At 64.5% G+C, this 57,453-nt stretch carries 48 protein-coding genes (2 of these 48 running past the window's edge); 21 read left to right on the top strand and 27 right to left on the bottom strand.

Annotated elements, in window-relative coordinates:
• Both nosZ and KI609_RS17535 read right to left on the bottom strand, forming a co-directional pair.
• On the bottom strand, nt 1–1,379 hold the 5' portion of the coding sequence (gene nosZ, locus KI609_RS17540; protein ID WP_226444839.1) for a TAT-dependent nitrous-oxide reductase. It extends 556 nt beyond the left edge of the window; the window shows 1,379 of its 1,935 coding nt (coding positions 1–1,379); it begins with the start codon at nt 1,377–1,379; the stop codon falls past the left edge of the window.
• Between the two features lie 25 nt (nt 1,380–1,404).
• A complete protein-coding gene (locus tag KI609_RS17535; RefSeq protein WP_226444838.1) occupies nt 1,405–1,761 on the bottom strand; it encodes a DUF2946 family protein in 357 nt (118 codons plus the stop codon).
• A 255-nt stretch (nt 1,762–2,016) separates the two neighbouring features.
• On the opposite strand from KI609_RS17535, the gene KI609_RS17530 reads away from it, so the two are divergent.
• Entirely contained in the window at nt 2,017–2,421 is a 405-nt protein-coding gene (locus KI609_RS17530; protein WP_226444837.1) for a c-type cytochrome, read from the top strand.
• An 11-nt stretch (nt 2,422–2,432) separates the two neighbouring features.
• Nucleotides 2,433–3,479, top strand: a complete 1,047-nt coding sequence (locus KI609_RS17525) for an FAD:protein FMN transferase (protein WP_226444836.1) — start codon at nt 2,433–2,435, stop codon at nt 3,477–3,479.
• A gap of 9 nt (nt 3,480–3,488) precedes the next feature.
• Here the strand turns inward: KI609_RS17525 and KI609_RS17520 are convergent, their stop codons facing one another.
• Nucleotides 3,489–4,331, bottom strand: a complete 843-nt coding sequence (locus KI609_RS17520; protein ID WP_226444835.1) for a symmetrical bis(5'-nucleosyl)-tetraphosphatase — start codon at nt 4,329–4,331, stop codon at nt 3,489–3,491.
• A gap of 389 nt (nt 4,332–4,720) precedes the next feature.
• On the opposite strand from KI609_RS17520, the gene KI609_RS17515 reads away from it, so the two are divergent.
• From KI609_RS17515 to KI609_RS17495, 5 genes are all read left to right on the top strand, one after another.
• Nucleotides 4,721–5,023: an H-NS histone family protein gene (locus KI609_RS17515; RefSeq protein ID WP_226444834.1), complete on the top strand. Its 303-nt coding sequence runs from the start codon at nt 4,721–4,723 to the stop codon at nt 5,021–5,023.
• A gap of 827 nt (nt 5,024–5,850) precedes the next feature.
• On the top strand, nt 5,851–8,802 hold the full coding sequence (locus KI609_RS17510) for an aconitate hydratase (protein ID WP_226444833.1): 2,952 nt from the start codon (nt 5,851–5,853) through the stop codon (nt 8,800–8,802).
• 166 nt (nt 8,803–8,968) lie between these two features.
• Entirely contained in the window at nt 8,969–12,292 is a 3,324-nt protein-coding gene (locus KI609_RS17505; protein ID WP_226444832.1) for an EAL domain-containing protein, read from the top strand.
• A complete protein-coding gene (locus KI609_RS17500; RefSeq protein ID WP_226444831.1) occupies nt 12,289–14,802 on the top strand; it encodes a putative bifunctional diguanylate cyclase/phosphodiesterase in 2,514 nt (837 codons plus the stop codon). Before KI609_RS17505 ends, KI609_RS17500 begins: the two co-directional genes overlap by 4 nt.
• A 125-nt stretch (nt 14,803–14,927) precedes the next feature.
• A complete protein-coding gene (locus KI609_RS17495; protein ID WP_226450516.1) occupies nt 14,928–16,151 on the top strand; it encodes an FAD-dependent monooxygenase in 1,224 nt (407 codons plus the stop codon).
• Between the two features lie 142 nt (nt 16,152–16,293).
• On the opposite strand, the gene KI609_RS17490 is transcribed toward KI609_RS17495, so the two are convergent.
• Entirely contained in the window at nt 16,294–17,487 is a 1,194-nt protein-coding gene (locus KI609_RS17490; protein WP_226450514.1) for an MFS transporter, read from the bottom strand.
• Nucleotides 17,488–18,193: 706 nt separating this feature from the next.
• On the opposite strand from KI609_RS17490, the gene KI609_RS17485 reads away from it, so the two are divergent.
• Complete coding sequence (locus KI609_RS17485) at nt 18,194–19,192, top strand: DNAJC11 domain-containing protein (protein WP_226444830.1); 999 nt, start codon at nt 18,194–18,196, stop codon at nt 19,190–19,192.
• Between the two features lie 222 nt (nt 19,193–19,414).
• Here the strand turns inward: KI609_RS17485 and kynA are convergent, their stop codons facing one another.
• From kynA to KI609_RS17465, 4 genes are all read right to left on the bottom strand, one after another.
• A complete protein-coding gene (gene kynA / locus KI609_RS17480; RefSeq protein WP_226444829.1) occupies nt 19,415–20,308 on the bottom strand; it encodes a tryptophan 2,3-dioxygenase in 894 nt (297 codons plus the stop codon).
• An 18-nt stretch (nt 20,309–20,326) separates the two neighbouring features.
• Nucleotides 20,327–21,637: a kynureninase gene (kynU, locus tag KI609_RS17475; protein ID WP_226444828.1), complete on the bottom strand. Its 1,311-nt coding sequence runs from the start codon at nt 21,635–21,637 to the stop codon at nt 20,327–20,329.
• Between the two features lie 205 nt (nt 21,638–21,842).
• Nucleotides 21,843–22,496 carry an arylformamidase gene (gene kynB, locus KI609_RS17470; protein WP_226444827.1) on the bottom strand — a complete coding sequence of 218 codons (654 nt, stop codon included), beginning with the start codon at nt 22,494–22,496 and terminating at the stop codon, nt 21,843–21,845.
• A 123-nt stretch (nt 22,497–22,619) separates the two neighbouring features.
• Nucleotides 22,620–22,952 (bottom strand): YkgJ family cysteine cluster protein, encoded by a 333-nt coding sequence (locus tag KI609_RS17465; protein WP_226444826.1) that lies wholly within the window; start codon nt 22,950–22,952, stop codon nt 22,620–22,622.
• A gap of 370 nt (nt 22,953–23,322) precedes the next feature.
• Here KI609_RS17465 and KI609_RS17460 point away from each other — a divergent pair, with 370 nt between their 5' ends.
• Genes KI609_RS17460 through KI609_RS17450 form a run of 3 tightly spaced genes read left to right on the top strand, consistent with a single transcriptional unit; the run spans nt 23,323 to nt 25,852 of the window.
• The gene (locus KI609_RS17460) at nt 23,323–23,658 is read left to right on the top strand and encodes a FeoA family protein (RefSeq protein WP_319003113.1); all 336 of its coding nucleotides are present in this window, start codon (nt 23,323–23,325) and stop codon (nt 23,656–23,658) included.
• Complete coding sequence (feoB, locus tag KI609_RS17455; RefSeq protein ID WP_226444825.1) at nt 23,655–25,586, top strand: ferrous iron transporter B; 1,932 nt, start codon at nt 23,655–23,657, stop codon at nt 25,584–25,586. The genes KI609_RS17460 and feoB overlap by 4 nt, the downstream gene beginning before the upstream one ends.
• The gene (locus KI609_RS17450) at nt 25,583–25,852 is read left to right on the top strand and encodes a hypothetical protein (protein WP_226444824.1); all 270 of its coding nucleotides are present in this window, start codon (nt 25,583–25,585) and stop codon (nt 25,850–25,852) included. The genes feoB and KI609_RS17450 overlap by 4 nt, the downstream gene beginning before the upstream one ends.
• Before the next feature lie 107 nt (nt 25,853–25,959).
• Here KI609_RS17450 and argF read toward each other — a convergent pair whose 3' ends face one another.
• Both argF and KI609_RS17440 read right to left on the bottom strand, forming a co-directional pair.
• The gene (gene argF, locus KI609_RS17445) at nt 25,960–26,880 is read right to left on the bottom strand and encodes an ornithine carbamoyltransferase (RefSeq protein WP_226444823.1); all 921 of its coding nucleotides are present in this window, start codon (nt 26,878–26,880) and stop codon (nt 25,960–25,962) included.
• A 26-nt stretch (nt 26,881–26,906) separates the two neighbouring features.
• A complete protein-coding gene (locus KI609_RS17440; RefSeq protein ID WP_226444822.1) occupies nt 26,907–28,103 on the bottom strand; it encodes an aspartate aminotransferase family protein in 1,197 nt (398 codons plus the stop codon).
• 263 nt (nt 28,104–28,366) lie between these two features.
• On the opposite strand from KI609_RS17440, the gene KI609_RS17435 reads away from it, so the two are divergent.
• Complete coding sequence (locus KI609_RS17435; RefSeq protein ID WP_226444821.1) at nt 28,367–28,693, top strand: DUF3579 domain-containing protein; 327 nt, start codon at nt 28,367–28,369, stop codon at nt 28,691–28,693.
• Between the two features lie 170 nt (nt 28,694–28,863).
• On the opposite strand, the gene rpsT is transcribed toward KI609_RS17435, so the two are convergent.
• Nucleotides 28,864–29,163, bottom strand: coding sequence for a 30S ribosomal protein S20 (gene rpsT / locus KI609_RS17430; RefSeq protein WP_218293677.1), 300 nt, complete (start codon nt 29,161–29,163; stop codon nt 28,864–28,866).
• Nucleotides 29,164–29,408: 245 nt separating this feature from the next.
• Between rpsT and murJ the strand changes: the two genes are divergently transcribed.
• On the top strand, nt 29,409–30,977 hold the full coding sequence (gene murJ / locus KI609_RS17425; protein ID WP_226444820.1) for a murein biosynthesis integral membrane protein MurJ: 1,569 nt from the start codon (nt 29,409–29,411) through the stop codon (nt 30,975–30,977).
• Between the two features lie 171 nt (nt 30,978–31,148).
• A complete protein-coding gene (locus tag KI609_RS17420; RefSeq protein WP_226444819.1) occupies nt 31,149–32,000 on the top strand; it encodes a SirB1 family protein in 852 nt (283 codons plus the stop codon).
• 121 nt (nt 32,001–32,121) lie between these two features.
• Here KI609_RS17420 and KI609_RS17415 read toward each other — a convergent pair whose 3' ends face one another.
• Together KI609_RS17415 and KI609_RS17410 are read right to left on the bottom strand one after the other, a co-directional pair.
• Nucleotides 32,122–32,994: a plasmid replication/partition related protein gene (locus KI609_RS17415; protein WP_226444818.1), complete on the bottom strand. Its 873-nt coding sequence runs from the start codon at nt 32,992–32,994 to the stop codon at nt 32,122–32,124.
• Between the two features lie 119 nt (nt 32,995–33,113).
• A complete protein-coding gene (locus tag KI609_RS17410; protein WP_226444817.1) occupies nt 33,114–34,226 on the bottom strand; it encodes a transporter in 1,113 nt (370 codons plus the stop codon).
• A 92-nt stretch (nt 34,227–34,318) separates the two neighbouring features.
• Here KI609_RS17410 and ppk2 point away from each other — a divergent pair, with 92 nt between their 5' ends.
• Nucleotides 34,319–35,233 carry a polyphosphate kinase 2 gene (gene ppk2, locus KI609_RS17405; RefSeq protein ID WP_226444816.1) on the top strand — a complete coding sequence of 305 codons (915 nt, stop codon included), beginning with the start codon at nt 34,319–34,321 and terminating at the stop codon, nt 35,231–35,233.
• Nucleotides 35,234–35,449: 216 nt separating this feature from the next.
• On the opposite strand, the gene KI609_RS17400 is transcribed toward ppk2, so the two are convergent.
• The 3 genes from KI609_RS17400 to KI609_RS17390 all read right to left on the bottom strand — a co-directional run bounded on the left by KI609_RS17400 (nt 35,450) and on the right by KI609_RS17390 (nt 37,743).
• Nucleotides 35,450–36,442, bottom strand: coding sequence for a GlxA family transcriptional regulator (locus tag KI609_RS17400; protein WP_226444815.1), 993 nt, complete (start codon nt 36,440–36,442; stop codon nt 35,450–35,452).
• A gap of 108 nt (nt 36,443–36,550) precedes the next feature.
• Nucleotides 36,551–37,186 carry a DJ-1/PfpI family protein gene (locus tag KI609_RS17395; protein ID WP_226444814.1) on the bottom strand — a complete coding sequence of 212 codons (636 nt, stop codon included), beginning with the start codon at nt 37,184–37,186 and terminating at the stop codon, nt 36,551–36,553.
• Nucleotides 37,183–37,743, bottom strand: a complete 561-nt coding sequence (locus KI609_RS17390; RefSeq protein ID WP_226444813.1) for a cysteine hydrolase family protein — start codon at nt 37,741–37,743, stop codon at nt 37,183–37,185. The genes KI609_RS17395 and KI609_RS17390 overlap by 4 nt, the downstream gene beginning before the upstream one ends.
• Nucleotides 37,744–38,049: 306 nt before the next feature.
• On the opposite strand from KI609_RS17390, the gene KI609_RS17385 reads away from it, so the two are divergent.
• Nucleotides 38,050–39,168, top strand: coding sequence for an alpha/beta hydrolase family esterase (locus KI609_RS17385; RefSeq protein WP_226444812.1), 1,119 nt, complete (start codon nt 38,050–38,052; stop codon nt 39,166–39,168).
• A 172-nt stretch (nt 39,169–39,340) separates the two neighbouring features.
• Here the strand turns inward: KI609_RS17385 and KI609_RS17380 are convergent, their stop codons facing one another.
• The 4 genes from KI609_RS17380 to KI609_RS17365 form a co-directional block, all read right to left on the bottom strand.
• Complete coding sequence (locus KI609_RS17380; RefSeq protein ID WP_226444811.1) at nt 39,341–40,933, bottom strand: methyl-accepting chemotaxis protein; 1,593 nt, start codon at nt 40,931–40,933, stop codon at nt 39,341–39,343.
• Between the two features lie 274 nt (nt 40,934–41,207).
• The gene (locus KI609_RS17375; RefSeq protein ID WP_226444810.1) at nt 41,208–42,305 is read right to left on the bottom strand and encodes an AI-2E family transporter; all 1,098 of its coding nucleotides are present in this window, start codon (nt 42,303–42,305) and stop codon (nt 41,208–41,210) included.
• Nucleotides 42,306–42,365: 60 nt separating this feature from the next.
• Nucleotides 42,366–43,415 (bottom strand): phosphoribosylformylglycinamidine cyclo-ligase, encoded by a 1,050-nt coding sequence (gene purM, locus KI609_RS17370; protein WP_226444809.1) that lies wholly within the window; start codon nt 43,413–43,415, stop codon nt 42,366–42,368.
• A gap of 77 nt (nt 43,416–43,492) precedes the next feature.
• Nucleotides 43,493–44,710: an MFS transporter gene (locus KI609_RS17365; protein ID WP_226444808.1), complete on the bottom strand. Its 1,218-nt coding sequence runs from the start codon at nt 44,708–44,710 to the stop codon at nt 43,493–43,495.
• Between the two features lie 278 nt (nt 44,711–44,988).
• Here KI609_RS17365 and hda point away from each other — a divergent pair, with 278 nt between their 5' ends.
• The 4 genes from hda (at nt 44,989) to folK (ending at nt 48,738) form a co-directional block, all read left to right on the top strand.
• A complete protein-coding gene (gene hda / locus KI609_RS17360) occupies nt 44,989–45,687 on the top strand; it encodes a DnaA regulatory inactivator Hda (protein WP_226444807.1) in 699 nt (232 codons plus the stop codon).
• A gap of 122 nt (nt 45,688–45,809) precedes the next feature.
• Nucleotides 45,810–46,514 carry an HAD family hydrolase gene (locus KI609_RS17355; RefSeq protein ID WP_226444806.1) on the top strand — a complete coding sequence of 235 codons (705 nt, stop codon included), beginning with the start codon at nt 45,810–45,812 and terminating at the stop codon, nt 46,512–46,514.
• Nucleotides 46,515–46,552: 38 nt separating this feature from the next.
• Nucleotides 46,553–48,193, top strand: coding sequence for a polynucleotide adenylyltransferase PcnB (gene pcnB / locus KI609_RS17350; RefSeq protein ID WP_226444805.1), 1,641 nt, complete (start codon nt 46,553–46,555; stop codon nt 48,191–48,193).
• Nucleotides 48,194–48,198: 5 nt separating this feature from the next.
• On the top strand, nt 48,199–48,738 hold the full coding sequence (folK, locus tag KI609_RS17345) for a 2-amino-4-hydroxy-6-hydroxymethyldihydropteridine diphosphokinase (protein ID WP_413463337.1): 540 nt from the start codon (nt 48,199–48,201) through the stop codon (nt 48,736–48,738).
• A 197-nt stretch (nt 48,739–48,935) separates the two neighbouring features.
• Here folK and KI609_RS17340 read toward each other — a convergent pair whose 3' ends face one another.
• The 4 genes from KI609_RS17340 to KI609_RS17325 are packed head-to-tail and all read right to left on the bottom strand — an operon-like array spanning nt 48,936 to nt 53,932.
• A complete protein-coding gene (locus KI609_RS17340) occupies nt 48,936–49,925 on the bottom strand; it encodes a Bug family tripartite tricarboxylate transporter substrate binding protein (RefSeq protein ID WP_226444804.1) in 990 nt (329 codons plus the stop codon).
• A 45-nt stretch (nt 49,926–49,970) separates the two neighbouring features.
• Entirely contained in the window at nt 49,971–50,639 is a 669-nt protein-coding gene (locus KI609_RS17335) for a response regulator transcription factor (protein WP_226444803.1), read from the bottom strand.
• Nucleotides 50,636–52,831 carry a sensor histidine kinase gene (locus tag KI609_RS17330; RefSeq protein ID WP_226444802.1) on the bottom strand — a complete coding sequence of 732 codons (2,196 nt, stop codon included), beginning with the start codon at nt 52,829–52,831 and terminating at the stop codon, nt 50,636–50,638. The genes KI609_RS17335 and KI609_RS17330 overlap by 4 nt, the downstream gene beginning before the upstream one ends.
• Nucleotides 52,832–52,867: 36 nt before the next feature.
• Nucleotides 52,868–53,932, bottom strand: a complete 1,065-nt coding sequence (locus KI609_RS17325) for a CDP-6-deoxy-delta-3,4-glucoseen reductase (RefSeq protein WP_226444801.1) — start codon at nt 53,930–53,932, stop codon at nt 52,868–52,870.
• A 48-nt stretch (nt 53,933–53,980) separates the two neighbouring features.
• Between KI609_RS17325 and KI609_RS17320 the strand changes: the two genes are divergently transcribed.
• The gene (locus tag KI609_RS17320) at nt 53,981–54,925 is read left to right on the top strand and encodes an SDR family oxidoreductase (RefSeq protein WP_226444800.1); all 945 of its coding nucleotides are present in this window, start codon (nt 53,981–53,983) and stop codon (nt 54,923–54,925) included.
• 59 nt (nt 54,926–54,984) lie between these two features.
• Here the strand turns inward: KI609_RS17320 and KI609_RS17315 are convergent, their stop codons facing one another.
• The 3 genes from KI609_RS17315 to KI609_RS17305 form a co-directional block, all read right to left on the bottom strand.
• Complete coding sequence (locus KI609_RS17315) at nt 54,985–55,635, bottom strand: DUF4124 domain-containing protein (protein WP_226444799.1); 651 nt, start codon at nt 55,633–55,635, stop codon at nt 54,985–54,987.
• Between the two features lie 45 nt (nt 55,636–55,680).
• Complete coding sequence (locus tag KI609_RS17310) at nt 55,681–56,250, bottom strand: hypothetical protein (protein ID WP_226444798.1); 570 nt, start codon at nt 56,248–56,250, stop codon at nt 55,681–55,683.
• 370 nt (nt 56,251–56,620) lie between these two features.
• Nucleotides 56,621–57,453: the 3' portion of a chemotaxis protein gene (locus tag KI609_RS17305; protein WP_226444797.1), read on the bottom strand. The gene runs 130 nt beyond the window's last position; 833 of the gene's 963 nt are visible here — the last part of the coding sequence; the start codon falls outside the window, past its right edge; the stop codon is at nt 56,621–56,623.

The following is a 57,453-nucleotide window of genomic DNA, read 5'->3' as shown; positions in this document are numbered from 1 at the left end:
TCCTTGGTTTCACCCATCGAGGTGAAGCCATGGCCAGGCTGGTACTGCACATCGAGACGGTCCACGACAGGCTTGGCCGTCTTGTCGCCCTTGAAGGACTTGATGGCGGCTTCCACGTTCCACTTGACGATCTGGCTGTCAAGGAACAGCGTGGTGTAGGCGTTGCCACGGCCGTCAAAGCCGGTGTGCAGTGGGCCCAGGCCAATTTCGGGCTCGGCCACCACGGCTTCGCGCGCGTCCTTGAGTTCGCCGTCGAACCACTTGAGCACAAGCGCGTGTTCGATCAGCGTGGCGGTGGGCGAGAGCTTGCCCGAGCATGCGTAGTACTTGCCGTCGGGGCTGGCGTTCACGCCGTGTGGGTTCTTGGACACGGGCACATAGCACACCAGCGAAGTCTTGGGATCGGGGTTGCCAGCCTTGGTGCCATCGACCACCGGCACCTTGGAGCCGCCGTAGGTCTTGAACTTACCGACCTTGACGGCTTCTTCGATGCGCGCAATGTTGAAGAACAGGCAGGCATCGCGCTCGGCAGACATCATGTCCTCATAGTGCACGCCGTTCTCGGTGTTGTACTGGTTCGTGGCGGCGAGCTTGCCGTCATACGACGTGGCCACCAGATCGCAATTGCCGTCGATCAGCACTTGCCAGCGCACCTCCATGCTCTCTGCGTCGACGCAGGTAAAGACCGAGCGGTAGTCCGCCGTGGCATCCATGTTCTTGCCATTGTTGTCCAGCGGAATAGCGAATTCGGCGCCGCAGAACACACGTGTGGTGTGGTTGATGGCGGGGTCCACCGGGTCACGTTTGTCAGGGAAGGTGCCGTGGAAACCCTGCACCAGCGGGATTTCGGTGATCTTGTCGGTCTCCATCGTATCCATGCGGATGCGCGCCAGGCGGCCGTGGATCTTGTCGTTCACGAACATGTACTTGCCGTCGTACGTGCCGTCCTTGTACGAGGGGTGGATGTGGTGCGTGTCGCCCGTGTGGTACTTGAGGCTGCCATCGGGCTTGGTGCCCAGGATCTTTTTCGATTCGTTGGTGATGCCCCAGCCCACGAGGCAATCCATGTTGAAAACCGGAATGCGCTTGAACAAGCGGCCAGAAGGCAAGCCATAGATGCGGCATTCACCGGAGTGTCCGCCGGACGAGAACGAGTAGTAGTCGTCGAGTTGGCCTGGTGGCACTTCGTATTTGCTCGCTTCGGAGGCTGCATGAGCCACCGGTGTGGGAGCAGACGCTGCGGGCGCGGCGCCAGCAGCAGGTTTGTCGTTGCAGGCGGCGACCCCCACGGTCAGCCCAGCCAATGCCGCGGTGTTGATGAACCGGCGGCGCCCAAGGCCCACGGTTGCTTTGCTCAGATCTTCTTTTTGCTTGGTCATGGTGAAATTACCTCTTTAGGATGGCTCAGGAAAAACGGGGAGGTGCACGTGCCGGCGGGCGCAAGGCCCAACCGCCCAGTGCGGAAACTTGCTGGTAATAGCGGTGATGGAATGGTGGCAGCGGGGCTGCGGCGAGTGCCACTGAATAGGCATCGGGCGGGGCGTCGGCAGCCAGACACAAAGGGCAATGCATGCCTGCGGCGTCCGCTGCGACGATGCCGTCGGTCGTCTTGACCACCAGGCGAATGGCACCCGAGCCGGAGCAGACGATTTCCATGGCCTTGGGTTGCAGCAGCGGCGAGACCACCGCGGCGAACAGCGCCATGACAAACCACGCCAGCACCCACAGGCGAAGTGTTCGTGTGGCGATGGGTGTTTGCATGGCGGTGATAATAGATTCGCCTAACGTGAATCAATTTGATCTGGATCATGTTTTCGCGGCGCCTCCCCCTGTCCAGGAGAGCCGTCGCGCAATACAGTTACTTACCTGATTGGCGCGCGTTGATGCGCGGGTTGTCGTGCTAGGGCGGGCTCTCTGGCCGAACCCGGTTCACGGTTGTACGCATGAAGATGCAGTTACATACCGCTGATGCGCGAATCGACAGTTGTTTAACGGACTAAGAACAGGATATTTACGATGCAAAAGAAAACTGTGATGGTCGCTGCGGCGATCTTGGCTGCACTGCTGAGCGGTTGTGGAGACAAAAAATCGGAACCCACCGCCGCCGCGCCTGCTGCCGAGGCGCTAGCTGCTGCGCCCGTGGCTGCCGCAGCCCCTGCCGCCGAGAATGAACTGGGCAAGAGCGTTTTTAATAAAACCTGCGCCCTGTGCCACGCCGCTGGTGTGGGCGGCGCTCCCAAGCCCGGCGATAAGGCCGATTGGGGCCCCCGTATTGCCCAAGGCAAGGAGACGCTCTACAAACATGCGATGGAAGGCTTTACCGGCGCAAAAGGCATGATGCCGGCCCGTGGTGGCGCTCCTGCTCTGACCGACGACGAGATGAAGGCCGCCGTGGATTACATGGCTGACAAGTCGATCTAACCGGAGGCGTCATGCAGCAAGCCCTCTTTTCTCCTCGAAATCTGTCACGCCGACGCTTCGCCATGGCGCTGCCGTTGTTGGGTGGCGGTTTCTGGGCCGGGGGCGCACCGGCCCACCAAAGCTCGGCATCGTTGCGTGACTCCCGGCCCCTGATGGGGACGCAGGTCGACATGTCCGTGCAAGGCGCCGACGGTGTGTCGCTGCGCCACGGCATGGACCAGGCCTATCTGGAGATGCTGCGGCTGGAGTCGCTGATGAGCCGCTACCAGCCGGGCAGTGTGGTCAGCCGCATCAATGCGGCTGCCGGCATCGTGCCCGTGGTGGTTCCGGACGAGGTCATGGTGGTGCTGCAAAGTGCGCAGCGTGTCGCTCAGGCCACTCGCGGCGCGTTTGACGTGACCGTGGGGGCGTTTAAGTCGTGGAACTTCGGCGCTGGCGAGAAAACTGTGCCTGGCGCTACAGAGATCGCACGTCAGCTGCCCTTGGTAGATGCGCGGGGCTTGGTACTGGATACCCACGCGGGCACCGCGTTTCTTGCTCGCCAGGGAATGGCGCTGGATCTGGGGGGCATCGCCAAGCTCCCGATTCTGGAGGCGGGGATGCAGGTCTTGCGAGCCCATGGCATCCAAAACGCCATGATCAATGGCGGTGGCGATGTCTTGACGCAAGGGCTGTGGCAAGGCCGCGCCTGGCGCGTGGGGGTGCGCGATCCACGTTCGCCCCAGCAGCTGCTGGGGGTTGTGTCGCTGGCCGACGGTGGTGTGGTGGCTTCTTCGGGTGACTACGAGCGCTGCTTCTTCTACCAAGGCCAGCGGTTGCACCACGTGCTCAATCCACGCACCGGGCGGCCTACCTCGGGGGTGCATGGCGTGACTTTCGTGGCGCGGGACGTGGGCACTGTCAACGGACTGGGCTCAGCGCTGATGGTGCAAGGCATGCAGGCTGGCCGGTCTATGTCTGAGCGCATGGCGGGGCTGGCTGTTTTGATGGCTGGGCAGGACGGTAGTGTCTGGCAGTCGCCAGCGATGCTTGCCGTGTTGCAGCCGACTTCTGCCTGACCCTTGTCGTCAGCCGGGCGCTTGCGACTGTTCGCAGTGCACCTGCAGCAGTTCGCGGTCGGCGAGTGTGGCGCCGAAGCGCACCGCGCTCAGGCAACCGCCCCACACGCAACCGGTGTCGAGCCCCATCAGATCTGAGCGGTTGAGCAAGCCCAGTGTGGACCAGTGACCAAAGGCGATCAGCGACCCAGCCGTCTGCCTGCCCGGCACGTCGAACCAAGGCAGTAACCCGGCGGGGGCATCGTTGGCACTTTCGGCGCTTTCAAAATCCATGACACCTGCGGGCGTACAAAACCGCAGCCGTGTCAATGTGTTCACGATCACCCGCAGGCGTTCCACGCCTTGCAGGTCGTCACGCCAGTGGTCGGGCGTATTGCCATACATGGCGTGCATAAATTCGGGCAGATTGTTGCTGCGCAAAACGGTCTCGATCTCCCGGGCTCTGTCCAGCGTGTCTGCGATGGTCCAGCTGGGCAGCACGCCCGCGTGCACCATCAGCAAGTGCTCTCCTGCGTGCTCATGGATGCGAACCAGCGGCTGTTGGCGTACCCAATCGAGCATGGCTGTTCGGTCTGGCGCGTGGAGGATAGACCCGAGGGTGTCGCGGCGCGATGGTTTGCGAGCCCCGTGGGCGGTTGCCAGCAGGTGCAAATCATGATTGCCCAGCAGGCAGCGGATGGCGTCGCCATGCCCCATGCAGCGACGCAGAACGGCCGCAGATGCGGGGCCACGGTTGACCAGATCGCCCAACAAATACACGGTATCGCGGCTGGCTGAAAAACCGATCACGTCAAGCAGGCGCCCCAGCGCCGCGTCGCAGCCCTGAATGTCGCCAATACAGTAGATTGCCATGGTGTTTTTTGGAACGTGGGACCGATCGTGCAGAAACATCTGCACGATCCGTCACATTCGAAGGGAATGAAGGAGAGATTTTGTGGAGGGGGCCGGCTGGCCACCGTCGCATCATGCCCTTCTGAATTCTCGATGGAGGTGGGTTTGAAGCGAGGCTTGCTATTCAGGTTACTTGGTCTTGGCGCCAAAGGATTGTCAAAGTACTAGTCTTTTGATAGGGCCAGCACCAAGAAAAAAGATAGAGACAAACCATCGCATTCAAAAATCCGGCAATGGAGGGCGCTTGCAGCAGCCTTCGTTAATAAAAAATTTTACATGGACGTTCCCAACGGTTGATTATTTATATAATCAGTACCGTCCAAGCCGAACCACCCTTATTTTCCATACCCATGACCAGCTATAAAGAACTTTTGAAGCAGCGCGAAGCTCTTGAGCAACAAATCAGCGAAGCCCGGCACCGCGAGTTGTCAGACGCAGTGTCGCAGGTTCAAAAGCTGGTGGCCGAATATGGGTTGACCGCGCAAGACGTGTTCCCATCGGGCAAGGGTTCTGGTAAAGTCGGCCGCAGTTCTACGGCGGGTTCCAAGGTGGCCCCGAAGTACCGTGATCCTGCGACAGGCCAGACGTGGACGGGGCGAGGCAAAGCCCCCAAGTGGATTCAAAATGAAGACCGCACCAAGTTCGCTATTTGAGCGATTGAGGTTCACTCTCCATAAAAAAACCCGCTGATGCGGGTTTTTTTATGGGCGAAGTATGAAAGACTGGGGAATAACTATGCCCCAGTGGCTCGCCACAGTGGTATGGGGCTTAAGGCTGCAACGCAGCGAAAGGTGTTTTTACAGGATATGCATAGGAGGCTGTCATACGCCGCTTGCATTTGTGGCTTCACGCCACGCACCTCAAGGCCGCACAAGATACTCCTGTCTAGTCGCTTGCGGCAATTGGTATTTGCATAGCCCTTTCTTCCACGCTCTCCAAAAAGAACGTATTGGGGCCACGACAGACTCCGCAGTCCAAATCCTGAGCGTCGTATTCGACAACCGCGCGATATCGGCGCTGTCTGAATGTGTTGGCGCTGCAGGACACGTGGCAAAGAAACCGAGCCAGGTCCGTCGTTTCGCGCGGCTTTCTCTCAGAACCTGTTCAAGATCTTTTCAGGGTCGCACAAGTACCTTGCCGGGATGGGATGCTAGGCGCGGTGCGCAGTGGATAGCCCGGCTATCCACAAGCGCCGCAACGCCACAGACCGCCCGTCAAGGCACTTGCCCGAAGGGTTGGAGTGAAATCGGGCGATTGGACGCCCCGGCTGCTTGCATGGGCATGAGCCCATGCTGCGCATCCGAAGCATCCACTCATCCCGATTGCACTCCAATGCGATCTCCGAAAAGATTTTGAACAGGTTCTCAGGATGCCAGCGCCTTGGGGTTGGTCTTGGGCGAGCCCCCCATGTTCAACCCTAAATGGCGCCATTGTGTGGAGGTGCCAGAATAGAAGCTGTTGTGCTTCAAAGGAGTTCGCCATGGCCTCGTCGTCCAAGCCGGTAGTCTCATCGCCTGCCAAACCCATACGCCACGCGTTCGGTAATACGCTCAAAAAATTCAAGACGGCGTCTGGCAAGGAGGGGCGCTTCTATTCACTGCCCACGCTGGCCCGGCAGTTCCCGCAAATCAACCGACTGCCGGTGTCCATTCGCATCGTGCTCGAATCGGTGTTGCGCAACTGTGATGGCCACAAGGTCACTGCCGAGCATGTGCAGCAACTGGCGCACTGGGCACCGAATGCCGGACGCAAGGACGAGATCCCCTTTGTTGTCTCGCGTGTGGTGCTGCAGGATTTCACCGGGGTGCCGCTGCTGGCGGACCTGGCCGCCATGCGCAGTGTGGCCGCGCGCCTGGGCAAAAACCCTAAAAAGATCGAACCGCTGGTGCCGGTGGATCTGGTGGTCGATCACTCCATCATGGTGGACTACTACGGCAAGAAGAATTCGCTCGACCTGAACATGAAGCTTGAGTTCCAGCGTAACCGCGAACGCTATGAGTTCATGAAATGGGGGATGCAGGCGTTTGACACCTTTCGCGTGGTGCCGCCGGGCTTTGGCATCGTGCACCAGGTCAATCTCGAATACCTGGCGCGTGGCGTGCACAAGGGCAAGGACAGCATTTACTACCCGGATACGCTGGTTGGCACCGATAGCCACACCACCATGATCAATGGCATCGGCGTGGTGGGCTGGGGCGTGGGCGGTATCGAGGCCGAGGCCGCCATGCTGGGCCAGCCCGTGTATTTCCTGACGCCCGATGTGGTGGGCTTCGAGATGACCGGGCAACTGCGCGAAGGTGTCACGGCCACGGACCTCGTGCTGACCGTGACCGAACTGCTTCGCCAGCACAAGGTGGTGGGCAAGTTCGTCGAGTTCTTTGGTCCAGGCACGCGCACCCTCTCTCTGCCCGACCGCGCCACCATTGGCAACATGGCGCCCGAATATGGCGCCACGATGGGTTTCTTCCCGGTCGATGAAAAGACCATCGACTACTTTCAGGGCACGGGCCGCACCAAGGGCGAGATCGAGACCTTTGAGGCTTACTTCAAGGCCCAGGGGCTGTTTGGTGTGCCGCTGGCGGGTGAGGTGGACTATTCGCAGGTCGTGAAACTTGACCTCGGCAGTGTCACTCCCAGTCTGGCCGGCCCCAAGCGTCCACAAGACCGCATCGAACTGGGCAAGGTCAGCAGCCAGTTTGCCGACCTGTTCAGCCAGCCGAATGCACAAAACGGCTTTAACCGCCCGGCCGAGCTGCTGCATACCCGCCACCATATCCACCGGGGCCAGGACGTGGTGCAGGCGGCCGCTCCCACGGACAAGCCAGCTCCTGCAGGCGCACCGCGTTTTGTGGCCGAGATGGAAAGCAACAAACCCGCGCTGGCCACGGCCCACGCCGATGCCGCAGCCGTTATGCCCGCCAAAGGTGCCGACCCCACCGTCGGCAATGGCGATGTGCTGATTGCCGCCATCACCAGCTGCACCAACACCAGCAACCCCAGCGTGTTGTTGGCCGCGGGCCTGCTGGCCAAAAAGGCGGTGGAGGCAGGTCTCAAGGTGCAGCCGCACATCAAGACCTCGCTGGCGCCGGGCTCGCGCATCGTGACCGAGTACCTCACCGAAACCGGTTTGATGCCTTACCTGGAGAAGCTGGGCTTTGCCCTGGCCGGCTACGGGTGCACCACCTGCATCGGCAATGCGGGCGACCTGACGCCTGAGCTCAATGAAGTCATTACCGGCAACGACCTGGTATGTGCTGCGGTGCTCTCTGGCAATCGCAATTTCGAAGCCCGGATCCACCCCAACATCAAGGCCAACTTCCTGGCCAGCCCGCCGCTGGTGGTGGCCTATGCCATCGCGGGCACGGTGCTCAAGGACCTGATGACCGAGCCCGTGGGCAAAGGCAAAGGTGGCAAGGACATCTACCTGGGCGACATCTGGCCGACCAGCGACGAGATCCAGTCATTGATGAAGTACGCCATGAAGGGCAAGGCTTTCCGCGAAAACTATGCCAAGGTCACCACCGAGCCCGGCAAGCTGTGGGAAAAGATCAAGGGTGTGAGCGGTAACGCCTACACCTGGCCTGGCAGCACCTATATCGCCGAGCCACCGTTTTTTGCACAGTTCGCTATTAAAAACGTAGCTGCTGGCGCAGATGATAAAAGCGCTGGAGGCCAAAATGACGTCAAACTTCCGTCTGTGAATGGCGCGCGCATCATGGCGTTGTTTGGCGACTCCATCACTACCGACCACATCTCGCCCGCAGGCTCCATCAAGGAAAGCTCGCCGGCAGGCCAGTGGCTGGTGCAGCACGGGGTGGCGAAGGCCGATTTCAACAGCTATGGCGCGCGCCGTGGCAACCACGACGTGATGATGCGCGGCACCTTTGCCAACGTGCGCATCAAGAACCTCATGATTCCGGCCACGGCCGATGGCTCGCGCGAGGAGGGCGGCGTGACGGTGTTCCAGAACGAGGGCGCGCTGCAGGGCGAGAAGATGTTCATCTTCGATGCGGCCATGCAATACATGGCACAGGGAACGCCCACGGTGATTTTTGCGGGCGAAGAGTACGGCACGGGTTCGAGCCGCGACTGGGCCGCCAAGGGCACGCAGTTGCTGGGCATCAAGGCCGTGGTGGCCAGGAGCTTTGAACGTATCCACCGCTCCAATCTGGTGGGCATGGGTGTGTTGCCCCTGCAGTTCAAGGCGGGTGATTCGTGGGAATCCCTGGGCCTGTCGGGCAACGAAGTCATTGACGTGGTGCCCGATGCCGCGCTCACGCCACGAAGCGATGCGCAGCTGGTGATCCACCGCGGCGACGGCACGCGCCAGGAGGTCACGGTGACGCTGCGCATCGACACACCGATTGAGGTGGACTACTTCCAGGCAGGGGGCATCCTGCCGTTTGTCCTGCGCCAGTTGCTGCAAGCGTGAGCGTCAGGCTGCTGCACGCCATCGCAACGGGGCTTCGGCCCCGTTTTTTTGTGGCGGCCTTGCCTTGTTCTCCCTCTGGGTTGGTGCCCTGGTTATTTCCTTACGCGTAGATACACTTATGCCGTACTGACGAAATAACGATTCATCCCGCCGCCCCTTTTTGCGTATGCCCCCCAACAACCTTCAGCCCGCGCGCCCGCTTTTGCCGGATGCGCCAGCCGTCACGATGGTGCTGTTGGTGGCCGCGCTGGCGCTGGTGATCCTGCCGCTGGCGCGGATACTGGGTGAGAGAGCGGGCATGCCGTTTGGGATGGAGCCGTTTCTGGAGCTGGTGGCGGTTTTGCTGGGGCTGTTGGTGGTGTCTGTGTCGCTGCACACCCTCGAAGCCCCTGAGCAGGCGCGGGCCAACGTGCTTGTGGTGGGGTTCGGCGTGGCGGCGGCCTGTAATTTTCTGCATGGTGTGCTGGTGCACTCCGGCCCCGTGCACATGCCATCGGGCAGTGCCGATGTCTCGCTGTGGCTGAGCACTTGGGCGCGGGTGGCTGAAATGCTCACCCTGGGGCTGACGGCCACGCGTTTGTCGGCGCCGGGCACGGGCAGGGTGTGGTTGGCGGTTGCCGGGGGGCTTACGCTGGTGATCGTCGGCTCTGCCATGGGCCCCCTGCCAGGGTGGTTTGCCCAGGCGGCCGATGGTGCGCTGCGCCAGAGGGTGGCCTTGGCGCTGGTGGTGGCCCTGGCGGGGATCGCCCTGTGGTTGTTCCGGCGTGCCCACCGCCACGACCACCTGCCGCGCGATCGTTTCCTGGCGTGGGCGGCCGGGGCATTTCTCTGTGGAGAGCTCACCGTGGGGGCACTGGGCGGGCATTCGCCCCTTGGCGGCTCACTGGCCCATGGGTTCCGGGTGATCGGCTATGCGCTGCTTTATCAGGCCGTGTTTGATGCCGGTATTCGCCGGCCTTTTGCACGAGTCCAAGAGGCCGAGAGCCGCCTGCGCGAAAGCGAAGACCGCCTGTCTTTGCTGGGGCGCAACTTGCCCCACAGTGTCTTGTTCCAGGTGGTGCGCGAGCTTGATGGCCGTGTGCATTTTGTGCACATGGGCGATGCCATCGAGCGGCTCAACGGGGTCCGTGTCGAAGAGGTGCTGAAAGACCCGGGTGTGCTGTACCGGCAAATCCTGGACGAAGACATCGACGGCTTGCGGAAAGCAGAGAGGCAGTCCTTTGTGTCCATGACCAGCCTGGAGGCGGTATTTCGCCTGCGCAGGACGGACGGGCAGGTGCGCTGGATGCACCTGAATTCATCGCCGCGCCTCCTTCAGGATGGCCGCGTGTTGTGGGACGGCGTGCAGACCGATATCACTGCGCACCACCAGGCTGCAGAGGCGGCAAACGCCCATCAGGCGCTCATGGCCAACACGCTGCGCCATGTGCCGGGCGGGGTGTCGCGGATCGATCGGAATTTGCGCGTCCTGTACGTCAACGAACAGCAGGCGCGCTGGTTGTACACCACACCGCAATATCTGGAAGGGCAGCGACTGCAGGACGTGATTCCCCCCGAAGTGTTTACGCGCATCCGGCCGCAACTTGAAAAGGCCTTTGCGGGCGAAACGGCGGTGTTTGAAAACCGCATCGACGGCCCCGACGGCATGCAGTTTCGCCACACCACCATCGCGCCAGAAACCGTCGCGGCGCAAGGTGTGCCTGCCGTGGTGCTGTTTGCCTACGACCTGACCGCACTCAAGCGCATTGAGCAAGAACTGGCCCAGCAGAAGGCGAACCTGGCCAGCGTGGTCAACGCCATGCCGGACATGGTGTTTTTGAAGGACGCCAACGGGGTGTACCTGTCGGTCAACCCGGTGTTCGAGCGGTTTGCAGGCCGGCCCGAGCGGCAGATCGTGGGCTGCAACGACTTCGACCTGGTGGCCCCGGCCGAGGCCGAACGCTTTCGCAAGTACGACCAACGCGCCATGCAGGCCTGGCAGCCACTGGTGTATGAAGAAACGCTCACTTTTGTCGAAGATGGCTACCAGGGCCATTTCGAGACCATCAAGACCCCCATCCGCGATCTACACGGCCGTGTGACGGGCGTGCTGAGCGTGTGTCGCGACATCACAGACCGCAAGCGTTCAGAGCAAGAGATCGAGCGCCTGGCGTTCTACGACGCGCTGACAGGGCTGCCCAACCGCAGGCTGCTTCTGGATCGCCTGCAACGCTCCATCGCAGCATGCCAGCGCACCAAGAACCTCGGGGCCTTGCTGTTCATCGACCTCGACAACTTCAAAGACCTCAACGACACCCTGGGCCACGACATGGGCGACCAGCTCTTGGCACAAGTGGCCACCCGGCTGGTGGGCAGCGTGCGCGAAGCCGACACCGTCGCCCGCTTCGGGGGCGACGAATTCGTCGTCATGCTCGAAGCCCTGGCCCCCGACGTACAAAGCGCAGCCAACCAGACAGAAACCATCGCAGAAAAACTCCTGGCCAGCCTGAACCAGCCCTTCGCGCTCGATGGCGGCCAGCACTACAGCACCCCCAGCATCGGCATCACCCTGTTTGGCGACGAACGCCTCACGGTGGACGAACTGCTCAAACGCGCAGACCTGGCCATGTACCAGGCCAAAGCCGCAGGGCGCAACACCCAGCGCTTCTTCGACCCCGACATGCAAGCGGCCGTCAACGCCCGCTCCAACCTGGAAGCAGACCTGCGCCAAGGCCTGGCGCGGGGTGAACTGCTCGTGCACTACCAACCCGTGGTGGACCACCAAAGCCAACTGCTGGGGGCAGAAGCCCTCGTACGCTGGCGCCACCCAGAGCGCGGCATGATCAGCCCCGGCGACTTCATCCCCCTGGCCGAACAGACCGGCCTCATCCTGCCCCTGGGCCAATACGTCCTGCAAACCGCGTGCGAACAGCTGCAGCACTGGGGCCGACACCCGAGCACCGCCCACCTTACGGTCGCCGTCAACGTCAGCGCCCGGCAATTTCGGCAACCGGACTTCGTGGCCCAAGTGCTGCAGACCCTGCAAAACCACAACGCCGACCCACGCAAACTCAAACTCGAACTGACCGAAAGCCTGCTGCTCGGAGACATCGAAGACACCATCGCACGCATGGTGCAGCTCAAGAGCGAAGGCGTGGGGTTTGCGCTGGATGACTTTGGCACCGGGTACTCGTCCCTAAGCTACCTCAAGCGCCTGCCGCTCGACCAGGTCAAGATCGACCAGAGCTTCGTGCGGGACGTGCTGACGGACCCGAACGACGCGGCGATAGTGCGGACCATTCTTGCGTTGGCCAAGAGCCTGGACCTGCAGGTGGTGGCCGAGGGGGTGGAGACGGTGGGGCAGCTGACGTTCCTGCGGCTGCATGGCTGTGAGGCGTTTCAGGGGTTTCTTTTTGGCCGCCCGGGGCCTGTGGACCTGTTTGCGCGTGAGCATCTTGCTGGCGGCGCAGCACCGCCCTTGACCGCCATGCCTGAGCTGCGTGCGCCATGACCCACGCGAGCGTTTTATGGGTTGATGTCGATACCCAGCACGCAGCGGCAGCGCGGCGATTGGTCGCCACCCGCTTTCCGGCTTGGCGCGTGGTCAACAGCCCCACCCCCGAAACCGCCATGACACCGCTGGCCTCGCAGGCCTGGGACGCTGTGGTGCTGTGTCTCAAACCGTCAGACCGTGAATTGCCCGAGGTGCTGGAGTTATGCGCCGGCCGCCCGGTGCTGATGTGCATTGATGCCACCCAGGAGGCGCTGGCCGCACGTGCTTTTCGCTGTGGACTGGGTGACTATGTGTTGCGTGAGGCCGATGGTGTCTTGCACTTGGACGAGTTGCTGAACCGGCTGGCGTCCCTGATGCAAAAAGCGCAGGCGCGCGAGCATCCGGTGCGGGTGGTGGATGCCCGCGTCTGGCATGAAGCGCTGACCATGCTGCAGCAACAGCGCACCAACTTGCAGGCCACGCTGGCCAGCATGAGCCAGGGCATCTTCAAGACCGGTCCCGATGGCCGCATCACGGTCTACAACCAGCGTGTGCTGGAGCTGCTCCACCTGTCCGAGTCGCTGATGGCCACGCGTCCCACGCTCGCTGAGCTGACACGAAGCCAGGCCGAGCGCGGCGATTTTGGTGAAAACTACGGTCTGGTGGACGAGCGTGGGCACGACTATATCGCACAGGGGGCGGTGGCGGTGTCGCCAGCGCTGTATTGGCGCACCACCCGCGACGGGCGCACGCTCGAAGTGCGCACCAGCATGCTGCCGAATGGCGGCATGGTGCGCACCTTTGCCGATGTGAGTGACTACGTGCGGGTGGAAAAAGAGCTGCGCGAGAGCGAAGCACGGTTTCGCTCGCTCAGCGATCTGTCGTCCGACTGGTATTGGGAGCACGACGCTGAAGGCCGGTTTGTGCAGCTCGCTGGCGATTTGAGCGTGAACGGCATCCCCTTGTCGGACGTGCTCGGGCACACGCGCTGGGAATTGGGGGCGCTCAACATGACCGACGCCGATTGGGCGGTGCACCGTGCGGTTCTCGCTTCGCACCAGCCCTTTCGCGATCTCGAACTGCAGCGCGAGCGGCCCGACGGTAGCCTGCACTGGATTTCTGTGAGCGGTGTGCCGGTGTTTGACGATAGCGGCGCGCTGCGCGGCTACCGCGGCGTGGGGCGCGACATTACCGAGCGCAAGCAGGTAGAAATACAGATCGAACGGCTGGCGTTTTATGACGCTTTGACCGGCCTGCCCAATCGCCGGTTGCTGGTGGACCGGCTGCAGCACGCCACGCTGGCAGTGGCGCGTGCACGCAACCAAGGCGCATTGCTTTTTATCGATCTTGACAACTTCAAGGATCTCAATGACACCCTGGGCCACGACACGGGCGACCAGCTACTGCTGCAGGTGGCCAGGCGTCTGAAGGCGTGCGTGCGGGAGTCCGACACGGTAGCGCGCTTTGGCGGCGACGAGTTCGTGGTGCTGGTGGAAGGGCTGAGCGCCGATACGCCCCAAGCCAGCGCTGAAGCGGCGCTGGTGGCGAGCCATATCGCCACGACGCTGGGCAAGCCCTATGCCCTGGGGGACCTGAGCCACCACAGCACGCCCAGCATTGGCATCGCCCTGTTTGGCCAACAGGCTTGCACCGTGGACGAACTGCTCAAACAGGCTGACCTGGCCATGTACCAGGCCAAAGCGGCGGGCCGTAACACGCAGCGATTTTTCGACCCCGACATGCAGATCGCGGCGAGCCACCGCGCGGCGCTGGAGGCAGACCTGCGCCGGGGCTTGCACGACAAGGAACTGGTGTTGTTCTACCAGCCCATCGTGGACGGCAAGGGCCGCCTGCAGGGCGCGGAAGCGCTGGTGCGCTGGCGGCATCCGCGCCGGAGCATGGTGTCGCCGGCCGAGTTCATACCGCTGGCCGAGCAGACCGGGCTGATCCTGCCGCTGGGGCAGTGGGTGCTGGAGGCCGCTTGCGCGCAATTGGTGGCCTGGTCGCGCAGCGCGCTCACCCGCGATTTCTTCTTGTCGGTGAACGTGAGCGTGCGCCAGTTTCGCCAGCCTGATTTTGTCGCGTGCGTGCTGGGTGCGCTGGATGCCACCGGTGCCAACCCCGAGCGCCTCAAACTCGAACTCACCGAGAGCCTGCTGATGGCTGATGTCGAGGACATCATCGCGCGCATGGAGCACCTGCGCCGCTACGGGGTGGGCTTTTCGCTGGACGACTTCGGCACGGGCTATTCGTCGCTCAGCTATCTCAAGCGCCTGCCCCTGGACCAGCTCAAGATCGACCAGGGTTTTGTGCGCGACCTGCAAACCGACCCCAACGATGCAGCCATCGTGCGCACTATTTTGGCGTTGGCAGATAGCCTGGACCTGGACGTAGTGGCCGAGGGCGTCGAGACCACGGGCCAGCTTGATTTCTTACAGCGCCACGGTTGCAATGCGTTTCAGGGCTACCTCTTTGGCCGCCCCATGCCCGCTGAAATGCTTGAGCGGGCGCTGCGCCCCGCGTTGTAGCGTTGTGCTGGCAACCCCTGTCGCTGCGTTCACAATGCAGGCATGACAAACTCCTCCCACGCCTTGAGTTCCGTGTGGTCGCAGCCTCCCAAAGGGGGCGCGCTTCATCTGGAGACGACCCGGTGATGAAGAAACAGGTGCTGATCGCTGGCGGTGGCATTGGCGGCCTGGCGGCGGCCCTGGGTGCGTCGCGTGCGGGATTGGATGTGCGGTTGTACGAACGGGCCACCGCTTTCAGCGAAGTGGGTGCGGGCGTGCAGATCGGGCCCAACGTGGTGCGGCGGCTGCAGGCCTGGGGGTTGCAGCAGGCGCTGCAATCCGTGGCGGCGTTTCCCACGCGCTTGCAGGTGCGCAATGCCGTCAGCGGCAAAGAGCTGGGCGCCATGCCGCTGGGGACCACGGCGGTCGATCGGTATGGCGCCGCCTATGCCACCATCCACCGCGCTGATCTGCATGGCCTGTTGCTGGCCGCGGTGACGGACGGCACCCAGACACAACTGCATCTTGACCAGGCGATCGAGCGTTTCGTCGATGCCGACGACGTCGTCACGGTGCGCACCAGCCGGGGCAAAGAGGTGGAGGGGGATGCGCTCATCGGCGCCGACGGCCTCTGGAGCCGCACGCGCGCACAACTGCTCGGCTCCACGGCGCCCCGGGTGACGGGCCACCTGGCCTACCGCGCCATGGTGCCCCAGCACGCGCTGCCCGAGGCGCTGCGCACGGCCCAGGTCACTGCGTGGTTGGGCCCCCGGCTGCATGCGGTGCAATACCCTGTGCGCCGGGGCGAACTGCAAAACCTGGTAGTCATCGTGCAAGGCCCGGCACCCCAAAACCTGGAGAGCTGGGACCACAGTGCCAATGCGGCGGACCTCGAACATGCCCTGCAAGGCACCTGTACCGCATTGCAAGACCTGGTGCGCAGCGTGACCGACCATGGCGGCCCCGTGGGCAACCCGGGCTGGCGCCTGTGGCCCTTGTGCGACCGGCCACCGGTGCGCGGCGCCAGCGAGATGGCACGTGGCGTGGTGGCGCTGCTCGGCGATGCGGCCCACCCTATGCGCCCTTACCTTGCGCAAGGGGCCGGCATGGCCATTGAAGACGCGGCCGAGCTGCAGCGCGCGCTGGCCATGCACGACCTGGATATGCCGCTGCGCCTTACGCGTTATGCACTCAACCGCTGGCAGCGCAACGCGCGGGTGCAGGCCCGCTCCACCCGCAACGGGCGCATCTTCCACGCCACGGGCCCCGTGCGCTGGGGCCGCGATCTGTCGCTGCGCCTGCTGGGCGCCCGCCTGCTGGACGTGCCGTGGTTGTACCGGGGCGATGGCGCGGGGGCGAGTTCGCTGTAGTTTGCTATTGAATGTGTAGCTGCTTGCGCTTTATTCATAAGCGCTACAGCCTGTTTTCTTCTAATTTTTAGCAGAAATGGCGTGCGGGGCTGATGGGGACCAATGTGGCGCCAGGGCGGCGCCAGCACCCAGTCTTCGCGGATCAATCGGCGCGGACGGGAGCGGGCAGCAGCCTGAAGGCCAGTGCGCTGGCCGCCAGCATGGCGGCAATGGTCAGCATCACGGCCACATAGGGGTCGGCCCCGCGCTCGGATGCCAGCGATGCAGCCAGCCCGGTCACCCACTGCATCAACGCCACGCCCAAAAACATGGCCATGGTGAACACCGCCATGGCGCGCCCCGTCATCGCGGCGGGGTAGGCCGAGCGCACGTCGGAATACTGCAGCACCATGTAGCCCGCCAGCAGGCCCACGGCGATGGAGCCGCCCACGTCCAGCCACTCTGACCGAGCCAGGCCGAGGGTGGCGAAAACGGCGGCCATCAACACCGTGAACGCCACCAGCCATCGTCTGCGCCGTGCGGGGCCTGGGTCCATGCGGCCAAAATAGGCGGGCGTGAACAGCGACACCAGAGACGACAGCATCGCCACGTTGCCGCTGGCCACCAGTGAATAGCCGTGGCGCTCGATCAACAGGGGGCCCAGCCACAGCCCCCGCAGTGTGAGAAACGACGCGTAGGTGGTGAGCGCCAGCAGCAGGATGCCGGCTGTATGGGGCACCAAAAACAGCGCGCCAAAACTGCGCACCGCGCCCGCCACAGACTCGCGGTGCGGGGCGCTGTGGGCGGGGTGCGCGGGGAGAGCGGGTTCGTGCACCTTCCAGAAAATCAGCAACCACGCCAGCATGGCCAGCCCTGCCAACACGGCAAAACCCATGCGCCATGATGACTGCTGGTCCAGCCAGGCCAGCGGCGTGCCCGTGAACAGCATGCCCAGCCCGCCCACGCCCATGGCGACCCCCGACACCATGGCAAACCGTGACGCAGGAAAGTAGCGCGCGATGAAGACCGTGCACACCAGAAAAGCAGGGGCGCAGCCCACACCAATCAGCACCTGCCCGACCAGCACCGTGCCATAGCCCGGTGCCATGGCCGAGAGCACGGAACCCGCGATGCACAGCGGAAAAGCCACCAGCAGCGTGCGGCGCACGCCATAGAGGTCGATGCCGATGCCCATGAACAGCTGCATGGTGCCAAAGGCGAAGGCAAACGCACCTGCAAACACCCCCAGCGCCTGGGCCGACAAGCCGAACTCGGCCCGCAATCCGGTGGCCATGATGGCCGTGATGGTGCGAAACGCCTGGCTCAGCGCAAACCCCGACACCAGCGCCAGCAGCATGGCCCAGGCAGCGCGCGAAGAAAGCAGCGGGGCTGGCGTGGGGGAAAGGTGCACCTGCACGGTGGGGGCTCCAGGAAGGGGGGCAGAAGAAAAAGCCGCTGCGGCTTTGTACCCCGCAGAGGCTACCAGCCCTGCGGATGGTTCGCTGTCGCCGGGGGGCGCGCGAAAAGTGATAGGCGATAGGCGTGCCGAATTCACGGCCCTTGGCGTCGTGCGAACGTTGACCTTTCACCGTCGGGTGGGGTGTGCGGTGCCGGGTACTGGGACCGAGCACCGGCCCGCAGCGCCTCCGGGCGCATGTGGATCAGCCCCTGGATGAGCAGACTGCCTGCCCTCGGACACGGTGTGTTGGGCCGTTTTACGGCACACGCGACCAACCTGGCCGAGGGCTAGCCCAGCGGTGGCTTCAATGCAAGCGCGCTGTTGCCTGGCGTTCGCCGAAGGCATCGGCCTATTGACTTGCCTTTGCCGGCGTGGAAAGGTGTCAACACCGCTGGTAAAGGGGCGTTGCTGACACGCGCGCAGGGCGCGCAGCATCTGTAGGGGAGCAGGACTTTGGGAGGGCCTGCTCGGCACACGGGGCGTGGGCAGTCGCTTGCGGCGTCAACCCGCAGTGCTGGCGACCGTTAAAGGCAAGCGCCCCGTTCCTGTTCCATTCCAGTTCAGCATCGCACCCGCGATGAGTCCGATATTCAAGGAGATTTCTATGTTGTTTCGCAACCCCCTTCACGGCCTTTGGGCTGTCCTGCTGTTATTTTTCGGACTGATCGCCCCTGCCGCTGCCCAGCGGGATGAGGGCGCCTATCAAATCTTGAGTGCAAGCTACGGCACGGCGGAGCGCAGTGTGGATGTGACGGACCGGCTCAAGCAACTGGCCCGCAGCGACCAGGCCTTCCGGGTGAGCAACGAGGTGTTTGGCACCGACCCCGACCGTGGCCGTACCAAGGCACTGCGCATCTACGCCCGTGGCCCCGACGGCGCGACGCGCACGTTTGAGTACCGCGAGGACTCTACGGTAGACGGGGCCCAGTTCGTCGGCTGGCGTGGTGGCAACTGGGGCCAGGGTGGGCATAACGGTGGCTGGCAAGGCAATGAAGGCGGAAACAACAACGGCCGCGATGACGGCGAGCTGCGGATCCTGCAAGCCATCTACGGCACCCCGGAGCGCCATGTAGACGTGACCCAGCGCCTGCGCGAATTGGCACGCAATGACCGCGCCATTCCCCTGACCAACGACACCTTTGGCGTGGACCCCCATCCCCGCAAGACGAAGACCCTGCGTATTTATGTGCGCACCCGCGATGGCCAGACCCAGATGCTCGAATACGCCGAAGGCAAGACCATCGATGGTGCCCGCTTCAGCGGCTGGGGTGGTGGCAACTGGGGGCGTGATGGCTGGAACGGCGGCTGGAATGGTGCCGGTAACCAGGGGGGGAACCCGCAGGGCGATTACCGTGAGCAGCAACGCTACCAGCTGGTTATTTTGAACGGGTCTTATGGGGCTGATGGCCGCATGGTCGATGTGACCGGGCGCCTGCGTTCCATCATCCAGGACAACAGCTTGGCGGTGCGGGTCACCAATGAGTTGTGTGGCGGGTGTGACCCCGCGCCCCGGGTCACCAAGATGCTGTGGGTGACCTATTCTGTGGGCGGTCGCGAGCAGCGGGCCAATGTGCGTGAGGGCGACAATTTGATCCTGCCGTGAAGGCTGAAGGCTTCAGCGCCTCAAGCAGCATGTCCTCAGAGGATCTGCTACCGGGGCCTGGGCCTGTACCAGGACCTGGAGAGTGCGGCCATCAAGCGCTGTGGTTGTTTATAAAAAGGCCTGTCCGCTCACGCGGACAGGCCTTTTTTGCAGCGGCTAGATCGGAGTCTGAGGGACACGAGTGAGACCAGGGCGAGACCAGGCCGGCTCAAGGTTCGCTACTCATAGGTCCGTGCGTAGCTTCCAGATCTCGGGGAACAGCACCACGTCCAGCATCTTGCGCAAATAGCTCACCCCGCCGGTGCCACCCGTGCCGCGCTTGAATCCGATGATGCGTTCGACGGTGGTCACATGGCGAAAGCGCCAAAGGCGAAAGGCGTCTTCCAGATCGGTGAGTTCTTCGCCAAGCTGGTACAGGTCCCAATACTGCTGCGGATTGCGATACACCACGAGCCACGCCTGTTCCACCGCGTCGCTTTCTGCATAGGGCTGGGTCCAGTCGCGTTCCAGGTGGCTGGCGGGCACGGGAAGGCCCCGCCGCGCCAGCAGGCGCAGGGCCTCGTCATACAGCGAGGGCGCTTCGTAAGCGGCCTGCACTTGCCCCAGCAGGTCGGGGCGGTGCGCATGGGGCTGGAGCATGGCCCGGTTTTTATTGCCTAGGGCGAATTCAATGCTGCGGTATTGATAGCTTTGAAAGCCGCTGGACTGGCCCAGGTAAGGGCGCATGGCGGTGTACTCGGGTGGCGTCATGGTGGCCAGCACATCCCAGGCGTGCACCAGTTGTTCCATGATCTTGGAGACACGCGCCAGCATCTTGAAGGCCATCTGCAGTTCGTCGCCGGCAATGTGGCCCATGGCGGCGCGCAGCTCGTGCAGCATGAGCTTCATCCACAGCTCGCTGGTTTGGTGCTGCACGATGAACAGCATCTCATCGTGCGCAGGCGACAGCGGCTTTTGGGCACTGAGGATGGCGTCCAGTTGCAAATAGTCGCCATAGCTCATGCTCTGGCTGAAGTCGAGCTGGGCACGTTCTTCGTGCACGATGGATTCGGGCAGGGCGGCGGCTGGCGCTTTGCTGTCAGGGGCTTGCGATGGGGTTTGCGAGTAGGGGCACATGGTCAATCTCCTTGCCGATCAGGTGACTGCGTGGGTCTGGTTGAACTGAGGCTGCTGCCAATCGCCGCTTTCCAGCACCTGGCGCAGGTGCTCCACCGCGTTCCACACGTCTTCAAAGCCGATGTACAGCGGGGTGAAGCCAAAGCGCAGGATGTCCTTGTGCGGGCCTTTGCCGCCATCCCCCTTGCGGAAGTCGCCAATCACGCCGCGTGCAATCAGCGCCTGCACGATGGCATAGGCACCGCTGCCCTGGCCGCCCACGCCTGCGCCTTCGTCGCGCGTCAGGCACACCTGCGAGCCGCGCTGGGCATGGTCGCGCGGCGTGGCCAGGCCCAGGCCGTGGCCTGTGCAGCGCTCTTCCACCAGCTGGATGAACAGGTCGGTGAGCGCCAGCGACTTGGTGCGCAGCGCGGCCATGCCGCCCAGGCTTTCGGCGGCCGTGAATACATCCAGCCCGCACTGCAGGGCCGACAGGCTGATGATGGGCTGCGTGCCACACAGGTAACGCGTGATGCCTAGGGCGGGTTGGTAGTCGGGGGTGAACTGGAAGGGCGCGGCATGGCCCCACCAGCCCGACAGCGGTTGCCAGAAGCGATTGGCGTGGCGTGGATTCACCCACACAAAGGCCGGTGCGCCAGGGCCGCCGTTCAAATATTTGTAGCCGCAGCCAATCGAGAAATCCGCGCCTGCGCCGTTCAGGTCGACCGGCACCGCGCCCGCGCTGTGCGCCAGGTCCCACACGCACAAAATGCCCTGGGCGTGTGCGGCAGCGGTGATGGCGGCCATGTCGTGCATGGCGCCGGTGCGGTAGTTCACATGCGTGAGCATCAACACGGCCACGTCGCTGGTCAGCGCGGCGGTGATCTCTTCGGGCTCCACCAGCACCAGCTCCAAACCACGCTCCTTGCACAGGCCCTCGGCGATGTAGAGGTCGGTGGGGAAGTTGCTGCGCTCGCTCACGATGCGCTTGCGCGTGGGGCCGTCTTCGCGGGCGATGTTCAGCGCGGCGCTGAGCACTTTGTAGAGGTTGATGGAGGTGCTGTCGGTGCACACCACTTCGTCCTTGCCCGCGCCGATCAGCGGGGCGAGCTGGTTGCCCAGGCGCTGGGGCAGGTCAAACCAGCGGTTGGTGTTCCACGATTGGATGAGGTCCGTGCCCCATTCGCGCGCCACCACATCGGCCACGCGTGCGGCGGCGGCCTTGGGCAACACGCCCAGCGAATTGCCGTCGAGGTAGATCACGCCTGCGGGCAGGCTGAAGTGGCCGCGCAGCGGCGCGAGCGGGTCTTGCGCATCCAGGGCGCGGCAGTCTTGGAGGGTAGTGGTCATGGCGGTCAAGGTCAGTTACTTCTGTTTTGATAGCTGGTAGCGCTTATGGGATAAGCGCTAGAGGCCAAAAAGGTTTGAAATTTTTATCGGGCGGCATCCCTGCAATACAGCGATGCTGCTGATACCAGTGCCACCGTGGAACCGGCTTTGCCGGGTCTCGGGTGGCGTCCCCTTTGGGGGGGTGACGCGAAGCGGCACAGGGGGGTCACATCAACTCGCGCAGCACGGCGCGCACGGGCGATGCGTCGGCGGTGGTCAGCTTCAGCGGCAGGGCGATCAGCTCGTAGTCGCCTTCAGGCACTTCGTCGAGCACCAGGTTCTCCAGCACACGCAGGCCTCGGCGGCGGATGACCTGGTGGCTGTCGAGCGTCTTGCTGTCGGCCGGGTCGATGCTGGCGGTGTCGATGCCCACCAGCAACACGCCCCTGTCCGCCAGGCGCTCGATGGTGTCGGGGGCGTAGGCGGTGAGCTGGCCGTCCCATCGCGCAGGGGCCTGGGCGTAGGTGCGCACCAGCACGCGCGGGGGCAGGGCGCTGTCCACCGCATGGGCGATGTGGTCCCAGGTGACGAGCGGGCCGCAGCCGATGGCGTGGATCACGCGGCAGGGCCCAAGGAAGGCGTCGAGCGACAGGTCACCAATGGTGGCGCCGCTTGCGTCGTAATGCAGCGGTGCATCGGCATGGGCGCCCACGTGGGGCGACAGCGTGATGGCGCTCACGTTGACCGGGCAGCCTGGGCCGATAGTGGCGCACCACTGCTGGCTGTAGGCCGTATCGCCCGGAAATACGGGGCTGCCCGCGTGCACGGGCGGCGAGATGTCCCAGAGCCGACGGGCGGTGGAGGTGGAAGGCGTTGACATGGGACAAAGTTTGCATGTCCCGAAAAAGCCGTGGTGTCGGTTATTTCCAACACCAGGGTGGTTTTGTGGAGGCTTCAACGATACCGAGAGGCCGCGATACCGGTGTCGCCCCCTGCGCTCAGGTCAAAGCGCCCACTCCGCAGCCAGTGGTGGCAGCCCGTGCCGCATGCGCGCCCGTTGGCAAGCTGGGTCGCCCGCTTCGAATTCACGGCAGGGCGAAGGGCGCCATTCGTAGATGCCACAGCCCACTTGGCCCCCCACCTTGCCCGTCAACGCGGCGCAGCGTGCGGGCACGTGGTCGGTGCCGCGCATGCGGCAGGTGGTGGCGGTGACTTCCACGGCCAGCCCATCAGGCACGGTGCCGCCCATGGCCTGGGTTTCCTCCACGGCAAAGTCCACGCGAAAACTGGCGCAGCAGGCGCCGCAACTGAGGCAGGGGTGGGCGGAATCGGGCATGGCGATGAAATGGGATGGTGGGTTTGCCAAAAGTGGGTCTGGCGGGGTGGGGCGATGTTTGTTCTGCGCGAGCCTGCGGAATGCTAAAGCAATGCATCGCTGGCGCCGCGGGCTTGGGTCTTGCGAAGGTGACGGTCTGTGGATTCCATGTGGGTTCCCCTTGGTCACTGTCTTTTCAATGAAGGCCTGCGTGGCGCCGCTGGGTCCACCTCCGTCGCCAGCCTTCCGCCTCCCGCCTTGCTTGTTGTGTCCTCTGCTCCGTTTTCTTGACCGTGGTCAGGGAATGTTTTCGTGCCCTCGGTAAGCCACGCAATCGCGCTGCGGCAGGAGTAAAATGCGAATCACTATTATTTGTAATGGATGAAATGGCATGAAAACCATGGACGACGGTGCTGCGGCAAGACTGCATTCCCGCGAGGGGCATCCTCCCTCCATTGGCCTGGATGAGTTGCCACTGAAGGTCCAGGCCGTGGTGTCAGGCTTGTTGCCTGCCCGTGATCCGCAGGAGCACGGCGTGCTGTTGCGGCTGTTGGAAATCGGCTTCATGCCCGGCGAAACCGTGCGTGTCGTGGCGCGCGGCGGCTTTGGGGGGGATCCTATTGCGGTGCGCGTGGGGCAGGCCACGTTTGCGCTGCGCCACCAAGAAGCCTCCATGGTGCAGGTGCAACGCGAGTTGCCGGTGCCCGCAGCAGGGGGTGTGCAGTGAGTGCCGCCGCGTCGACGATCACAACGCCCCAGGCCGACGCCCCGCTGCGTATTGCGCTGCTGGGCAACCCCAACTGCGGCAAGACAGCGTTGTTCAACCTGCTGACCGGCGCGCGCCAGAAGGTGGCCAACTATGCGGGCGTGACGGTGGAGCGCAAGGAAGGCCTGCTGCAAACCGCCACTGGCCGCCGCGTGCGCGTGCTGGATTTGCCGGGTGCCTACAGCCTGCATGCACACAGCCTGGACGAGGTCATCACGCGCGACATCGTGCGCGGCCGCCGTGCCGGTGAGCCGCTGCCGGATCTGTTGGTGTGTGTGACCGACGCCACCCACCTGCGCCTGAACCTGCGCCTCGTGCTGGAGGCCCGCGCTTTGGGTTTGCCCATGGTGCTGGTGCTCAACATGATGGACGTGGCCCGGCGCCAGGGAATAGAGATCGATCGCGAGGCGCTGGCGCGCGAACTTGGCATGCCGGTGCTGGCCACGGTGGGCGTGCGCGGCGACGGGGCCCAGGAGCTGGTGCAATGGCTCGACACCGTGTCCCCCGACAAGCTACAGCGGCCGCAGGTGTTACCCGGTGCCGATGCCGCGCTGGACGCTCAGGAGCTTCAGGCGCAGGCCGATGTGATTCGCACCCACCAAGCGGTGCGCCGCATCATGGATCTGGCGGTGCGCGTGCCTGCGGTGAGTTTGCGGGCCGACGACCGCATTGATGCCCTGGTGCTGCACCCCGTTTGGGGCATGCTGATTCTTGGGGCCACGCTGTTCCTGATGTTCCAGGCTGTGTTCAGCTGGGCCGAGTTGCCCAAGTCCTGGATCGAATCGGGCATGGCCATGCTGGCGGGCCTTATCAATGAGCATATGGCCGACGGCCCCTTGCGCAGCCTGCTGATCGACGGTGTGATCGCCGGGGCCGGGGGGGTGCTGGTTTTTTTGCCGCAGATTCTGTTCCTGTTCCTGTTCATCCTGGCGCTGGAAGATTCGGGCTATTTGCCCCGTGCCGCGTTTTTGCTCGACCGGGTGATGGGCACGGTGGGCTTGTCGGGGCGGTCTTTTATTCCGTTGCTGTCCAGTTTTGCCTGCGCCGTGCCAGGGGTGATGGCCACGCGGTCGATCACCGACTGGCGCGACCGGCTGGTGACCATCATGATCGCGCCGCTCATGACCTGTTCGGCGCGCCTGCCGGTGTATGCGCTGTTGATTGCAGCCTTCATCCCCGAGCGCACGGTGGCTGGGGTTTTCAACCTGCAGGGCGTGGTGCTGTTCGGCCTGTATGTGGCGGGTATCGTGAGTGCGATGGCGGTGGCTGCGGTCGCCAAGCTGGCCCGCCGTGACCGGCGGGCGACGCCTCTGTTGATGGAGCTGCCGGCCTACCGCTGGCCTAGCGTGCGTGGCCTGGCGTTCGGGCTGTCTGAGCGCGCGATGATTTTCATCAAGCGGGTGGGCGGCATCATCCTGGCCGTGACCGTGTTGCTGTGGTTTTTGTCCACCTACCCAGGGGCGCCAGCCGGGGCCGACCAGGCCGCCATCACCTACAGCTACGCCGGTCAGCTGGGCCGCTGGCTGGAAGTGATTGTGGCGCCCATCGGCTTTAACTGGCAGATCGCGATCGCCCTGGTGCCTGGCATGGCTGCGCGCGAGGTGGCAGTGAGCGCGCTGGGCACGGTGTATTCGCTGTCTGCCACTGGCGACGAAGTGGCCAATCAGCTGGGCGCTCTGATCGCGGGGTCATGGTCTTTGGCCACCGCCTTGTCGTTGATGGTGTGGTACATCTTTGCGCCGCAGTGCATCTCCACCATCGCTGCGGTGCGCCGCGAAACCAATGGCTGGCGCTACCCGGTGTTGATGGTGGTGTACTTGTTTGCGCTGTCGTATGGGGCCAGTTACATCACCTACCGCGTTGCCGTGGCCATGGGAGGTGGGGCATGACACAAGAATGGGCCGTGGGTGTCATCGTGGCCATGGCGGCCGTGTATGTGCTGTGGCGCTGGTTGCCCGCGGGCTTGCGCCGACGGCTGGGGCGGGTGCATCCCGCCATGGAAAAGGCCGCCGGTTGTGGGGGCTGCAGCAGTTGCGACGGGTGTGGCTCGGCGGGTGGCAAGACGGCAGCCGCACCCGTGCCACACAGAGCCGCCGGAACATCGGATGGCACCCAGACCATGATGATGCCCAAGCGGGGGCGCTCGCGCACTTGAAGGGGGGCCTTGGGCGGCGATTTCTCGCGCGCCCCCCGCGCGGCGCCAGGGCCACCAGTCCAGCAAGGGCGGGCTGTGGCGCCGAGGCGCGATGGGTGAATGGTTCTTCAGTTCACCCGGCCCAGCAAAAGGTACTCCATCAGTGCCTTTTGCACATGCATCCTGTTTTCTGCCTCATCCCAGACAACCGACTGCGGCCCGTCGATCACGTCGGCCTCCACCTCTTCACCGCGGTGGGCGGGCAGGCAGTGCATGAACAGGGCGTCGGGCTTGGCGGCGGCCATCATTTCGGTGTCCACGCACCAGTCGGCAAACGCTTTTTTGCGTTCTTCGTTCTCGGCTTCGTAGCCCATGCTGGTCCACACGTCGGTGGTGACCAGGTCGGCACCCTGGCAGGCTGCGAGTGGGTTGCTAAAAAATTGATAGCTATCAGCGCTTATTCCACCAGCGCCTGCGGCCAATTTCTCATCAACTTCGTAGCCACTGGGGGTGCTCACATGCACCTTGAAGCCCAGCAGCGATGCGGCCTGCAGCCAGGTGTTGGCCATGTTGTTGCCATCGCCCACCCACGCCACCGTCTTGCCCTGGATGGAGCCTCGGTGCTCGATGAAGGTGAAGATGTCGGCGAGGATCTGGCAGGGGTGGTATTCGTTGGTCAGACCGTTGATGACGGGCACGCGCGAGTTGGCGGCAAAGTCCTCGATCTTGGTCTGTTCGTAGGTGCGGATCATCACCAGGTCCACCATGCGGCTGATGACCTTGGCACTGTCTTCGATCGGCTCGGCGCGGCCCAGCTGGCTGTCGCCCGTGGTCAGGTGCACCACGCTGCCGCCGAGCTGGTACATGCCCGCCTCGAAACTCACGCGCGTGCGCGTGCTGGCCTTCTCGAAGATCATGGCCAGCGTGCGGTCCACCAGCGGGTGGTGCTTTTCGTAGGCCTTGAACTTCTTCTTGATGAGCGCGGCGCGCTCGAACAGGTAGGTGTATTCGTCGGCGGTGAGGTCGTTGAACTGCAGGTAATGTTTCATGAATGCAATGTCTCGCGGCTGGCTAACTACTCAGCCAGAATGGCTTTGACCAGCGGGGTCAGTTTGGCGACGATTTCGTCGGCTTCGGCAGTGGTAAGGATCAGCGAGGGCACCAGGCGAATCACGGAGTCGGCTGTCACTGAGAGCAGCAGGCCCGCTTCAGCCGCGCGGCCCACGAGTGCGCCGCAGGGCTTGTTCAGCTCAATGCCCAGCATCAGGCCCTGGCCCCGGATGTCTTTGACGCCAGGCAGTGTGCCCAGTTCGCGTTGCAGGGCGGCCTTGAGATGGCCACCCACGGTGGCGGCATTTTGCAGCAGGCCGTCTTCTTCCATGATGCGAATGGTTTCAACCCCGGCGCGCATGGCCAGCGGGTTGCCGCCAAAGGTGGTGCCATGGTTGCCGGGCTGCAGCACGTTGGCGGCCTTGGGGCCTGCCACCACGGCGCCGATCGGCACACCAGAGCCCAGGCCCTTGGCCAGGGGCATCACGTCGGGCACGATGCCCGCCCACTGGTGGGCAAACCACTTGCCGGTGCGGCCCATGCCGCACTGCACCTCGTCGATCATCATGAGCCAGCCGCGTTCGTCGCACAGCTTGCGCAGCTGCTGCAGGTATTCCACGCGCATGGAGTTGATGCCGCCTTCGCCCTGGATGGTCTCGAAGAACACGGCCACCACGTTGGGATTGCCTTCGGTGGCCTTCTTGATGGCTTCGATGTCGTTCAGTGGCACGCGGATGAAGCCCTCCACCAGCGGGCCGAAGCCGCTGTTGATCTTGGGGTTGCCGGTGGCCGACATGGTGGCAATCGAGCGGCCGTGGAAGGCCTTCTCATAGACCACGATCTCGGGCTTGGCGATGCCCTTGTCCACGCCGAACTTGCGTGCGATCTTCAGGGCAGCCTCGTTGGCCTCCAGGCCCGAGTTGCAGAAGAACACGTTGGTCATGCCCGACAGCTCCACCAGTTTGGTCGCCAGTTGCTCCTGCAGCGGCGAATGGTAGTAGTTGGAGGTGTGGATCAGCTTGGTGATCTGCTCCTGCAAGGCGGGCACGAGCTTGGCATGGTTGTGGCCCAACGTGTTGACCGCGATGCCGCCCAGGCCGTCCAGGTATTCCTTGCCATTGACGTCCCAGACTCGGCAGCCTTGACCGCGGGCCAGTGCAATGGGCACGCGGCCATAGGTGTTCATCACGTGGGGCGAAGCGGCCTCAATGAAAGCGGTCATGCAGAAATCTCCAGACGATACGGTGAGGACCTGGCCTGTGGCCATGAGCCCGAAAAGCGAGACACGATTCTAGGGGGTGGTTGATGATCGTCTGTTGACGATTGCGCATCACTGCAATGCAGCGCGTGGCCGCGCTTTCGGGTTCCATGTCAGCGCTGGCGCAGGGATGTGGGGCAGCTCTTATATAAGAGTTAGAATGTCACGCTGCAGTGCAGCATGCAGTGATCCTGCGTCTGGCGCGCCTTTTACCACTCCAATCCCCGATGGTTTCCCCCACCTCCAAAGAAGTCTTCATTCAGGGCATCACCCATGACGGGAAAACCTTTCGCCCCAGCGATTGGGCCGAGCGGCTGGCAGGGGTGATGAGCAGTTTCCGCCCCGGTGGCGCCCGCCCGGGTAGCCACCTGAGCTATTCGCCGTGGTGTATTCCCACCACGCTCAATGGCGTGAAGTGTGTGGTGGTGCACCGCGATCTGCGCGACTACGAACCCATGGCGTGGGACTTCGTCATCAACTTTGCCCGCGATAACAACCTGCAGGTGGCTGAGGCTTGCCTGCTGCCTGACGCCGTCCCTTCCAAGCTGACTTGACCGGCCTCCCTGGCACATGAGGGGGCTGCTGTTTTGATCGGTTGGTCGGTTGATCTATTTTCTTTTCAGCAACGAAAAAACCGCCCGAAGGCGGTTTTTTCGTTGCTGACAGCGCACCCGTTACAAACGGCGAACGGCTGGTGCCGTTCGGGCTGTTTGCCTGAAGTGGGTCAGGCGGCCAGTGCCAGGGCTTTCACCTTGGCAGACAGACGGCTCTTATCGCGAGCAGCCTTGTTCTTGTGGAAGATGCCCTTGTCGGCCACGGTGTCCACCACGGCTTGCATCTTGGCGAACAGTTCGGTCGCCTTGGTCTTGTCGCCAGCCAGAACAGCCTTTTCGACGTTCTTGACAGCGGTACGGTATTTGGAGCGCAGCGAGGTGTTCGCAGCGTTGATCTTGACGTCCTGACGGACGCGCTTGCGGCCCGACGCCAGGCGCGGGTTCTTCTTCTTGGGTTTAGCGGATGCCATGTTTTAGTTCCTTGAGTCTGAGGATGATGCCAGCAAAGCCCGCGATTATAGCCTAGCCCGGCTTTCAGCGGCTGTGGCGGTGGTTCTGCGCGGCGCTGTCGCCAGTGCACGCAGTGGCACTGGCGTTGCCAGACCAGCGGCTGCGTTCCTCCTCTGGGGCTGAGGAGTGGGGGCTCCGAGCCTGCCCGCGCGGGCTTGGACGGCCCTGAGGCGCGGCCCGGCTCAGGGGGAATACACTCCTTGCGGTGTCACTTTTCAAAGCCGCCTCTACCGTCTCCCTCCTGACCCTCGTCTCCCGCATCACCGGGTTGGTGCGCGAGTTGCTCATGGCCTCGGTCTTCGGGGTCAGCGCCATGACGGACGCCTTCAATGTGGCGTTCCGCATTCCCAATCTGTTCCGCAGGGTGCTGGGCGAAGGGGCATTCAGCCAGGCATTTGTGCCGGTGCTCGCTGCCACCCGCGCCCAGGAGGGCGACGACGGCGCCCGGACGCTGATCGACCATGTCGGTACCTTGCTGGCCTGGACACTCGTGCTCTTGTGCATCGCTGGCGTGCTGGGTGCGCCGTGGATGGTGTGGGCCATGGCCAGCGGGCTCCAGCAATCGCCCCAGGGTTTTGACGCCGCTGTCACCATGACACGCTGGATGTTTCCCTACATCGGCTTCATGTCGCTGGTGGCGCTGGCAGGGGGCATTCTCAACACCTGGAAGAAGTTTGCCGTGCCTGCGGCGTCGCCAGTGTTGCTCAACATGGCGCTGATCCTGTCCATCATGGTGGGCGCACCCTGGTTTTCCCGCCATGGCATTGAGCCTATCTACGCCCAGGCGGCTGGGGTCATGCTGGGTGGCGCGCTGCAACTGGCCATCCAGGTGCCTGCGCTGGTGCGTCTGGGACTGTTGCCGCGCATCGGCGTGCGTTGGGCGGCCATCCGTGCGGCCTGGGCCGATCCCACCACGCGCAAGGTCGCGCGGCTGATGCTGCCAGCCCTGCTGGGGGTGAGCGTGGCGCAGGTCTCGCTGCTGATCAACACCCAGATTGCCTCGCATCTGGCCACCGGCAGCGTGAGCTGGATCACCTACGCAGACCGTCTGATGGAGCTGCCCACCGCGCTGCTGGGCGTGGCGCTGGGGGTCGTGCTGATGCCGCAGCTGGCCAGCGCCCGCGCCAAGCAGGACGATGACCGGTACTCGGCCATGCTCGACTGGGGGCTGCGCCTGGTGGTGCTGCTGTCCGTGCCGTGCATGGTAGCCCTGCTGGTTTTCTCGCGGCCGCTGGTGGCGGTGCTATACCACTATGGCGCGTTTGGCGACCGCGACGTGCAGCAGACCACACTGGCACTCACGGGCTATGGCGTGGGCCTGGTGGGCATTGTGGCCATCAAGGTGCTGGCGCCTGGCTTCTATGCCAAACACGACATGCGCACCCCCATGCTCATTGCGGTGGCGGTGCTGGTGCTGACCCAGTTGATGAACCTGGTCCTGGTGCCCTATCTGCAGCATGCGGCCCTGACATTGACCATTGGCATCGGCGCGCTCATCAATGCCGCCTGGTTGTTGATCGGTCTGCTGCGGCGCGGCAGCTACCGGCCCTTGCCGGGCTGGGGCAAGTTTGCGCTGCAGGTGATCGCTGCCAGCGCGTTGATGGCGGTGCTGCTGCTGTGGGGATCGCAGCATTTCGACTGGGTGGCCATGAAAGAAGGCCACAGGCTGCAGCGCGTGGGGCTGATGGCGGTGCTGATTGGCGCGGCTGCGGCCGTGTATTTTGGGGCTCTGTGGGTGTCGGGCCTCAAGCTGCGCCAGCTGGTACGGCGCTGAAGGTTGCCTGCCGCTTGGCATCGCCGGCGCGGGCCACTGCGGCCAACGGCAACGAATGCCGGAAAACGCCAGGAAACGACGCAATCCACCCGCAAAAGCGCCCCGAAATATCCCCCGTAAACCGGCTTTTTGTGGCTTGACGGCAAGTAGTCGGCCCACTACAACTGTGATATGCCCCTGAGCCTTTCCATCCCTACCTCGCTGGAGTACTTCGCCTCTCTGGTGCAAAGTGACGACCACTTCCCGCTGTTGGAGGCGGCCGCCAGCCTGGCCCAGGACGAATACCCCGAATTCGATGTGCAGCAGTTGCTGGGCGATGTAGACCAGATGCTGGCCCGCATCCAGCGCCGCCTGCCGGCCGATGCGCAGGCCTTGCAGCGCTTGCGCACACTCAACCAGTTCTTCTTTGCAGACCTGGGCTTTGGCAGCAACATCAACAACTATTACGACCCCGAAAACAGCTATCTCAACGCTGTGCTGCGTACCCGGCGGGGCATTCCGATCTCGCTGGCTGTATTGTGGATGGAGCTCGCCCAGGGGCTGGGCCTGCATGCACGCGGCATTGCGTTCCCGGGGCACTTCATGGTCAAGGTGCTGTTGCCCAAAGGGCAGGTGGTGATTGACCCGCTATCGGGGCAATCGCTGAGCCATGAAGAACTGGCCGAGCGGCTGGAGCCCTACAAGCGCCGCAACGGTCTGGTGGACGACTATGACGTGCCGCTGGGCCTGTACCTGCAGGCGGCCACGCCGCGCGACATCATTGCGCGCATGTTGCGCAACCTCAAGGAGGTGCACCGCACCCAGCACGACGGGCAGCGCCTGATTGCGGTGCTTGATCGCCTCGTGGTGTTGTTGCCTGAGGCGTGGGGCGAGCGGCGCGACCGGGGGCTGGTGCATGCCGAGCGCGGCAGCACCGAAGAAGCCGTGGCCGACCTGGAAACCTATCTCTCCCATGCCGAAGACGGCCTGGATACCGACCTGATTGCCGATCGGCTCAGCGTGCTGCGCAACGCCAACGGCTGATCGGTTTTGCGTTCACCGCCCATCGTGAATGATGGCTGGATCACCTTGCCGCGCGGCTGCCCACTCTCGACTCCATGGAATGCGAAGCCACAGCGCGGCGGCCCTACCGCAACACAGGCGTTCAGAACGGCGGGGTGCCTGCGGGCAGGTCGGCCTGCAATTGCGCCAGTTGCCGGTGCAGTTCGGTGTTTTCGACCGTGAGTTCTGCCACGCGGCGGCGCAGTGTGTGCAGTTCGTCGGCGGCTTCCTCGGCGCTGAACCCTGTTTCCGCTGCAGGCTTTTCTTCTGAAGACGCCTCATCGCGCGGTTTGCGTTTGTTGAGTTCGCGCACGCGCTTGGCGGCCTGCTTGAGCTCGTTCTTGCCCGCAGCGACGGCCGCTACCTGCTCTTGAGCGGGCAACGTGGACACGGCGGCCGCAGCGTTGATTGAGATGGTGCCGGACTTGACGGCGGCCACCAGCTCGGGCGCCGCTTGCTTCTGGATTTTTTCGATCATCACCACCTGGCTGCTGCTCAGCCGCGCGGCCTTGGCAATGGCCTCGCGGCTGGTCAGTGGCGTGGGTGCGGGCAGCGCGCTGGCGGCTTCGTTGCCGGGGGCACTGTCAGCCACGCCGGGGCTGGCGGTATCGCCGGGCCCATCGGTGGCTGCGGCTGTGGCCTTGCGGCTGTGCCGGTCTGTCTCGATTTCGCGTTTGCGCAAGGCCAGCACGCCGCGCTGAAAGTCCGACACGCTGCGGCGGCCCAGGTGCTGATCGATCATCCACAGGTGCACGTCTTCCATCGACTGGAAGCGCGGGTTTTGCACGGTCTGAAACGGCAGCCCATGCTTTTGGCAGATGCCGTAGCGGTTGTGGCCATCTACCAGCACATCACCCCACAGCACCAGCGCATCACGGCAGCCATCGGCCAGGATGCTGCGCTCCAGGGCCTCGTGTTCGTCGGGGGTCAGCGGGTCGATATAGGCTTTGAGTTCTTCGTTGACGACGATATTCATGGTGGGGCGGGGGCAGTCCGACAAGCAAGGCAAGGGGCGGGATTGTAGAGGGCCCGGTGCCCGGCAACTCGGTGGCTGCTACCCATCGCGACCAATTACCTTCGGTGCGTGATGAAGTGCTATGGCTCGCGGTTGCCCCGCAGGGTGAGCCAGGCCGCCACCAGCGTGAAGGCGGCCACCACCGCCACGATGATCCAGAAGCCGTGACCGTTGTCGGCCAGCGGCACGCCACCCACGTTCATGCCAAAAAGCCCCGCCAGGATGTTGATGGGCAGGGCCAGTACCGTCACCACCGTCAATACAAAAAGGCTGCGGCCGTTGACCTCCTGCACGTTGGCGGCGATCTCCTCCTGCAGCAGCTTGATGCGCTCTTGCAGGCCTTGCATATCGCGCAGCACCACCGAAAACTCCTCGGTCGAATCGCGCAGTTCTTGTGCGTCGTCGTTGCCCATCCATGCGGGGGGGTGTTGCAGCAGGCGAAACAGCGCGGCGGGTTCGGGCGCCAGCAGGCGCTGCAGACGCACCAGCAGGCGCCGCAACACACCAAGGCGGGCTCGCTTGTGGTCCAGCCGGCCAGCCAGCAGCTCGTCTTCCACATCGTCGATGCGCTGGGTCACCCCCCGCACGATGTCCACCAGCCCCGAGGCCTGGGTGCGCATCAGTTCGGCCAGCAGTGCCACGCTGGAGCTTGGCGCGTTTCCGTTGCGCACTGCCGTGCGCAACGCGTCCACGGACCGCAGGGGGCGCGTGCGGCCCGTCACCATGAGGTGCGGCGCCACGCTGGTCCACAAGGTGGCGATGTCCGAGGGCTCGAAGGCAAAGTCGAAATGCGCGTCATTGAGCACGGCAATCAGGGTGTCGTCGTCGCGCTCGATGCGGGTGGACACGGATCGGTCCTTGATGGCATCAAAGAAGGCCTCGGGCAGCTCGGCGTATCGCTCCATCCAGCGCACGGATTGGGTCTGGCTCAGGTTGAAATGGAGCCACAGAAACTCTCCACCCGGTGCGGTGGCGCCACGGGGCCACGCTGCCAGCCACTGTGCCGCCTGCACCGAATCGACCTCTCGTGGTGGGGCATCGGCGCGCAGCACATAGCCGCAAATGAGCCCTGCGGCGTCGCCCCCATAGTGGGGGTTGTGGACGTTGGAGTGGGCCAGGCTGGTGGCGGCAAGAGGGGGCGGGGCGGAAGACGGCACGGCTGCGAGGGTGGCGGGTCGATGTGACGGTGTCATGACAAATATCGCCTCGTCACTGTGCTGTCATTGATTTGTCACGCAATAGGTTCACTATGGCGTATCCATTTTTGTGTGCGCAACGACATCCCATGTTCCACAACACCCAACTCGATACGCAGGAGCTGATGCAACGCATCGCCAACGACCTGATCGACAGCTATGACGAAGAGCTGGAGCTCGAGATCGAAGACCGTAACGTGGATGGCAGCGGCGACTTGCTGCCCACCGATAAGCTGGCGCGCCAGCAATATTTCACCGAGTTGTTTCGACTGCAGGGCGAGCTCGTCAAGCTGCAGGACTGGGTGCAGCACAACCGCCAGAAGGTGGTGATCCTGTTTGAGGGGCGCGATGCCGCAGGCAAGGGCGGCGCCATCAAACGCATCACCCAGCGCCTGAACCCGCGCGTGGCCCGCGTGGCCGCGCTGCCCGCACCGAACGACCGCGAGCGCACGCAGTGGTACTTTCAGCGCTACGTGGCGCACCTGCCTGCGGCGGGCGAGATGGTGCTGTTTGACCGCAGCTGGTACAACCGCGCGGGCGTCGAGCGGGTGATGGGCTTTTGCTCGGACGACGAGTACGAAGAGTTCTTCCGCACCGTGCCCGAGTTCGAGAAGATGCTGGTGCGCTCGGGCATCACGCTGGTCAAATACTGGTTCTCCATCACGGACGACGAGCAGCACCTGCGGTTTTTGGGGCGCATTCATGACCCCCTCAAACAATGGAAGCTCAGCCCCATGGATCTGGAAAGCCGCGTGCGCTGGGAGGCCTACACCAAGGCCAAGGAAACCATGCTGGAGCGCACCCACATTCCCGAGGCGCCGTGGTGGATCGTGCAGGCGGTGGACAAGAAAAAAGCGCGTTTGAACTGCATTGCGCACCTGCTCTCACAGCTGCCCTATCAGGAAGTGCCCCACCCCACTGTGGTGTTGCCCGAGCGCGTGCGCAATCCGGAGTATCTGCGCCAGCCCGTGCCAGCGTCGATGTATGTGCCCGAGGTGTATTGAGCGCACTAAAAGCCAGAGCATCGCGACGATCGCCCGCAGGTGCCAGGCAGGTGTGAACGTTGTGGGGTCGCGTCGCGGGGTATGCTGATTTTGATATGTTTTTGATAGCACCTGGCGCTTGTTGGTAAAGAGCTAGAGGCCAAAAAAGACCAAGCCAAACCAGGCCAGGCCAAAACAGCGATCTCTCTTCCTGCCTGACGTCGGCGCGCTATTTTTTCAATGCACGCGGCCCGGGCTGCCCTGTGACGGGGTTCCCTCGCGGCCGAACTGGTGCCAGGCGCGGCGCAACTGGGTGTCCGAGCTGAAACCCGCCATCAGCGCTGCCTGCGTCACGTTGCGCCCCGCCTGCAGCGCCGCCTCGGCGGTGGCCAGGCGGATGCGGCGCAGGTATTGCAGCGGGGCGATGCCCGCATGCTCCAGAAACAACCGCGTGAGATGCCGGGGCGACGTGTGCGCCACTTCCGCCATGCGGGGCACGCTCCAGTCGGCCTGCGGCTGCTGGCCGACGGCGTCCTGCACGCGGTGCAGGCTGGCGTGCAGGTGGTTGCGGTGGTGCAGAAAGGGCGAAAACTCCGGGTCGTTGGGGCCCCGGCGCAGCGCCACCACCATGGATTGCGCCACCTGGGCCGCCAGCGCGGGGCCGCAGGTGTCGGAGATGCGGTGCAGTAGCAGGTCGATGCCGGTCGTCACGCCCGCGCTGCTGTACACGGCGCCATCGGCCACAAACACACGGTTGGCCACCACGTCGCAGTGCGGGTCTACGGCCGCCAGCTCATCCAGGTGCAGGTGGTGGGTGGTGGCGCGGCGCCCGGTCAGCAGCCCGGCATGGGCGGCCAGCACCGACCCCGCGCACACGGTGATCAGATCCAGCTGCCCGGCCACGGGCCGCAGCCCGCGCAGCCAGTGCAGCAGCGCGCGGGCCTCTTCGCCCTCCACGTCGATGTGTTTGCCGGCCAACCCCACCAGCACCACCCAGGCGGGCGTCGGCAGGGTGGTGGGCAGCGGCTCCAGCCCTGTCACCACCGCGCCGACCGATGTCACCGATTGGGGTGTGGGGCTCACGAAGTGCTGCACAAAACGCTCGGGTTGGCCCTGGTTCACCAAGGCCTGGTTGGCGATGCGCAGGGCTTCGGCCGGGCCTGCCCAGTCCAGCACCAGACTGCCCGGCAGCAGGGCGAAGTACACATGGATGGGAGAAGAAGGTGGCATGTCCTGCATCATGGGTTGTTTGTGCCGTTCGCAATCTTAGAAACTAGCGCCCTCCAGGCCACGGGTGGCGCGCCCCCGCCTTTGGCGGGCGCAGCGGTAAAAGAGGGGTCAGGGATTCTTGTTCCACGGGGTATCCATCTGGCGGGCGGTGCGCTCGGACAGCGCGGCGCTGACGAGGCGCGTGACGAGGTGCAGGCTCATGTCGATGCCAGCGCTGATGCCCGCGGACGTGACCAGCGCACCCCGGTCCACCCAGCGCACATTCTCCCGCACGTCGAGCGCCGGAAACTGCGCGCGCAGGTCGGTGATGTCTTCCCAGTGTGTGGTGGCGGGCCCTTCGGTGAGTACGCCCGCCGCCGCCAAAATGAAGGCGCCCGTGCACACCGAGGCCGTGATCTTTGCACTGGCCGCCGCCTGGGCCACCCACGCGCGGGTGGCGGGGCAAGCCGCGGCGGCATCGACCACGCCGCCCGGCACGATGAGCACATCGGGCGTGGCGGCGGTGGCAAAGTCCGCATCGGGCAACACGCGCAGGCCCGCGCGGGCGCGCACCGGGTCCAGGCTGCGGGCCACACAGCGCACTTCAAAGGGGGCGGGCGCGCCAGGGTGCAGGCGCTGGTGCATGCGGCTGGCGGTGGTGAACACCTCGTAGGGTCCGCCCAGGTCCAGGGCCTCTACGTCGTCGAAAACGAGGATGGCCACTTGCAAAGGGCGTGCGCCGTGGGTGGGGGAGTTGCTGCTCATGCGGTGGCCCGGTCCAGCGCCTGCTGCACGGTGCACAGGGTGGCGAAGCGGCCCTGCAGCACGGTGGCCGTGCGGGTCTTGATGTCGGCCGCCACCAGCACCTGGCCGTCGGGCTGCACCATGTCCCAGGTCAAGGTGGCTTCGGTCACGTAGTCCACGTCCCAGCCCAGGTCCGAGGCGTGGCGCGTGGTGGTTTCGCAGCACTGTTCGGTGCGGATACCGCTCACGATCAGGCGCTGGATGCCATGGCTTGTCAGCCAGACGTCGAGCCCGGTGCCCACCAGGGCGCTGTGGCGCGACTTGGTGAAGGTGGCGGCTGCATCGAAAGGAGCGAGGCCGTCGAGCGCACGCACCTGGCCTGAGGCCTGCGAGAACGGGTTCTCGGGCACCTCGGGGCCGTCGCTGTGGAACACCCGCACCACCGGGATGCCCTGGGCGACACACCCGTTGATCAGCGCGTTCTGGGCCTGAAGGTAGGCGGGCAGGTCGTGCTCCGTGAAGAAGGGGCGGTGGCGGAATGATTCCTGGACATCAATCACAATCAGACAGATTTTCATGGAGGGTTCTTAGGGAGGTTGTGAGGTAGAGCGCTTATTTTGAAAGCGCTACAGGCTGGAGTCCGTCCCGGTGCAGACAATAGTCGATCATTTTGAGCCATGATTAACCATCGGGCTGCAAAAGGCGGTGATCCGTGGCCTGCTAATTTTTTACAAAGAAAAAGTGCTGCTGGCGCTTGTGCATCAAGCGGTACCAGCTATGAAAAAAGTAGCGGTCAGCGCCAACCAGCAGCAGCCACGAGAAACTGTTAAGGTGATTGGGGTTTTCCCTGATCTGGCCATTCCGGCCCCGGACCCTTTTCATTCATGGCCCCACGCACCCGTTTGTTCACCCTGGCTGCCTTGACGCGGGCCTACCAGCGCAACCTGAAAGCGCTGGTGCGTGCGACGCAGCCGGTGCGGCCCGCGCGCCCTGCGCGCGTGAAGGTGTTGGCGCCCGTGCGGCGTCCCGCCCGCCGACCCGGTGGGCCCGAGCGCGGTCAATGGCTGGCCGGTGTAGCGCCAGGGCCAGCGGGGGCGCGGCGCTATCACCTGTATGTGCCACCCGGCCTGGCTTTGCAAGCGGGAGAAAAGTTGCCCCTGCTGGTGATGTTGCATGGCTGCGGGCAAACCGGGCGCGACCTGGCGGTGTTGTCGAGCATGAACCGGCTGGCGGCGCGCCAGCGCCTTTTTGTGCTGTACCCCGAACAAGAGCGCGTGGCCAACGCACACGGCTGCTGGAGCTGGTTTGAGCGGCGCAGCGGCAAAGCCGACGCCGAGGCCGCCACACTGCTGGCCGCCGTGGATCTGGTGGCCCGCCGCCAGCCCATCGACCTTGCCCGGGTGGCGGTGGCTGGCCTGTCGGCAGGTGCCAGCATGGCGGTGTGGATGGCGGCGCTCTATCCGGCACGGTTTTGTGCCGTGGCCATGCATTCGGGCGTGGCCCCGGGCACGGCGGAATCATCGGGCACCGCCATGGTGGCCATGCAGGGGCGGCGCGAAGCGCACCTGCCCGAACCAGTGGTGCCCTTGCTCTCTGCGGCCCAGCGCGGCGGGGCGGATCAACCGCAGGACGCGGCGGCGGTGGTGGGCGCCGCCCACAAGGCCACGGCGACCCGCGCCTTGCCACCACTTTTGGTGGTGCACGGCGACGCGGACGGTGTGGTGTCGCTGCGCAATGCCGCTGCCACGGCGGCGCTGTGGGCCGATGCGCTGGGCGCCAGCGCGGGCCCGGTGCGCACGCTGCAACGCGGCCAGCGCCACGCCATGCAGGTGACGGATTTCAAGGCGGGTGGCCGCACCGTGGTGACGCTGCGCGAGGTCAAGGGCCTGGCACATGCCTGGAGCGGCGGTGCGGCCAGCCAGCCTTTCAGCGACCCGGCGGGGCCCGATGCGTCGGCATTGGTGTGGGCCTTTGTGGCCCGTCAGTTTCTGGGCAAGAAATGACGATGCAAGACAAATCGGGCCCTTGCGCTTGATGGGTATGGAGTGGCAGCTACATATTACGTAGCAAATACGTAGCAAAAAAAGACGCAAGGCCGACATAGGCAACCTGCATCCGCTGTCCCTTCGCTTTCACCCCGCAGTCACCGCCTCTTTTTGCATCCCCTGTTTGCGGTCAGGCCAGTCGCCGCTGCACTGTCACCGGTGCCCCGTGGCTCCCGCCCTGTTCGCCCTCCAGGTGAAAGGCCTCCACCACCTGTTTGAGTTCGTGCGCCTGCTGCTGCAGTGCGGAGGCCGCCGCCGTGGCCTGCTCAACCAGGGCCGCGTTTTGTTGGGTGCCCTGGTCCATCTGCGAGACCGCTTCGTTGATCTGCTCGATGCCGTCGGTCTGTTCGCGGCTGGCTTGGCTGATTTCCTCGATCACCGACGAGACACGCTCCACGCTGTTCACCACATTCTGCATGGTGGTGCCGGCCTCCTGCGCGAGCTGGGCGCCTTGCTTGACTTCCTGGGCCGAGTGGCTGATCAGCGCCTTAATCTCCTTGGCGGCTTCGGACGAGCGCTGGGCCAGGCTGCGCACCTCGCTGGCCACCACCGCAAACCCACGGCCCTGTTCGCCCGCACGTGCAGCCTCTACGGCCGCATTGAGCGCGAGGATGTTGGTCTGGAAAGCGATGCCTTCGATCACGCCGGTAATGTCGGACACCTTGCGCGACGACGCGTCGATGGAGCCCATGGTCGACACCACCTTTTCGACCACCGCGCCGCCCTGGCGGGCCACCTCGGAGGCCGAGTGGGCGAGCACGCTGGCCTGGCGCGCGTTGTCGGCGTTCTGCTTGACATTGGAGGTCATCTCTTCCATCGATGCGGCGGTCTGCTCCAGCGCACTGGCCTGGGACTCGGTGCGCGCTGACAGGTCGTGATTGCCCGCAGCGATCTGCTGCGAAGCGCTGGCGATGTGTTCGGTGCCGTCGCGCACCCGCTGCACGATGCGGTGCAGGCTGGTTTGCATGGTTTGCATGTCCAGCAGCAGGCTCGCCTTGTCGCCAGGCCGGGTGATCACTTGCACTGCCAGGTCCCCTTCGGAGATGCTGCGCGCAATGGCCCGCGCGTACGCCGGCTCGCCGCCGAGCTGGCTTATCAGGTTGCGCGAGATGAGCGTGCCGACCACCAGCAGGGCAGCCCCCAGCAGCACCGCCACCGCGCCAAAGCCCAGCGCGCGCTGCCAGATGGTGGTGTTGACCGTGTCGACGTACACGCCCGAGCCAATCACCCAGCCCCAGGGGGTAAAGCCTGTGACATACGAGGTCTTTTCGACTGGCGTGTCGCTGCCCGCCTTGGGCCACAGATACGGCACAAAGCCCGCACCGCTGGCCTGCACGGTGCGCACGAATTCCACAAACAGCTGCTTGCCGTTGGGATCCTTGTTGGCCGTGAGGTCTTGCCCATTGAGCTCTGGGCGGATGGGGTGCATCACCATGCGCGGATGCATGTCGTTGATCCAGATGTATTCGTTGCCGCTGTAGCGCAGCGCACCAATGGCCGCCGCTGCGCGCTTGCGCGCCTCATCGTCGGGCATGGCACCCTGGGTGCTGAGGTCGTGAAAATGGGTGGCAATGCCGTGCGCCGCCTCGACGACCTGGCGCACCCCGGTTTGGCGCTCTTGCAGGATCAATTGCCGCTCGGACACCAGGAACCACGCCGTCATCACGGCAATGCCCAGCACGGCACTAAGCACCAGAAAAGCGAGTTTTTTTGCGATGGTCATGGGAGACTTTTTTATGCGAAGAATGGGCGGCGACTGGAGAAACCAGATGCCGAAAAGTTGTTGTGTGCGCTGGGTTGCTGACCCAGCCAGCGTACCGCTGCACTTGTGCCGTTTTGCTCGGCACAAACCCGCAGGAACACCGGGCTTCGGTGGAGACCTGCTGGGCATCAAAGAACCCGCGGTGCCGCATGGCGTTTCGGTCCGATGAGGCTTCTGCAGGTGCGGTGTATGGCCGCAGCCTCCAGTCCTCAGCCTGCGGAGCCGCGGCCTGCGGCTATACCAGCCGCGCCGCGATCAGCTCTTTCTTGAGGTAGGCATAGAACAGCGGTGCAGCCACCAGCCCGGCGGGCCCGAACACAGCTTCGGCCACAAACATCACTGACAGCAGTTCCCATACGCCCATGTGGGTGCGGCTGCCGACCACCTTGGCGTTGATCACGTATTCGGCCTTGTGGATAAGGATCAGAAACCCCAGGCAGGCAGCCGCCGCCAGCGGTGACACCGACAGCCCCACGATGGTCATGACCACGTTGCACACCAGGTTGCCAACGATGGGCACGAGCCCCGCCACGAACGTGAAGGTGATCAGCACCGGAGTGTAGGGCAGGCGCAGATCCCACAGCGGCAGCAAGAACAGCAAAAACAAGGCTGTGAGCAAGGTGTTGAAGGCCGCAATCCAGAACTGGGCCGCCACGATCTGGCGAAACGCCTCGCCAAAAAGACGGATGCGCAGCCTGAGCTGCTGGGCCAGCGGCCCCACTGCAACGAGGGGCGGCCGCACGGCGGCCAGGGCACCGATCAAGAGGCCCACATAGGCAAACAACACACCGGCCAGCCATGCCCGGCCCGCCATGGCCAGCGCCCCGGCCTTGGCGCCCAGATAGGCGGCAATGGTGCGCTGGATATCCGCCACGCCTTCCGGCAGGTGGGCGGCCATGTCGGCCGGCAGCTTCAGGCGCAGCTCCAGCACCGTGCGCGCCATGTAGTTGAGCAGCTCCAGGTATTGCTGTGGTGCGTTCACGAGGTAGCCGCGCGAGTGGGTAAGCCCTACCGCCAGCAGCGCCAGAGGCCCCAGCATCACCAGGGCGGCGGCGGCGATCTGGGCGAGCCGCACGCCTTTGGGCGAAGCCGTGGGTTGGCGCTGCATGTGCCCCAGCCCCAGCGCAAACCAGCGAGCGAGCGTGCGGGTCAGCAGAAAGCCCAGGCACACACACAGCAGGCCAGGCAACAGGCCGCGCCACATCACCAGCATCAGCATGGCTGCCACCAGCACGTAGCTGGTCAGCACGATGCCGCGGCTGACGGGGCGCAGGGGCGGGGGGCTGGACTCGGGCTGCGATACGAGCGCGGGGGGGGTAGGGCGCTGCGCCATACGCGAGGGTGTGGCGGGTGTGTGGCTGGAGAGGGGCAAAGAGAGAACAGCGCTGACCGGTCAGGCCACCACCACCGCAGCGTTTTCACCACGCGCGGCAATCGTGCCGATGGCGTACACCTGCTCGCCCGCAGCGCGCAGCGTGGCGGCTGTAGCCTCAGCGTTGGCGGCATCCACCACCACCACCATGCCGATGCCGTTGTTGAAGGTGCGGTTCATCTCGATGTCGTCGATACCCGCCGTCTTCTGCAGCCAGGCAAACAGCTCGGTCTGGGGCCAGCTGCCCTTCTTGAGGTGGGCGGCGGTGCCGTCGGGCAGCACGCGGGGAATGTTCTCCAGCAAACCGCCGCCGGTGATGTGGGCCAGGGCCTTGATGGGATGCGCAGCCAGCGCGGCCAGCACGTTCTTCACGTACAGGCGGGTGGGTTCCATGATGGCGTGTTTGAAGGGCTTGCCGTCCAGCGTGGCGGGCACGGTGCCCTGGCTTTCAGCGCGGTCAATGCACTTGCGCACCAGCGAGAAGCCGTTGGAGTGCACGCCGTGGCTGGCCAGGCCCAGCACCACGTCACCAGGGGCCACGTCCTTGCCGGTCAGGATCTTGCTCTTTTCGACCGCGCCCACGGCAAAGCCGGCCAGGTCGTATTCGCCAGCAGGGTACATGCCGGGCATTTCGGCGGTTTCGCCGCCGATCAGCGCGCAGCCCGAGAGCTCGCAGCCCTTGGCAATGCCGCCCACCACGGCCGCGGCCGTGTCCACGTCGAGCTTGCCGCAGGCGAAGTAGTCCAGGAAGAACAGGGGCTCGGCGCCTTGCACCAGCACGTCATTCACGCTCATGGCCACCAGGTCGATGCCCACGGTGTCGTGCATGTTCCATTCAAACGCCAGCTTGAGCTTGGTGCCCACGCCATCGGTGCCCGAGACCAGCACGGGCTCCTTGTAGCGCTTGGGCACTTCAAACAGTGCGCCGAAGCCGCCGATGCCCGCCAGCACGCCTTCGCGCATGGTCTTCTTGGCCAGCGGCTTGATGCGCTCGACCAGGGCGTCGCCCGCGTCGATGTCAACGCCGGCGTCTTTGTAGGAGATGGGGGTGGAGGGGGCAGAAGAGCTCATGGATGGTGTGGTGCTGGTAGGCCCGCCGGGCGGGCTGGAATCCAGGGATTTTAAGGGGCAGGCTTCGGCACCCCACTTCAGCCCTGCGGTACGGTGGGCTTTGGGGTGCGGCCGTGCCGTGCGGACTGCACCAACACACCAGCCAGCGCCAGCGCGGCAAACAGCATTCCGGCGCCAAATGTGGCGCTGGCGCCCAGCCGGTCCCACAGCAGGCCCGCCAGGCCGCTGGCCACCAGCAGCGCCACGCCGCTGACCAGGTTGAACATGCCAAACGCCGTGCCACGCAGGTCGGCGGGCGCAGTGTCGGCCACCATGGTGGCCAGCAGCCCCTGCGTCATGGCCATGTGCAGGCCCCACAGCGCAATGCCCAGCCAGGCGACTGTGCCCCGGTCGCTGAAGGCCAGCAGCGCATCGGCGGCGATCAGCACCACCAGCCCCCAGGCCAGCAGCGTGGTGTGGCGGGTGCTGTCTGCCAGTTTGCCCAGCGGGTAGGCGCCCAGCGCAAACACCACGTTCATGAGCACCAGCACCAGGGGCGTCCAGGCCAGCGGCAGGCCGCCCTGCTGCACGCGCAGCACCAAAAACGCCTCGCTGAAGCGCGCCAGTGTGAAGACGGCGCCCAGGGCCACCACCCACCAGTAGCCAGAACTGAGGCGGCGCAGATTCACGCGGTGGATGGGGTTGGTGCGTACAGCACCTGGGGTGGGCTCTGGCTCGCGCACGCCCACCACGAGCAAGGTCACGCACAGGGCCGCGGGGATGACGGCCACCCAGAACACCGCACGAAAGTCATTGGCCCACAGCAGCATCAGGCCCATGGCCAGCAGCGGGCCCAGAAAGGCGCCCACGGTGTCGAGCGACTGCCGCAGCCCGAACGCCGCGCCGCGCATGCCGGGCGGCGCCAGGTCGGCCACCAGTGCATCGCGCGGCGCCCCCCGGATGCCCTTGCCCACGCGGTCGATCAGGCGTGCCGTGACCACCAGGCCCACGGTGGGCGCAATGGCAAACAGGGGCTTGGACAACGCGCCCAGCCCGTAGCCGAGCAGCGCCAGCGGCTTGCGCCGCCCCCACCAGTCGCTCAGCACCCCCGAGAACACCTTGAGCATGAGCGCCGTGGCCTCGGCCGCCCCCTCGATGAGGCCCACGGTGAGCATGCTCACGCCCAGCGTGGTGACCATGAAGACGGGCAGCAGGCTGTGGATCATTTCCGACGAAATGTCCATGAGCAGGCTCACAAAACCCAGGGCCCAGATGCTGGCCGGCAGGCGCCTGGAGGGCGGCAGGGAGTAGTCCATGGTGTGGTGATCTCAAGGGCAGAGCCGGGTGGCCGTCGCAAGGGGCTTGGGGCAGACTAAAATCGGATCGATTGTCGCCCAGCCCCCTTGCCACCCCGGCAGGATACGGGCCCTGACAACGCGCCGTTTGCCATTGTTCGCCCTTTTTCGCCGCGCCCCGCCGCAGTCACCTACGGCCAAGTGCCTTCCAATTCACCTGTGATGCTGCTGATCCTTCCCCTGCCCGCCGCTCCCGCACTGATCCCCTTGGGCTTGCCCTTGCTGTCCCGGTGCTGCGCATGAAGCAGCTGGCGCTGGACATTGGCCTGGCCACTGGGCCCACGCTCGCCCGCTTTTATGCGGGCCCGAACGAGGCCGCGCTGCAACACCTGCGCCTGGCTGCAGGGGATGGCAGCAGCGTGGCCACCCGTTCGCCAGTGCCCACTTACTTGTGGGGCGAGCCTGGCAGCGGAAAGTCGCACCTGCTTCATGCTGTGCGGCAGGCATTGCGAGACCAGGGCTCCAGCGTGGGTTGGCTCGACCCTGCGGTGGCCGAGCCGCCAGATTTTGACGAGCGCTGGGCCGCCGTGGTCCTGGACGACGTGCACCTGTACAGCACCGCGCAACAGGCCACGGCCTTCAACTGGTTTGTGAACGCCGTCAGCCCTGCCAGTGGCTCGCAGCGCTGGGTGCTGGCTGCTGGGAGCCTGCCCCCGGCGGATTTGCCGCTGCGCGACGATTTGCGCAGCCGCCTGGGTTGGGGCCATGTTTTTCAACTGCAATTGCTGGGCGAGATCGAGCGCCGCGCCGTGTTGCGCCAGGAGGCCGATGCCCGTGGTGTGTTTCTGGGTGACGACGTGATGGACTACATGCTCAACCGTTTCTCGCGTGACCTGGGTAGCCTCATGCAACTGCTCGATGAGCTGGACGCTTTTGCGTTGCGCACCCAGCGCGCCATCACGATCCCCTTGCTCAAAACCATGCTGGAAAGTGCATGAGGAGCAGTCCCCTGTGCGGCTGCGCTGCGTCTCCCTTCTCTCGCCTTGCTGTGCAATGTGGGAATGCCAATGGGGATGCCGTTGCCGCCCGTCAGCGAAGCGCAATGCAATGAATGATGGAAATGCAAACTAATCGCCCTCGCCTGGTACTTTTTGACCTCGACCACACGCTGCTTCCGCTTGATTCGGACTATGAATGGGGTGAGTTCACGATTCGCATCGGCTGGAACGACCCTGTGGAGTTTTCGCGTCGCAACGACGAGTTTTATGCGCACTACCAGGCGGGCACGCTCGACGTGCACGACTACGTGCGTTTTGCCACCGAGGCCATGCGCCTGCGCGGTCCCGAGGCGGCTGCAGCAGCGCACCTGCAATTCATGCGGGAGGTGATCGGCCCGGCCATCCAGCCCCAGGCGCTGGACCTTATCCGCCAACACCAGTCTGCCGGTGACGAGGTGCTGATCGTCACCGCCACCAACGAGTTCGTGACCATGCCCATCGCCAAGGCGCTGGGCGTAGAGCAACTGCTGGCGGTGCAACTGGCGCGCGACGCCAGTGGCTGGTACACCGGCGAGATCGACGGTGTGCCGACCATGCGCGAAGGCAAGGTGCAGCGCATGGAACAATGGCTGGCCGAGCGGCAACTCGGCTGGGCCGATGTGGAGAGCACGTTCTACAGCGATTCCATGAACGACGTGCCCTTGCTGGAAAAGGTCAACCACCCCGTGGCCACCAACCCCGACCCGCGTTTGCGGGCCCTGGCCCAGGAGCGCGGCTGGCGCATACTGGACCTGTTCACGGCCCCCGCCAGCCAGGATGCCCCCTGACATCTGTGCTCCGGCACGCCCCTGATTACTCTCTACCCATGATCAAGACGTTCATCGACAAACTGCTGGGCAAATCGACGCCCGGCACCTCGGGCGGCAAACCACACTTCGGCAAGCGCGAAGAGGTGCCCGCCTCGGTCCACGGCATCAACCCCGAGCTGGTGGACCGCCGCGCCGCCGAGGTGGTTGCCACGCTCAAGCAGGCAGGTTTCGAGGCCTACATCGTAGGCGGCGCCGTGCGCGACCTGCTCCTGGGCCTGCGCCCCAAAGACTTCGATGTGGCCACCAACGCCACGCCCGAGCAGGTCAAGGGGCTCTTTCGCCGCGCCTTCATCATCGGCAAGCGCTTTCGCATCGTGCACGTGGTGCATGGCCGCGGGCGCGAGCATGAGGTGATCGAGGTCTCCACCTTCCGCGCCTACCTGGACAACGCCGCCGCAGGGCAGGTGGCGGGCAACGAAAAAACGAGCAAGGCCCAGCTGTCTGGCATGCAGCATGCCGTGGATGCCAGTGGCCGTGTGCTGCGCGACAACGTCTGGGGCCCGCAGGACGAAGACGCCACGCGCCGCGACTTCACCGTTAACGCCATGTACTACGACCCGGTCAGCCAGATCGTGGTGGATTACCACAAGGGTTTGCAGGACGCCAAGAAGAAGACGCTGCGCATGATCGGCGACCCGGCCACGCGCTACCGCGAAGACCCGGTGCGCATCATCCGCGCCGTGCGTTTCGCCGCCAAGCTCAGCCCCCTGGGTTTCAGCATCGACGCCAAGACCGCCGCGCCGCTGGTGCAGTCGCAGGCCCTGCTGGCCGAAGTGCCTCAGAGCCGCATGTTCGACGAGATGCTCAAGCTGCTGCAGACAGGCCATGCCGTTGCCACCATCGAACAGCTGCGCAAGCTGGGCATGGCCACAGGCATTTACCCGCTGCTGGACGTGGCCGTGGAGCGCGCCGACTCCGCCTTCGTGAAGGCTGCGTTGGTGGACACCGACCGCCGTGTTCAGGAAAACAAACCCGTGGCGCCGAGTTTTCTGCTGGCGTGTGTGTTGTGGGAAGACGTGCGCAAGGGCTGGGAAGACCGCCTGGCACGCCGCGAACACACCTTGCCTGCCTTGCAGGATGCCATTGACGAGGTGTTTGAACGCCGCATTGGTGACGTGTCCGGCCGCGGCAAGCTCGCCGCCGACATGCGCGAGATCTGGGTCATGCAGCCCCGTTTTGAAAAGCGCGTGGGTAGCACCCCCTTTGGGATGGTGATGCAGCCGCGCTTTCGCGCGGGTTTCGATTTCATGCGCCTGCGCGCCGATGTGGGTGAGGTCGAAGAAGCACTGGCCGAGTGGTGGCAGGATTTTCAGTCGGCCGATGATGAGCGCCGCGAAGACCTGATGGACCAGGCCCGTGAAGAACAAAAGGCCCGCCAGAAGGCGCAACCGGTGGTCAAGCGGGTGGCGCGCGGTGCAGCAGGAACGCCCTCTGCGCCATCGTCTGCAACATCGGCACCTCAGAAGCCTCCCCGTGCGGCAGGCCCTGCTGTGCAGGGCGAGGCAGATGCAGGCGATGCGGCTGGGTTCGCGCCAGAGGGCGGTGCGCCCAAGAAGCGCCGCCGCCGTCGCCGCAAGCCCGGCGCTGATGCGGGTGGTGGCGAAGGTGGTGGTCCGGCGGCAACCGCTGGCGAGTAAGCCTGGTGCCTGGAGATATTCGTCCGGCCGATGTTCATGGCGCCGACAGCGCTGCACCGTCACCGGTATTTATCGGGCTGGGCGCCAACCTGGGTGACCGGCAGTCCACCCTGCGCACCGCCGTGTTGGCGCTGAATGCGTTGCCCAGCACGCGCTTGGTGCGTGTATCGCCCTTGTACCGCAGTGCGCCAGTAGACGCCGGCGGGCCGGATTACCTCAACGCGGTGGCCGAGCTGTCTACCAGCCTCGCGCCCCATGCGCTGCTCAAGTCCCTGCAAGCCATTGAACACGCAGCGGGCCGCGAGCGCCCTTATCGCAATGCACCGCGCACGCTGGACCTGGACATCCTGTGGTTTGGCGACCAGGTGATCCATACCGCAGACCTCGTGGTGCCGCACCCGCGCATGGCCGAACGCGCCTTTGTATTGCGGCCCCTGGCCGATCTGGAGCCGGCCCGGGTAGGCGCCGACGCGTTGCAGGCGGTGGCCGGGCAAGCCATCGAACCCTTTGATAGTGCCGACTGGGCTCGCGGCACAGGGGTGTAGTCGCGCGCAGGTGTGCTATAAAAAATATAGCTGCTAGCACTTATGCAGTAAGCGCTAGCAGCCATTTTCTTTAAAATTAGTGCGACTCAGACCGGTACGGACCGGTCCGGCCCGGCCCAATCCGGGCCAGTGCCAGCGGCTTAGCCGGGCCGCTGAGGGCGTGCGCCCCGAGAGGTGGCGCCCATGGGCCCAGGCGATCAATCCACCTTTGCGCCGGATGCCTTCACCACTTGCTGGTACTTGGCGCGTTCGCTGGCCATGAAGCTGTCGAACTGTTGTGGTGTGCTGGTCACAGGCTCGGCCAGCAGCAGGCCGAAGCGGGTCTTGGTCTCTGGCGCGTTGAGGGCCGCCACAAAAGCCTTGTTCAGCTTGTCGATGATCGGCTTAGGTGTGTTGGCGGGCGCCACCAGCCCCCACCAGGTGTCGATCGAGAACCCTTTGAATGTGGCCGACAGGGGGGGCACGCCGGGCAGCGAGGGCGAGGCGTCCAGCGACGTCACGGCCAGGGCCTTGAGTTTGCCCGCGCGGATGTTGGGCGCTGCGGCGGCCAGGTTGTCGATGTTGAAGTCCACCTCGCCTGCCAGCAGCGCGAGCTGGGCCGGGTTGGCGCCACGATAGGGGATGTGCAATGCGAAGATGCCCGCGCGCTGCTTGAACATCTCGCCCGCCAGATGGCCCGCGCTGCCGTTGCCACCGCTGCCATAGTTGAGTTTGGCGGGGTGGGTCTTGGCGTACGCGATGAGGTCGGCCACGGTGTTGATCTTGAGCTGCTCGGCCTTGGCGGCATTGATGACCAGCACGTTGGGCACGCGAACCATCTGCGTGATGCCGGCAAAGTCCTTGGCGGCGTCGTACGGCATGCGCGTATACAGCCACGGGTTGACAGCATGGGTAGCCGTGGCGGCGATGCCGATGGTCAGTCCGTCGGGCGCGGCCTTGGCGATGGCGTCGGCACCGATGTTGCCCCCTGCACCGCCCTTGTTGTCGATGATGACCGTGCCCAGCGAGTCACGCACGCGCTCCGCCAGCGCACGGGCTGTCACGTCGATGGGACCGCCGGGGGCATAGGGCACGATCAGCCGGATGGGTTGGCCGGTAGCCTGGGCCAGCGCCACGGATGCCGTGAAAGGGGTTGAAAAAGCCGCGGCAAAAGCGGCGCTGGTGAGGAGGAGGTTTCTGCGCTTCATGGTGACATTGTGCAAAAAAATGAAAAGATGGCTTACGAGCGCCCGTCAGGGCGTACGGATAACCCCTTCGGACAAACCCAGATCCTCCACCAGCATGCCCAGCTCGTGCGACGAGCGAATGTCCAGTTTGAGGAAAATCGCCGAGCGATGGGTGTCCACGGTGCGTGGGTCGATGGGGCGTTCGGGGTCGCGCAGTGCCAGGGCACGGGCGGTCTCCTTGCTGCTGATGCCGGTGGCCAGCAGGCGCGCCACTTCCTGCTGGCGCGGGCTCAAGCCGCTCCAGCGCTCGCGCAGCAGGTGTCTCCGGCGTTCGTGTTGGGCGCAGTCCTGCGACAGGCTGATGGCCTTTGACACAGCGGCCAGCAGGGTCTGTTCATTGCAGGGTTTTTCCAGCCAGTCCACGGCGCCCTGCTTGACGGCGGTGACCGCAGCGGCCAGCTCTCCATGCGCCGACAGAAACACGGTTTTGAGTACGCTGGCGCGCTGCCGCATGGCGTCAAACACTTGCAGCCCGCTCATGCCGTCCATGCGCAGGTCCAGCAGCACACAGCCAGGCACAGTCAAGTCCACTTGGGCCAGGAATTCGGGCCCATTGGCGAATGTGCGCGGCCGGTGACCGTTGGCCAGCAGCAGGGCCGCCAGAGAATGCCGTACGCCTTCATCGTCGTCCACGATGCAAACGGATGCGGGATGGGGCAGGGAGGTGTCGGTCATGGTGCAATGGCAACGCGGGGAAGCCTGATTTCAAAGAGGGCCCCGCCACCTTCGCGGTTGCGTGCCAGCGTTTCGCCGCCCATGCTCTCGACGATCGAGCGGCAGATGTTCAGACCCAGGCCGAGGCCGTCAGCGCGGGTGGTGAAGAACGGCTCAAACAGCCGTTGCGCCACGTCAGGCGGCAGCCCCGGGCCCCGGTCGAGCACCTGAAGGCAGACGTGCCCAGAGCCGACGGTGGTGCGCAGCAGCAACTCAGGGGGGTGTATGGGGCGCCCTGGGCTTTGGGGCAGGGCCTGCATGGCCTGCAGGGCGTTGAGCCCCAGGTTGAGAATCACCTGCTCCAGCAGCACGCGGTCGGCGTTGACGAACAAAGGCTCTGGCAGCAGGGCCAGGCGCACGGGAATGCCGTGTCGCCGGGCTTCTGCCTGCAGCAGCAGCGCCAGCGACTGCTCTACTGCGGTATTCAGGTCGCAAGGATCGCGGGTCTCGGGGTGCTGGCGTACCCAGCGGCGAATGCGCCCCACGATGTCCGCAGCCCGCAGTGCCTGGTTTGAAAGGGCCGTGAGGCTCTCGTTGAGCAGCTCTGTGCGGCCCTGGGCCGCCATGCTGCGCGCAGCAGCAGCGTAGTTGACCAGCGCTGCCAGCGGCTGGTTGAGCTCGTGCGCGAGCGTGGATGCCATCTCGCCCACGGTGATGACCCGTTGCACACGTTGCAGCTGGGCCTCGCGCTGCTGCTGGTGTTCTTCCGAGCGCTTTTGGTCTGTGATGTCGACCACCGAGCTCATCCAGCCAATGTGTTGCCCGTCGCCATCGATGAGTCGTGCCGTGTAAACCATGGTGTGTACGTCGGAACCATCGCGGTGGCGCAACTGTGATTCAAAGCCCTGTGGCGCCGCCTGGCCCGAAAGCGCGGCCTCGCTGTCTTGCCAATGGCGTGCCAGTTCGTCAGGGTGCCAGTAGGGGTAGGGAGGCAATCGGCCAATGAGTTCCTGGGCGCTGTAGCCCACCATGTCGCACATGGCCGCATTGACGTAGACGATGCGGCCCTCCAGGTCGCGGGCCCGCATGCCGACCAGCAAGGAGTCTTCCATGGACCGGCGAAACGCCTCGGCCTGCTGCAAGGCGTGCGTGCGTTCAAGCACCCTTTGCTCCAGTTCGATGCGGGCCTGGCGGTTTTCACGCAAGTGCCGCTCGCGCAATTGCCAATAGAGCGCGCCCAGCACCAACAGGCCAGAGGCCAGCATGGCCAGCGCCCACGCCTGCTGCCGCGCCTGCGCCACCACCTTGCTGTCGGCGGTGAGCGTGAGCGTCCAGCCCAGGTCGGGCAGGGTCTCGGCCAGCGCCAGGTAATCGCTGCGGGTCTGGGGCACACGCAACTGCGCGCCGGGCTCGTCCTCCCGCTGGCGCAGCACCTTCCACGGCACGGGCTGCGGCACCCAGTGCCCGCCGTATTGTTCGTCGTGTTGCAACTGCCGGATGTCCTGATCCGGCAGGGCATGGGTGGTCTTGTAGAGCCAGTGGTGCACCGATCCCAAGAAAATGATGCCGCGCTGGTCTGTCACAAACACCGGGTCGCGCAGTTGGGACCAGGTGTCCACGATGGGCTGCATGTTTACCTTGACGGCCACCACGCCCACGATTTTTTCTCCGTCATACACGGGGGCCGATACAAACAGGCCGGGCTCGCCGGTGGTTTTGCCCACGCCATAAAACCGCCCGGCCTGCCCCTGCAGGGCATCACGGAAATAGGGGCGGTTGCCATAGTTCTGGTGGACGAAGCTGGTGGCGGTATCCCAGTTGCTGGCGGCCAGCGTCAGCCCGTGGGCGTCCATGACATACAGGGCCTCGGAGCCGGCATTCGTGTTCACGGTCTGCAGGTAGGCGTTGGCTGTGTTGCGGGCGGTCTGCGACTGCGGGTTGCGCAGCAGGGCCATCACATGGGGCTGCTGCGCGGCCGTGAACGGCAGGTAGCTGTACCGGGTTGCCACGCCGCGCAACGCCAGCGCTTGCACTTCGCTATTGCGGCGCAGGTTGTCCCATTGGGTATCGAGCGCGTCGCGCCGGGCCCATTCACCCGCGCCCAGCACCATAGCAACGGCCACGCAGAACACGGCCGCCATCGGGCCTGTGCCGTGCAGCGCATGGCGTATGCGGCCCGCGGCAGGGGGCTGGCGCGGAGCGCCGGTTGGCATAGCCTGCGGTGCGTTCACGGGCCCCTGCGCATGCGGCTATGCGCCGTGTTTGTCGGCTTCAGAGGTGAACGAGTCCGCATAGAACTCTTCAGGCGGCAGACCCCGCTGGGCGCAATAGGTTGCACGTGCCGAATCCACCACCACGGGCGCGCCACAGGCATAGACCTGGTGGCCCGAGAGGTCGGCGCAATCATCGAGCACAGCCTGGTGTACAAAACCGGTGCGACCTCTCCAGCCATCCTCGGGCAGCGCGTTGGACACCACCGGCACGTACGTGAGGTGGGGCATATCGGCGGCGCGGGCCAGTACCCAGTCGTGCATGTAGAGGTCGTTCGGGCGGCGGCCGCCCCAGTACAACCGGGTGGGGCGGGTGATGCCTTTGAACTGCATGTGCTCAATGAGCGCCTTGATGGGCGCAAAACCGGTGCCGGACGCCAGCAGCACGATGGGCTTGTCGCTGTCTTCGCGCAGGAAGAAGCTGCCAAACGGCCCCTCCACCCGCAGGATTTCCTTTTCTTTCATGGCGCCAAACACATGGTCCGTGAACTTGCCGCCCGCCATGTGGCGAATGTGCAGTTCCAACCCGGGCATTTCGGCTTGCGTGTGGGGCGCATTGGCCATGGAGTACGCGCGGCGTGCGCCGTCGCGCAAGATGAATTCGATGTACTGGCCCGCGTGGTAGCGAAAGGTGTCGGCTGCGGGCAATTGCAGCCGCACCTGCATCACGTCCGGCGATTTTTGAACCAGGCTGGCAACGCGCACCGGCATCTTCTTGATCGGAAATGCGCTTTCGTCCGTGACCTGGCGTGATTCGAGCACCACGTCAGACAAGGGCTTTGCGCAACAGGTCAGCACGAACCCAGCGGCTTCTTCGTCGGCCGACAAGGCCTTGGACTGGTGCTCTCCATGCTGCACGATGCCACTGAGTTTTTTGCACTTGCACGAGCCGCATGCGCCATCCTTGCAGCCATAGGGCAGGCCCACGCCGCTGCGAATGGCCGCCGCCAAAATGGCTTCTCCTGCATTGGCACTGAAGGCGCGCCCGCTGGGCTGCACCGAAATTTGAAATGCTGCGGTGGCGGCCGCCTCTACGCTGGTCATGTTGTGGGTATCCTCGGGCGTGTTGTATACATGCAAACGGACCCGATTTTGCCTTCAAACCAAAACCCCCTCGGAGCCTTGCCTGCACGGTTTCGCCGTGAACGTTTGCTGATTGTGGGATGCGGCGACGTTGGCCAGCGCGTGTTGCGCCATTTGCGCACGGGCCCGGGTGCAGGACGCATGCAGGTGCTGGCGTTGACCTCCAGTGCCGACAAGGCAGCGCGGTTGCGTGCCCAGGGCGCTGTGCCACTGGTGGGTAATCTGGATGACATGAACACCTTGCGGCGGCTTTCCGGCGTAGCCACGCGGGTGTTGCACCTTGCGCCTCCCCCCGGGGAAGGTGCGGGCGGGCGCGACTGGTGGCGGGACCCGCGCACCGTGGCGCTGGCCCGTGCGCTGCGTCTGCGCAGCCTGCCCGTGTCTCTGGTCTATGCATCCACCAGCGGTGTGTATGGCGATTGCCAGGGCGCCCTGGTGCCAGAAACGCGGGCCGTGGCACCCGCCACTCCCCGGGCGCAGCGACGGGTGAACGCCGAACGGGCTGTGCGGCACCTCGGCCGTGCGGGGGTACGGGCCAGCGTGCTGCGCATCCCCGGCATCTATGCGGCCGACCGTGAGGGCGGGACCCCGGAGGCGCGCCTTCGCCGGGGCACCCCGGTGCTGTGCGCGCAAGACGATGTCTTTACCAATCACATCCATGCCGACGATCTGGCGCGCGTGTGTGTGGCGGCCCTGTGGCGCGGCCGACCCCAGCGCGTTTACAACGTGAGCGATTCCACCCACATGAAGATGGGGGACTATTTTGACCTTGCTGCGGATCTTTATGAACTGCCACGCCCACCCCGTGTGCCGCGCAGCACCGCGCAAGAACAGTTGTCACTGATGCTGCTGAGCTTCATGAGTGAGTCGCGCCGGCTGGACAGCCAGCGCATGGTGCAGGAATTGCGTCTGCGGCTGCGCTACCCCAGCGTCGCGGACGGCTTGCGCGCCTAGGAATAACGGCCCGCGCCGATAGGTGAGCGCATCGCACCAGCATCGTCGCCAGCACCGGCTCAGCGCGGGTAGCTGTTTCCTTTGCCGTCATAGCAGCGAAACACGTTGCACTGCGTGAAGTTTTTCGGCGGCGGTGGTGGGGGGGGGCGGGGATGCACGGGGCGGACAGGGTAATAAGGCGGCGGCACCACCACCACGGGGGGCGCAGCATTGGATGCACCTGCTGCGCGGGCTTTCTCGACCTGTGCGTAGCCTTCAGGGCCCAGGCAATCGAGGTCCACTTGCCGTTGGGCGGCCTGCATGCGCAGGTTTTGCTCGTAGGTGCCATTGCCCGCGTCCCCTAGCACGATGTCCAGATTGCGGCGCGAACGGGTGCATTCCTGCGTGAGCGCATAGTCCTGTGCGTTGGCACGCTTGGTGCGGGCCGGTGGTGGGTTGCGAGCGGCCTCCGCCTGCGCGGCGGCAGTCTCTGCCTGCAGCCGCTCTTGTTTGTTCGCCAGTGCCTGCGCTGCCTGTTCGCGCTCCAGCTGGATCTGTTCGGGCGTTTTGCGGGCTTCCACCTCCAGGGCGGTGGTGCCGCTTGCGCATTGACCGTCGGTGTAGGTGACTTTCCCGGTCTTGGCGTCAGTGCAGCGCACCACCTGGGCCTGGGCGCTGACACCCAGGGTGGCAACACACAGACATGCAATGAGGTGGTGGATGCGGTTCATGACAGGCCAGAACAGGGGGAGTGGTTAGACAACGCTCATGGTCTCTCAGGGTTTATCGAAGCTGTTGGGTGACTGGTTACGGCGCCATCCGGGCGGGGCTCCGCGATTGTCGTCCGGTGCGGCCCGAGGCGGACGGTTGTCGCGGTCGCGCCGGTCATCTGCCGCGCGGCGATCACGTTCGGCCTGTTCGCGGCGGGCTTGATCTTGGCGGGCGTTGTTTTGGTCGCGGGCCCTGCGGTCTGCCTCACGTGCTTGTTGATCGCGCTGCGCCCGATCACGGGCTTCGCGGTCGCGGTCACCACGGTCCCGTTCTGCATGGTCGCGGTCTCTGTCTCTCCAGCCGTTGTTGTCGCGCCGGTTGTCCCAGCGGTTGTTGTCCCGGTCGCGCCCTTGCAGGTAGATCACAGGTGGCGGGGCGAAGTAGATGACCGGAGGGGCGCGGTAGATGGGCGCCGACTGGTACACGGTGGGCGGGGCGCTGTAGATGTAGCCGGGCTGCTCGTATGTCTGGTAGCGCGGTGGCTCGTAATAGGGATCCCCGGGCACGGCGACGCAGCCGGTCACGAGCACTCCCAGGGCCGTGGCAGCAAGGAGGCGAGCGAATGTATAGGTCATGGGGGTCAGACTCCTGCGCGCGGAGCGCGTTCCGCTGTGTCCGTAAAGCCGTTGAAAAGCCGAACCGGTGCGTGTTACAAATTCGATGCAGGCACGCATGGGGCGAATCCATTTAGCGTTTGCCGACACCGTTTGGTTGACGCCAGCGTGCAAGGCAGGCGTGAACGGGTGGTAAAGCTCCCCTGCGCGGTCGTTGGTGGGTGCCGCTGTCTATTCAAAAATGATAGCTGCTAGCGCTTTCTATATAAGCGCTAGAGGCCCTTTTTGTCGAATTTTATGGCGCGACCCGCTTTTGAAGCGCTGGCTTGCGCGCCCCTGGTCTGCTGCTTGGTTGTCAGCAGCGACCCTGGCGCGGTTGAGGTTGCCGGGTTTACTTGGGCAGCACCTGGCGGATCGTTTCAGCCAGGTCTTCTGCCACGAACTTCGCCACATAACCATCGGCACCTACGCTGCGCACATGGTCTTCATTGGCTGAGCCAGACAGGGACGAATGGATAACCACCGGCAGGCCGTGAAAACGGGCGTCTTGCTTGATGTTGCGGGTGAGGGTGAAACCATCCATTTCGGGCATTTCCAGATCGGTCAGCACCATCGCGACGCGGTCCAGCACCGTCTTGCCCTCGGCCTCGGCACTCTTGGCTATAGCGTTGAGGCGGTCCCAGGCCTCCTTGCCCGACTTCACCATTTCATAGGGCGCCTGCAGTGCCTTGAGCTCTTGCTCAATGAGCGAGCGCGCCACAAACGAATCGTCGGCCGCCAGGATGATGCAGCCGGGCTTGAGCTTGAGCTTGGCGCCCACTTTTTCAGCCGTGACCTCCTGGCCGTCCGACGGCGACACCATCTGCAAGATGGCTTCCACATCCAGCACCTGGGCCAGGCGAGACCCGTCGGTGTTGCCGTCCAGGCGCGCAATGCTGGTGACCAGTTTGCCTGCAGCACCGCTGGTTTCGGCCGAAAGGACCTGTTTCCAGTCCAGCCGGACGATGTCCTCCACCGACTCGACGGCAAAGGCCTGTGTGGTGCGTGCGTATTCGGTCACCAGCATGATGTTCAGGCCGGTCTGTGGTTTGCAGCCCACAATGGACGGCAGATCCAGCACCGGGATCACCTGTCCGCGCAGATTGACCACCCCCAGCGAATGCGCCGTGGTACCCGCAATCGGTGTGATGCTGGGCATTGCCACGATCTCGCGGATCTTGAAGA

It is taken from the genome of Acidovorax radicis (assembly GCF_020510705.1).
GTDB lineage: Bacteria > Pseudomonadota > Gammaproteobacteria > Burkholderiales > Burkholderiaceae_C > Acidovorax > Acidovorax radicis_A.
This window is presented reverse-complemented; position numbering and strand designations above follow the sequence as displayed.

Bases quoted from the DNA above. Each gene is read 5' to 3' on its own strand.
- KI609_RS17535 (WP_226444838.1), bottom strand. From the start codon at position 1,761: ATGCAAACACCCATCGCCACACGAACACTTCGCCTGTGGGTGCTGGCG.
- KI609_RS17530 (WP_226444837.1), top strand. From the start codon at position 2,017: ATGCAAAAGAAAACTGTGATGGTCGCTGCGGCGATCTTGGCTGCACTG.
- KI609_RS17525 (WP_226444836.1), top strand. From the start codon at position 2,433: ATGCAGCAAGCCCTCTTTTCTCCTCGAAATCTGTCACGCCGACGCTTC.
- KI609_RS17520 (WP_226444835.1), bottom strand. From the start codon at position 4,331: ATGGCAATCTACTGTATTGGCGACATTCAGGGCTGCGACGCGGCGCTG.
- KI609_RS17515 (WP_226444834.1), top strand. From the start codon at position 4,721: ATGACCAGCTATAAAGAACTTTTGAAGCAGCGCGAAGCTCTTGAGCAA.
- KI609_RS17510 (WP_226444833.1), top strand. From the start codon at position 5,851: ATGGCCTCGTCGTCCAAGCCGGTAGTCTCATCGCCTGCCAAACCCATA.
- KI609_RS17505 (WP_226444832.1), top strand. From the start codon at position 8,969: ATGCCCCCCAACAACCTTCAGCCCGCGCGCCCGCTTTTGCCGGATGCG.
- KI609_RS17500 (WP_226444831.1), top strand. From the start codon at position 12,289: ATGACCCACGCGAGCGTTTTATGGGTTGATGTCGATACCCAGCACGCA.
- KI609_RS17495 (WP_226450516.1), top strand. From the start codon at position 14,928: ATGAAGAAACAGGTGCTGATCGCTGGCGGTGGCATTGGCGGCCTGGCG.
- KI609_RS17490 (WP_226450514.1), bottom strand. From the start codon at position 17,487: ATGCTGCTGGCGCTGGTGTCGGGGTTTGCGCTGAGCCAGGCGTTTCGC.
- KI609_RS17485 (WP_226444830.1), top strand. From the start codon at position 18,194: ATGTTGTTTCGCAACCCCCTTCACGGCCTTTGGGCTGTCCTGCTGTTA.
- kynA (WP_226444829.1), bottom strand. From the start codon at position 20,308: ATGTGCCCCTACTCGCAAACCCCATCGCAAGCCCCTGACAGCAAAGCG.
- kynU (WP_226444828.1), bottom strand. From the start codon at position 21,637: ATGACCACTACCCTCCAAGACTGCCGCGCCCTGGATGCGCAAGACCCG.
- kynB (WP_226444827.1), bottom strand. From the start codon at position 22,496: ATGTCAACGCCTTCCACCTCCACCGCCCGTCGGCTCTGGGACATCTCG.
- KI609_RS17465 (WP_226444826.1), bottom strand. From the start codon at position 22,952: ATGCCCGATTCCGCCCACCCCTGCCTCAGTTGCGGCGCCTGCTGCGCC.
- KI609_RS17460 (WP_319003113.1), top strand. From the start codon at position 23,323: ATGAAAACCATGGACGACGGTGCTGCGGCAAGACTGCATTCCCGCGAG.
- KI609_RS17450 (WP_226444824.1), top strand. From the start codon at position 25,583: ATGACACAAGAATGGGCCGTGGGTGTCATCGTGGCCATGGCGGCCGTG.
- argF (WP_226444823.1), bottom strand. From the start codon at position 26,880: ATGAAACATTACCTGCAGTTCAACGACCTCACCGCCGACGAATACACC.
- KI609_RS17440 (WP_226444822.1), bottom strand. From the start codon at position 28,103: ATGACCGCTTTCATTGAGGCCGCTTCGCCCCACGTGATGAACACCTAT.
- KI609_RS17435 (WP_226444821.1), top strand. From the start codon at position 28,367: ATGGTTTCCCCCACCTCCAAAGAAGTCTTCATTCAGGGCATCACCCAT.
- rpsT (WP_218293677.1), bottom strand. From the start codon at position 29,163: ATGGCATCCGCTAAACCCAAGAAGAAGAACCCGCGCCTGGCGTCGGGC.
- KI609_RS17420 (WP_226444819.1), top strand. From the start codon at position 31,149: ATGCCCCTGAGCCTTTCCATCCCTACCTCGCTGGAGTACTTCGCCTCT.
- KI609_RS17415 (WP_226444818.1), bottom strand. From the start codon at position 32,994: ATGAATATCGTCGTCAACGAAGAACTCAAAGCCTATATCGACCCGCTG.
- KI609_RS17410 (WP_226444817.1), bottom strand. From the start codon at position 34,226: ATGACACCGTCACATCGACCCGCCACCCTCGCAGCCGTGCCGTCTTCC.
- ppk2 (WP_226444816.1), top strand. From the start codon at position 34,319: ATGTTCCACAACACCCAACTCGATACGCAGGAGCTGATGCAACGCATC.
- KI609_RS17400 (WP_226444815.1), bottom strand. From the start codon at position 36,442: ATGCCACCTTCTTCTCCCATCCATGTGTACTTCGCCCTGCTGCCGGGC.
- KI609_RS17395 (WP_226444814.1), bottom strand. From the start codon at position 37,186: ATGAGCAGCAACTCCCCCACCCACGGCGCACGCCCTTTGCAAGTGGCC.
- KI609_RS17390 (WP_226444813.1), bottom strand. From the start codon at position 37,743: ATGAAAATCTGTCTGATTGTGATTGATGTCCAGGAATCATTCCGCCAC.
- KI609_RS17385 (WP_226444812.1), top strand. From the start codon at position 38,050: ATGGCCCCACGCACCCGTTTGTTCACCCTGGCTGCCTTGACGCGGGCC.
- KI609_RS17380 (WP_226444811.1), bottom strand. From the start codon at position 40,933: ATGACCATCGCAAAAAAACTCGCTTTTCTGGTGCTTAGTGCCGTGCTG.
- KI609_RS17375 (WP_226444810.1), bottom strand. From the start codon at position 42,305: ATGGCGCAGCGCCCTACCCCCCCCGCGCTCGTATCGCAGCCCGAGTCC.
- purM (WP_226444809.1), bottom strand. From the start codon at position 43,415: ATGAGCTCTTCTGCCCCCTCCACCCCCATCTCCTACAAAGACGCCGGC.
- KI609_RS17365 (WP_226444808.1), bottom strand. From the start codon at position 44,710: ATGGACTACTCCCTGCCGCCCTCCAGGCGCCTGCCGGCCAGCATCTGG.
- hda (WP_226444807.1), top strand. From the start codon at position 44,989: ATGAAGCAGCTGGCGCTGGACATTGGCCTGGCCACTGGGCCCACGCTC.
- KI609_RS17355 (WP_226444806.1), top strand. From the start codon at position 45,810: ATGCAAACTAATCGCCCTCGCCTGGTACTTTTTGACCTCGACCACACG.
- pcnB (WP_226444805.1), top strand. From the start codon at position 46,553: ATGATCAAGACGTTCATCGACAAACTGCTGGGCAAATCGACGCCCGGC.
- KI609_RS17340 (WP_226444804.1), bottom strand. From the start codon at position 49,925: ATGAAGCGCAGAAACCTCCTCCTCACCAGCGCCGCTTTTGCCGCGGCT.
- KI609_RS17335 (WP_226444803.1), bottom strand. From the start codon at position 50,639: ATGACCGACACCTCCCTGCCCCATCCCGCATCCGTTTGCATCGTGGAC.
- KI609_RS17330 (WP_226444802.1), bottom strand. From the start codon at position 52,831: ATGCCAACCGGCGCTCCGCGCCAGCCCCCTGCCGCGGGCCGCATACGC.
- KI609_RS17325 (WP_226444801.1), bottom strand. From the start codon at position 53,932: ATGACCAGCGTAGAGGCGGCCGCCACCGCAGCATTTCAAATTTCGGTG.
- KI609_RS17315 (WP_226444799.1), bottom strand. From the start codon at position 55,635: ATGAACCGCATCCACCACCTCATTGCATGTCTGTGTGTTGCCACCCTG.
- KI609_RS17310 (WP_226444798.1), bottom strand. From the start codon at position 56,250: ATGACCTATACATTCGCTCGCCTCCTTGCTGCCACGGCCCTGGGAGTG.